This is a genomic window from Nostoc sp. ChiVER01 (assembly GCF_034531155.1).
In the GTDB taxonomy this organism is placed as follows: Bacteria; Cyanobacteriota; Cyanobacteriia; order Cyanobacteriales; family Nostocaceae; genus Nostoc.
The window spans coordinates 1-57,671 of the sequence record NZ_JAVRBS010000003.1 but is presented as its reverse complement, the minus strand read 5'-3'; the positions used below and the strand labels follow the sequence as shown (position 1 = coordinate 57,671).

The 57,671-nt window shown below is 41.6% G+C and carries 55 protein-coding genes and 2 pseudogenes (1 of these 57 running past the window's edge); 38 read left to right on the top strand and 19 right to left on the bottom strand.

Annotation, left to right across the window (positions count from 1 at the left end; genetic code table 11):
• The 6 genes from pgmB to RMY00_RS04840 form a co-directional block, all read left to right on the top strand.
• Positions 1–340, top strand: the 3' portion of a protein-coding gene (pgmB, locus tag RMY00_RS04865) for a beta-phosphoglucomutase (protein ID WP_322646470.1). The gene continues 2,696 nt to the left of window position 1, outside the view; 340 of the gene's 3,036 nt are visible here — the last part of the coding sequence; the start codon falls outside the window, past its left edge; it ends in the stop codon at positions 338–340.
• Positions 341–814: 474 nt separating this feature from the next.
• Positions 815–2,179 carry an ATP-binding protein gene (locus RMY00_RS04860; protein WP_322646469.1) on the top strand — a complete coding sequence of 455 codons (1,365 nt, stop codon included), beginning with the start codon at positions 815–817 and terminating at the stop codon, positions 2,177–2,179.
• A gap of 318 nt (positions 2,180–2,497) precedes the next feature.
• A complete protein-coding gene (locus tag RMY00_RS04855; RefSeq protein ID WP_322646468.1) occupies positions 2,498–2,935 on the top strand; it encodes an Rrf2 family transcriptional regulator in 438 nt (145 codons plus the stop codon).
• A 30-nt stretch (positions 2,936–2,965) separates the two neighbouring features.
• Positions 2,966–3,358 carry a pentapeptide repeat-containing protein gene (locus tag RMY00_RS04850; RefSeq protein WP_322646467.1) on the top strand — a complete coding sequence of 131 codons (393 nt, stop codon included), beginning with the start codon at positions 2,966–2,968 and terminating at the stop codon, positions 3,356–3,358.
• Between the two features lie 93 nt (positions 3,359–3,451).
• The gene (locus RMY00_RS04845) at positions 3,452–3,937 is read left to right on the top strand and encodes a DUF2243 domain-containing protein (RefSeq protein ID WP_322646466.1); all 486 of its coding nucleotides are present in this window, start codon (positions 3,452–3,454) and stop codon (positions 3,935–3,937) included.
• 137 nt (positions 3,938–4,074) lie between these two features.
• Complete coding sequence (locus RMY00_RS04840) at positions 4,075–4,680, top strand: DUF4129 domain-containing protein (RefSeq protein WP_322646465.1); 606 nt, start codon at positions 4,075–4,077, stop codon at positions 4,678–4,680.
• Between the two features lie 132 nt (positions 4,681–4,812).
• On the opposite strand, the gene RMY00_RS04835 is transcribed toward RMY00_RS04840, so the two are convergent.
• From RMY00_RS04835 to RMY00_RS04825, 3 genes and pseudogenes are all read right to left on the bottom strand, one after another.
• Positions 4,813–6,096, bottom strand: a complete 1,284-nt coding sequence (locus tag RMY00_RS04835) for an aspartate aminotransferase family protein (RefSeq protein WP_322646464.1) — start codon at positions 6,094–6,096, stop codon at positions 4,813–4,815.
• 369 nt (positions 6,097–6,465) lie between these two features.
• Positions 6,466–7,479, bottom strand: a pseudogene (locus RMY00_RS04830) (ABC transporter substrate-binding protein).
• Positions 7,422–7,958 (bottom strand): ABC transporter substrate-binding protein, encoded by a 537-nt coding sequence (locus RMY00_RS04825; protein ID WP_322646795.1) that lies wholly within the window; start codon positions 7,956–7,958, stop codon positions 7,422–7,424. The pseudogene RMY00_RS04830 and the gene RMY00_RS04825 overlap by 58 nt, the downstream one beginning before the upstream one ends.
• Before the next feature lie 566 nt (positions 7,959–8,524).
• Here RMY00_RS04825 and RMY00_RS04820 point away from each other — a divergent pair.
• Positions 8,525–9,541: a potassium channel protein gene (locus RMY00_RS04820; protein WP_322646463.1), complete on the top strand. Its 1,017-nt coding sequence runs from the start codon at positions 8,525–8,527 to the stop codon at positions 9,539–9,541.
• Positions 9,542–9,610: 69 nt separating this feature from the next.
• On the top strand, positions 9,611–9,829 hold the full coding sequence (locus tag RMY00_RS04815) for a hypothetical protein (RefSeq protein ID WP_322646462.1): 219 nt from the start codon (positions 9,611–9,613) through the stop codon (positions 9,827–9,829).
• A 165-nt stretch (positions 9,830–9,994) separates the two neighbouring features.
• On the opposite strand, the gene RMY00_RS04810 is transcribed toward RMY00_RS04815, so the two are convergent.
• Positions 9,995–10,552: a methylmalonic aciduria and homocystinuria type D protein gene (locus RMY00_RS04810; protein ID WP_322646461.1), complete on the bottom strand. Its 558-nt coding sequence runs from the start codon at positions 10,550–10,552 to the stop codon at positions 9,995–9,997.
• Between the two features lie 170 nt (positions 10,553–10,722).
• Here RMY00_RS04810 and RMY00_RS04805 point away from each other — a divergent pair, with 170 nt between their 5' ends.
• Positions 10,723–10,887, top strand: a complete 165-nt coding sequence (locus tag RMY00_RS04805; RefSeq protein WP_322646460.1) for a hypothetical protein — start codon at positions 10,723–10,725, stop codon at positions 10,885–10,887.
• Between the two features lie 272 nt (positions 10,888–11,159).
• Here RMY00_RS04805 and RMY00_RS04800 read toward each other — a convergent pair whose 3' ends face one another.
• The 3 genes from RMY00_RS04800 to rsmH form a co-directional block, all read right to left on the bottom strand.
• Positions 11,160–11,366 (bottom strand): glycogen debranching protein, encoded by a 207-nt coding sequence (locus RMY00_RS04800; RefSeq protein WP_322646459.1) that lies wholly within the window; start codon positions 11,364–11,366, stop codon positions 11,160–11,162.
• A gap of 158 nt (positions 11,367–11,524) precedes the next feature.
• Positions 11,525–12,187, bottom strand: coding sequence for a MotA/TolQ/ExbB proton channel family protein (locus RMY00_RS04795; RefSeq protein ID WP_322646458.1), 663 nt, complete (start codon positions 12,185–12,187; stop codon positions 11,525–11,527).
• Positions 12,188–12,261: 74 nt separating this feature from the next.
• Positions 12,262–13,182, bottom strand: coding sequence for a 16S rRNA (cytosine(1402)-N(4))-methyltransferase RsmH (rsmH, locus tag RMY00_RS04790; protein ID WP_322646457.1), 921 nt, complete (start codon positions 13,180–13,182; stop codon positions 12,262–12,264).
• A 415-nt stretch (positions 13,183–13,597) separates the two neighbouring features.
• Between rsmH and RMY00_RS04785 the strand changes: the two genes are divergently transcribed.
• From RMY00_RS04785 to RMY00_RS04735, 11 genes are all read left to right on the top strand, one after another.
• A complete protein-coding gene (locus RMY00_RS04785) occupies positions 13,598–14,782 on the top strand; it encodes an NAD(P)H-quinone oxidoreductase subunit H (protein WP_322646456.1) in 1,185 nt (394 codons plus the stop codon).
• A gap of 201 nt (positions 14,783–14,983) precedes the next feature.
• Positions 14,984–15,445, top strand: coding sequence for a hypothetical protein (locus RMY00_RS04780; protein ID WP_322646455.1), 462 nt, complete (start codon positions 14,984–14,986; stop codon positions 15,443–15,445).
• Positions 15,426–17,168: a C-terminal helicase domain-containing protein gene (locus RMY00_RS04775; protein WP_322646454.1), complete on the top strand. Its 1,743-nt coding sequence runs from the start codon at positions 15,426–15,428 to the stop codon at positions 17,166–17,168. The genes RMY00_RS04780 and RMY00_RS04775 overlap by 20 nt, the downstream gene beginning before the upstream one ends.
• A 128-nt stretch (positions 17,169–17,296) precedes the next feature.
• On the top strand, positions 17,297–17,857 hold the full coding sequence (locus RMY00_RS04770; protein WP_322646453.1) for a Uma2 family endonuclease: 561 nt from the start codon (positions 17,297–17,299) through the stop codon (positions 17,855–17,857).
• 615 nt (positions 17,858–18,472) lie between these two features.
• The gene (locus RMY00_RS04765) at positions 18,473–18,613 is read left to right on the top strand and encodes a hypothetical protein (protein WP_322646452.1); all 141 of its coding nucleotides are present in this window, start codon (positions 18,473–18,475) and stop codon (positions 18,611–18,613) included.
• Positions 18,614–19,232: 619 nt separating this feature from the next.
• Positions 19,233–19,769, top strand: coding sequence for a GAF domain-containing protein (locus RMY00_RS04760; protein WP_322646451.1), 537 nt, complete (start codon positions 19,233–19,235; stop codon positions 19,767–19,769).
• Positions 19,770–19,851: 82 nt separating this feature from the next.
• Positions 19,852–20,241: a VOC family protein gene (locus RMY00_RS04755; protein WP_322646450.1), complete on the top strand. Its 390-nt coding sequence runs from the start codon at positions 19,852–19,854 to the stop codon at positions 20,239–20,241.
• A gap of 108 nt (positions 20,242–20,349) precedes the next feature.
• Positions 20,350–20,622, top strand: a complete 273-nt coding sequence (locus RMY00_RS04750) for a helix-turn-helix domain-containing protein (protein WP_322646449.1) — start codon at positions 20,350–20,352, stop codon at positions 20,620–20,622.
• Positions 20,623–20,761: 139 nt separating this feature from the next.
• Positions 20,762–20,962, top strand: a complete 201-nt coding sequence (locus RMY00_RS04745; RefSeq protein ID WP_322646448.1) for a transposase — start codon at positions 20,762–20,764, stop codon at positions 20,960–20,962.
• 653 nt (positions 20,963–21,615) lie between these two features.
• Positions 21,616–22,800, top strand: coding sequence for a class I SAM-dependent methyltransferase (locus tag RMY00_RS04740; RefSeq protein ID WP_322646447.1), 1,185 nt, complete (start codon positions 21,616–21,618; stop codon positions 22,798–22,800).
• Between the two features lie 351 nt (positions 22,801–23,151).
• The gene (locus RMY00_RS04735; RefSeq protein ID WP_322646446.1) at positions 23,152–24,018 is read left to right on the top strand and encodes an NAD(P)-dependent oxidoreductase; all 867 of its coding nucleotides are present in this window, start codon (positions 23,152–23,154) and stop codon (positions 24,016–24,018) included.
• 166 nt (positions 24,019–24,184) lie between these two features.
• Here the strand turns inward: RMY00_RS04735 and RMY00_RS04730 are convergent, their stop codons facing one another.
• The gene (locus RMY00_RS04730) at positions 24,185–26,260 is read right to left on the bottom strand and encodes a chromosome segregation ATPase (protein ID WP_322646445.1); all 2,076 of its coding nucleotides are present in this window, start codon (positions 26,258–26,260) and stop codon (positions 24,185–24,187) included.
• Between the two features lie 154 nt (positions 26,261–26,414).
• Entirely contained in the window at positions 26,415–27,320 is a 906-nt protein-coding gene (hslO, locus tag RMY00_RS04725; RefSeq protein WP_322646444.1) for an Hsp33 family molecular chaperone HslO, read from the bottom strand.
• Positions 27,321–27,460: 140 nt separating this feature from the next.
• Here hslO and RMY00_RS04720 point away from each other — a divergent pair, with 140 nt between their 5' ends.
• Positions 27,461–27,847 (top strand): hypothetical protein, encoded by a 387-nt coding sequence (locus RMY00_RS04720; protein ID WP_322646443.1) that lies wholly within the window; start codon positions 27,461–27,463, stop codon positions 27,845–27,847.
• Positions 27,848–27,906: 59 nt separating this feature from the next.
• On the opposite strand, the gene RMY00_RS04715 is transcribed toward RMY00_RS04720, so the two are convergent.
• Positions 27,907–28,521 carry a hypothetical protein gene (locus RMY00_RS04715; protein WP_322646442.1) on the bottom strand — a complete coding sequence of 205 codons (615 nt, stop codon included), beginning with the start codon at positions 28,519–28,521 and terminating at the stop codon, positions 27,907–27,909.
• Between the two features lie 503 nt (positions 28,522–29,024).
• Positions 29,025–29,318: a hypothetical protein gene (locus RMY00_RS04710; protein WP_322646441.1), complete on the bottom strand. Its 294-nt coding sequence runs from the start codon at positions 29,316–29,318 to the stop codon at positions 29,025–29,027.
• Positions 29,319–30,181: 863 nt separating this feature from the next.
• Between RMY00_RS04710 and RMY00_RS04705 the strand changes: the two genes are divergently transcribed.
• The gene (locus tag RMY00_RS04705) at positions 30,182–30,367 is read left to right on the top strand and encodes a hypothetical protein (protein WP_322646440.1); all 186 of its coding nucleotides are present in this window, start codon (positions 30,182–30,184) and stop codon (positions 30,365–30,367) included.
• 165 nt (positions 30,368–30,532) lie between these two features.
• On the opposite strand, the gene RMY00_RS04700 is transcribed toward RMY00_RS04705, so the two are convergent.
• Complete coding sequence (locus tag RMY00_RS04700) at positions 30,533–30,913, bottom strand: hypothetical protein (protein WP_322646438.1); 381 nt, start codon at positions 30,911–30,913, stop codon at positions 30,533–30,535.
• Positions 30,914–31,820: 907 nt separating this feature from the next.
• Here RMY00_RS04700 and RMY00_RS04695 point away from each other — a divergent pair.
• Positions 31,821–32,057, top strand: a complete 237-nt coding sequence (locus RMY00_RS04695; RefSeq protein WP_322646439.1) for a hypothetical protein — start codon at positions 31,821–31,823, stop codon at positions 32,055–32,057.
• A 197-nt stretch (positions 32,058–32,254) separates the two neighbouring features.
• Here RMY00_RS04695 and RMY00_RS04690 read toward each other — a convergent pair whose 3' ends face one another.
• Both RMY00_RS04690 and RMY00_RS04685 read right to left on the bottom strand, forming a co-directional pair.
• A complete protein-coding gene (locus tag RMY00_RS04690; protein WP_322646438.1) occupies positions 32,255–32,635 on the bottom strand; it encodes a hypothetical protein in 381 nt (126 codons plus the stop codon).
• Positions 32,636–32,923: 288 nt separating this feature from the next.
• On the bottom strand, positions 32,924–33,349 hold the full coding sequence (locus RMY00_RS04685; protein WP_322646437.1) for a universal stress protein: 426 nt from the start codon (positions 33,347–33,349) through the stop codon (positions 32,924–32,926).
• Between the two features lie 81 nt (positions 33,350–33,430).
• Between RMY00_RS04685 and RMY00_RS04680 the strand changes: the two genes are divergently transcribed.
• On the top strand, positions 33,431–33,559 hold the full coding sequence (locus RMY00_RS04680) for a hypothetical protein (RefSeq protein ID WP_322646436.1): 129 nt from the start codon (positions 33,431–33,433) through the stop codon (positions 33,557–33,559).
• Positions 33,560–33,710: 151 nt separating this feature from the next.
• Positions 33,711–33,848 (top strand): hypothetical protein, encoded by a 138-nt coding sequence (locus RMY00_RS04675; RefSeq protein WP_322646435.1) that lies wholly within the window; start codon positions 33,711–33,713, stop codon positions 33,846–33,848.
• A 34-nt stretch (positions 33,849–33,882) separates the two neighbouring features.
• Here RMY00_RS04675 and hisD read toward each other — a convergent pair whose 3' ends face one another.
• Positions 33,883–35,184: a histidinol dehydrogenase gene (hisD, locus tag RMY00_RS04670; protein WP_322646794.1), complete on the bottom strand. Its 1,302-nt coding sequence runs from the start codon at positions 35,182–35,184 to the stop codon at positions 33,883–33,885.
• 725 nt (positions 35,185–35,909) lie between these two features.
• Here hisD and rpsT point away from each other — a divergent pair.
• From rpsT to RMY00_RS04635, 8 genes are all read left to right on the top strand, one after another.
• On the top strand, positions 35,910–36,206 hold the full coding sequence (rpsT, locus tag RMY00_RS04665; protein ID WP_322646434.1) for a 30S ribosomal protein S20: 297 nt from the start codon (positions 35,910–35,912) through the stop codon (positions 36,204–36,206).
• 83 nt (positions 36,207–36,289) lie between these two features.
• Positions 36,290–37,075, top strand: a complete 786-nt coding sequence (locus tag RMY00_RS04660) for a TatD family hydrolase (protein WP_322646793.1) — start codon at positions 36,290–36,292, stop codon at positions 37,073–37,075.
• 468 nt (positions 37,076–37,543) lie between these two features.
• Complete coding sequence (locus RMY00_RS04655; RefSeq protein WP_322646433.1) at positions 37,544–37,729, top strand: hypothetical protein; 186 nt, start codon at positions 37,544–37,546, stop codon at positions 37,727–37,729.
• Between the two features lie 96 nt (positions 37,730–37,825).
• On the top strand, positions 37,826–41,125 hold the full coding sequence (rpoB, locus tag RMY00_RS04650; RefSeq protein WP_322646432.1) for a DNA-directed RNA polymerase subunit beta: 3,300 nt from the start codon (positions 37,826–37,828) through the stop codon (positions 41,123–41,125).
• 123 nt (positions 41,126–41,248) lie between these two features.
• Complete coding sequence (locus RMY00_RS36065; RefSeq protein ID WP_416212035.1) at positions 41,249–43,126, top strand: DNA-directed RNA polymerase subunit gamma; 1,878 nt, start codon at positions 41,249–41,251, stop codon at positions 43,124–43,126.
• Positions 43,127–43,222: 96 nt separating this feature from the next.
• Positions 43,223–47,269: a DNA-directed RNA polymerase subunit beta'' gene (locus RMY00_RS04645; RefSeq protein WP_416212034.1), complete on the top strand. Its 4,047-nt coding sequence runs from the start codon at positions 43,223–43,225 to the stop codon at positions 47,267–47,269.
• A 170-nt stretch (positions 47,270–47,439) separates the two neighbouring features.
• Positions 47,440–48,771, top strand: a complete 1,332-nt coding sequence (locus tag RMY00_RS04640; protein ID WP_322646431.1) for a hypothetical protein — start codon at positions 47,440–47,442, stop codon at positions 48,769–48,771.
• Between the two features lie 252 nt (positions 48,772–49,023).
• Positions 49,024–49,557: an RICIN domain-containing protein gene (locus RMY00_RS04635; RefSeq protein WP_322646430.1), complete on the top strand. Its 534-nt coding sequence runs from the start codon at positions 49,024–49,026 to the stop codon at positions 49,555–49,557.
• Positions 49,558–49,639: 82 nt separating this feature from the next.
• On the opposite strand, the gene RMY00_RS04630 is transcribed toward RMY00_RS04635, so the two are convergent.
• The 3 genes and pseudogenes from RMY00_RS04630 to RMY00_RS04620 all read right to left on the bottom strand — a co-directional run.
• Positions 49,640–50,077 carry a response regulator gene (locus RMY00_RS04630; protein WP_322646429.1) on the bottom strand — a complete coding sequence of 146 codons (438 nt, stop codon included), beginning with the start codon at positions 50,075–50,077 and terminating at the stop codon, positions 49,640–49,642.
• Positions 50,078–50,465: 388 nt separating this feature from the next.
• On the bottom strand, positions 50,466–51,833 hold the full coding sequence (locus RMY00_RS04625) for a DUF3370 domain-containing protein (RefSeq protein ID WP_322646428.1): 1,368 nt from the start codon (positions 51,831–51,833) through the stop codon (positions 50,466–50,468).
• A gap of 457 nt (positions 51,834–52,290) precedes the next feature.
• Positions 52,291–52,521, bottom strand: a pseudogene (locus RMY00_RS04620) (peptidase C15); the annotation flags it as partial.
• 58 nt (positions 52,522–52,579) lie between these two features.
• On the opposite strand from RMY00_RS04620, the gene hisH reads away from it, so the two are divergent.
• A complete protein-coding gene (gene hisH, locus RMY00_RS04615; RefSeq protein ID WP_322646427.1) occupies positions 52,580–53,215 on the top strand; it encodes an imidazole glycerol phosphate synthase subunit HisH in 636 nt (211 codons plus the stop codon).
• A gap of 83 nt (positions 53,216–53,298) precedes the next feature.
• On the top strand, positions 53,299–53,844 hold the full coding sequence (gene rsmD / locus RMY00_RS04610) for a 16S rRNA (guanine(966)-N(2))-methyltransferase RsmD (protein WP_322646426.1): 546 nt from the start codon (positions 53,299–53,301) through the stop codon (positions 53,842–53,844).
• Between the two features lie 129 nt (positions 53,845–53,973).
• Here the strand turns inward: rsmD and petG are convergent, their stop codons facing one another.
• Positions 53,974–54,087 carry a cytochrome b6-f complex subunit V gene (gene petG, locus RMY00_RS04605; RefSeq protein ID WP_063721252.1) on the bottom strand — a complete coding sequence of 38 codons (114 nt, stop codon included), beginning with the start codon at positions 54,085–54,087 and terminating at the stop codon, positions 53,974–53,976.
• Positions 54,088–54,297: 210 nt separating this feature from the next.
• Here petG and RMY00_RS04600 point away from each other — a divergent pair, with 210 nt between their 5' ends.
• The 3 genes from RMY00_RS04600 (at position 54,298) to RMY00_RS04590 (ending at position 57,471) form a co-directional block, all read left to right on the top strand.
• Positions 54,298–54,672, top strand: a complete 375-nt coding sequence (locus tag RMY00_RS04600; protein ID WP_322646425.1) for a cytochrome c — start codon at positions 54,298–54,300, stop codon at positions 54,670–54,672.
• A gap of 478 nt (positions 54,673–55,150) precedes the next feature.
• Positions 55,151–55,948 carry a peptidylprolyl isomerase gene (locus RMY00_RS04595; RefSeq protein ID WP_322646424.1) on the top strand — a complete coding sequence of 266 codons (798 nt, stop codon included), beginning with the start codon at positions 55,151–55,153 and terminating at the stop codon, positions 55,946–55,948.
• A gap of 599 nt (positions 55,949–56,547) precedes the next feature.
• Complete coding sequence (locus RMY00_RS04590) at positions 56,548–57,471, top strand: IS4 family transposase (RefSeq protein ID WP_416212040.1); 924 nt, start codon at positions 56,548–56,550, stop codon at positions 57,469–57,471.
• Positions 57,472–57,671: the final 200 nt, after the last annotated feature.

Here is a 57,671-nt window from a genome sequence, read left to right as displayed (position 1 = left end):
TAGCAAAAATGCCCGCACCGTGATCGAGCGATTGGGCATTGCCGATAAAGTAGATGCGATCGCTGACGGTTATAGTGTACAGCAACCCAAGCCAGCACCCGACCTATTTCTGTATGCAGCCAAGCAGCTAGGACTCGAACCAGCCCAATCTGTAGTTGTAGAAGATGCCGCAGCAGGCATTGAGGCGGCTCTAGTCGCTGGTATGTGGGCAATAGGACTCGGGCCAACTGAACGAGTTGGAGCCGCTCATATTGTTTTGCCCAGCTTAGAAGGGGTCACATGGGCAGATTTAAGAACCAAATTAAGCAATATTGCCAAACAAAAGGCTTGCTCTTCCTGATCTTTACCCCCTTTTTTAGCTACCGTGTCCCACATTTTTGTCAAAGTGAAACTGTCACATTCACCGATATCCCGCCCAGAACTAAAGTTTAGCGGCTCATAGCCCAAGTCCACTTGAGTAGATTTGAGCCATGAAACTCGGAATTCATTCCGAGGCGGAATAAAAACGTAGTGCAAAATTTATTAATAAAGATATGGCTGCGGTAAGACTTGTGTGTACACCGTAGGTTTTTAAAGAAATCGTCTGCGGGGGGATCTTATCCAAACCTATTGCGTGCTATACTACCTGTTTTTTCGATCATAATATTCAACTAAATTCTAACGACTGGCGCTTTTATTCTCTTTTAATAGTTTTAATAACTGATAACTATAGTTTTAAGAACTGATAACTGTTAACCTTCAAAAGCTAAGATCGTCTAAATAGGGAATCTAAAATAAAACGCAAATTTTAGATATCCAAATTAGGAGTCAGAGCGTGAATTTGGACGGATTAGCTTTACAGATAGAAAATATGCGTAAGCGCGTCGCTTTTTTGCAACGCCAGAGTGAACTGCAAAATACACAGGGAGATATTGAACTGGTTACAGCAGTATTAAAAGAAGTCCACCTAGCTTTGTCAGAATTGCAAATAGCTCATGACGACCTACAGCAGCAAAATGAAGAATTATCCAATGCCCAAGAATCCTTGATAGCACAAGGTCAACGCTACCAGGAACTATTTGAGGAAGCACCAGACGCTTATTTTGTAACTGATGCAAAAGGTTTAATTCAGGAAGTTAACTTAGCAGCCACCACTCTGCTTAATATTTCCAAAAGTTTTTTGTTAGGCAAACTCTTGGGAATTTATGTGATTGAGAAAGAAATAATTGCTTTTCATCTGAAACTGCTTCATCTACGCGATCATGCCAAAATCCCAGACTGGAAAATGCAAGAGTGGGAAGTAAATCTGCGACCACATAACAAAACGCCAATTATTGCTGCGGTTAAGGTGGTTGCTATCCGTAATCAACAAGGTAAGTTAGTCGGTTTGCGGTGGATATTGCGGGATATTAGCGAAAACAAACGAACCCAAGCCAAGCTGCAATGGGCAGAACAGGCGATGCGACAAGCACTTGCCAAAGAAAGGGAGTTTAGTGAACTTAAATCCCGCTTGCTCACCATCACCTCCCATGAGTTTCGTACTCCTTTGGCTACTATCCACTCTTCTGCGGAGTTACTAGAATATTATCGCCATCTATGGAGCGACGAGCGACAACAAACTCACCTACGTCGCATTCAAACATCAGTTATGCATCTAACCCAGTTGTTGAATGATGTATTGATGCTGAGTCAGGATGAAACAGGCAAACTAGAGTTTAATCCAACACCCCTAAATTTGGTGGAATTTTGCCGCGATATATTAGAAGAATTAGAACAGAGCGATCGCTCACAACATGCGATCGTTTTTAGCAGTGAGTGCCAATCTACAAGAGCTAACTTAGACGCAAAATTACTGCGGCAAATCTTGACTAATTTATTCTCGAATTGTCTAAAATACTCTCCCATTGGTAGCACAGTTAAGTTTTCTGTCATCACTGCCAACGAGCAAGCTATATTCCAGACTCAAGACTCTGGTATTGGCATTCCTCCAAATGACATTGATTACATCTTTGAACCCTTCCATCGCGCTAGTAATGCAGCTAATATTCCAGGAATGGGATTGGGAATGTCTATCGTCAAGCAGGCTGTAGATTTACATGGCGGCGAAATTATTGTCGAAAGTGCGATCGGTGTGGGAACTACCTTTACCGTAACTCTGCCATTTTCGAGAAAGTTCAATACATATAGCAATCCCAAATGAGTTATGAAAATCGAGAGGCTCAGATCCTCGACTTTTTTGAGAAGTCGGGGATCTTATTGTTCACGAATGATTTAGGACTGCTATAGCGGCTTGCATAGCTTTCGAGTCAATTTGCACTTTAGAAGACTTTATAAATAATCAATCAATCACTTTTATTTATTCAATTCAAAATAAAATATAATTGCTTCTATGCTAAAAGGTCTTTAAAGTGGGGTTAGCCGGTCAACAATAGGTTGATTGTAAAGTTTTTCTTAAGAGTAACTTAGGGAAAGCTATTCAAATACTTTGTATATTTAAGTGTGAGTTTATATTACGCCTGTGGTAATCTCTAACAAATCAGAATACGCACTTCTAGCCCTGTTAGAGTTAGCAACCTGCTACCCTAACGGTGAAGCCCTACAAATTCGAGAGATAGCGGCATTACAAGACATCCCGAACCGCTATTTAGAACAACTCTTAGCCACATTAAGGCGTGGAGGTTTAATTAAGAGTATACGCGGAGCCAAAGGTGGCTATGTTCTGGCACGAGATCCCGGAAAGATTACAGTGTTAGATGCTTTTAGCTGCATGGAAGGAGCAGATATCGTGGCTTCTAATCCTGAACCAACTCCCAGCACGGTAGAAGGTGAGCTAATTCAGGAAGTCTGGCAGGAAGCACGTCAGGCTGCTAACTCAGTTTTAGAAAAATATACACTCCAAGACCTTTGCGAACGAAGAGCAATGCGAAAGCAAAAGGAACTCATGTATTACATTTAGTATAAAAGTAACAATCTGTGAGGCTGTTATATGCCTGAAGGAAATTTTCAACAGCCTGTAAATAGTGCCACTACTCTTGTGGAGAGTTATGCAGCAGGAAAGCGAGACTTTAGTAAAGCAGAACTTGGTAATGCTGATTTGCAAGGTATTAACTTGAAAGGTTCTGACCTTAGTTATGCTGACTTGAATGAAGCTAACCTGAGTGGCGCAAATTTGAGAGGAACCGATCTGAGTTTTGCCGATCTGGGTCAAGCTAATCTGAAGGATGCTAATCTCAGGGGAGCATTGTTGATGTCAACGAATCTTCGCCAAGCCAATCTCAAAGGAGCGAACTTGGAAAAAGCAGACTACGATCGCAGCACCAATTTTCCTCAAGATTTTGACCCAGTAAAAGCGGGTATGCAGATTAAATCTGAAAATTGATTGAAGTTCAATGATGGTACTTGCCTCAAGATAGAAGATATTTTTCCTAAAAAAGTTGTATTTTTATGGAAAAGCCTATCGATGAGGTTGACAATGGAGGCAAAAAGTGAAACCCCCAACCAACGCGCACCACTAATCACTGCTGGAATTTTTCTTGGTGTAGGTATTGGAGGGTTTATTGATGGAATTTTACTGCATCAGATCCTCCAATGGCATCACATGCTTAGTAATATTCGACCTCTGACAAACATAGCGAATATAGATTTAAACACGCTATGGGATGGATTATTTCATACCTTTAATTGGGTATTCACCGTGGTAGGAGTTGTCTTGCTATGGCGTGCCGGAGCGCGTGAAGATGTTCCTTGGTCATCACAGACCTTTATTGGGTCAATATTGATTGGTACTGGGTTGTTTGACTTCGTTGAAGGTTTAATTGACCATCAAATTCTCGGTATCCATCATGTAAAACCAGGGCCAAATGAGTTAGCTTGGGATTTAGGATTTCTTGCATTAGGTGCGCTACTTATTGTCATCGGCTGGATAATGATAAAAAAGACAAGAGTCATTAGTCATTAGTCATTAGTCATTAGTCATGGGGCATTGAGCATTGGGCATAGGGCATTGGTCGATAATCATAGTTCTTCTTCCCCTGCCTCCCCTGCTCCCCCTGCTCCCCCTGCCTCCCCTGCTCCCTCATCCCCTCACTCCCCCCTATGACAGATACTTTTGAAAAAACTAGCTGGAGTTGGCAGCTTTCTCAATTTCAACAACAAGCGGGAGAATGGTGGGAATACCAGTTTTACCGCTTTGAGAGCGCTTTACCTGAATTTCCTACTGGATGGTCAATTAGTCCTTGGCTTGGTGAGTTGCTGAAATTTCTGTTTTGGCTGGTACTAGGTTTATTTGTAGTTTGGGTGGGTTGGCGATTATGGCAAGAATTCAGTTCTTATGTATATTCTTGGCTGAATAGAAGTGGCAATCTCACTGATTTTCGTGGAAAAACTAGCTCTAGTGAGTTATCCATAGCCCTTTTGTTGGAGCGATCGCAACAATTTTATCGTCAAGGTAACTACCGTGAGGCTTGCCGTTGTATTTATTTAGCAATGTTGCAGCAGTTGGATAAAAATGCGATCGCACCCCACAAACTCAGCCGCACAGATGGCGAATATCTGCAATTGTTGCGATCGTCTGTGACTCCAATACAGCCTTATGAAACTTTAATTACCACTCATGAGCAATTATGTTTTGGTAATGCCGAGATTTTGCCAGACAATTATGAGCAGTGTCGCCAAGCTTATCGGGAAATTTCCCCAGAATGAAGGAAGAAAAGGCGGGGATAGAAATAATACATAGCTAATAGCTAAAAAATCAATACTTTTAGTGAAAATTAATCTAAAAGTCAGAAAAAGCGAGAGATACGGACAAAGACTTATCCTCGCTTTTTGTATTCCCTAAGCTGTGAGAGTTGCGATAGCTCGATCCACAGCTTCCAAGGCAGTGTTTACTTCTGCTTCTGTGACAATTAGCGGTGGCACAAATCGGACTACTTTTGGCCCGGCAGGTACGAGTAATACACCCTCGTTGATGGCAGCATTAACGACATCTGCTGCGGTTAGTTGAATATTGGCTCGCAACTCCAAACCGTTAATTAAACCCCAACCCCGAATTTCGCCAATATGCTGAGGATATTTCGCTGCGATCGCTTTCAATCCAGTTCGCAATTGTTCACCCCTATCTTGCACATTCTGCAAAATATTTTCTCGTTCCAACGTCTGGCAAACACTGAGTGCTACACCACACACAAAAGGATTTCCACCAAAGGTGCTAGCATGTTCCCCTGGTTGAAAAACATCACAGAATTTCTTGCTCATCATTGCACCAATGGGAATACCGCCACCTAAGCCTTTAGCACTGGTAAAGATATCCGGTTCAACGCCAAGATGTTCGTAAGCCCATAATTTGCCACTGCGTCCCATGCCAACTTGCACTTCATCGAAAATCAATAAAATGCCAGTTTCGTCACAAATTTGCCGGAGCTTTTTGAAATAGGCAACATCTCCCGGACGCACACCGCCTTCTCCCTGCAATGGCTCAATCAGAATCGCAGCTACCCGATAATCGCCTTCATCCAACTCGCTAATCGCCACTTCCACAGCGTTAATATCGTTGTAATTTACGTAGTGGAAACCAGGAACCAAGGGATCAAAATATTTTTGATACTTCGGTTGTGCTGTAGCGGTAATCGTTGCCAAAGTCCGTCCGTGGAAACTGGCATTGGCGGTTAAAATAATCGGTTTTTCAATGTCTAATACTGTGTGGGCATATTTCCGCGCCAGTTTAATTGCAGCTTCGTTAGCTTCAGCTCCAGAGTTGCAGAAAAACACGCGATCGGCACAAGAATGTTCAACAAGCCATTTCGCCAATTCACCTTGCTCAGGAATGTAGTACAAATTAGAGACATGGTGCAGCTTCTGGATTTGGCGTGTCACCGCTTCTACCATAACTGGGTGGGCGTGTCCTAAAGTACAAGTGGCAATTCCAGCCACAAAGTCCAGATATTCTCGCCCCTGTGTATCCCAAACCCGGCATCCAGCACCCCGTTCTAGGGCTAAGGGAAACCGACCATAGGTAGACATGACAGCTTCATTAAAGCTATTTGCATCAAAGGGACTGGATGCTACAGACCCTGAATCTGGGGGGATGGTGGCTTGTTCAACGAGAGTTTGTAGGCTCACTACCGCTCCTCCTCTTGAGTTTTTCATCATATAGTTATTTACTAGTTTCCTAGAAATCCCTAAAAATTACTTTTTATTTAGCACAACTCGTACTTCTTTTTAGGCTAACGCTTATATGACCTCAAAGACATGGCGGTGCTGAAAAAAATTTTGTAATCAACACTTGAGCAAGAGTATGAGTAACAGGCAAGTTTGCATAAGCGTAGCCCGTCTGTCGAGGGTAGAGTCCAGGATTTTCTTATAGAACACATGAGGAAATTCATCTTGCTGTGTGTGGGAAAACTGCCAGAAAGTTAAGGGAGTTAGAAGTTATAGAGGGGTAATCTATCGATATAAATTAGTTATGATGCTTTAAATATCTGGTTGGAATTATTTTTCAGTGATTTTCAGTTCATCAATATTCCAAAAAGTTGGCCCCAATGCAGAAAACTTGATAGGATTGACACGTTCACGCACCGCCTGAAACGAAATTGGATTCACAAGGCAGAATATTGGCAACTGTTCAGCAACGATTTGCTGAAATCTGCTATAAATGGCCTTGCGCTTGCTCTGGTCTAGTTCTTTAAATCCTGCGCCAAAAAGACTATCGATTTCTCTCTCCCAATCAGAAACTACCCATCCTTTGAGCGGGGGTTTTCCCGGTAAAGCACCTTGGTTAAACTGATGAAATGAGCCTTGACTAGTCCAAAATAAAGATAAAAGATTAGGTTCAACATCTGCACCGGGAACACCAAATGCACCGACATAACAATCCCAATCTCGACGAGAGAGTAGCTTTTGTAATACTACATTAAAATTGACTACCTGCATATCTGCTTTGATACCAATTTGATTGAGGTCTTGTTGGATTTGAACGGCGGCATCGATTCTTAATTGATCTTCTGATTTCACCAAGAGATTGAATTGCACACGATTTTCATCTTTATCTAACAGTTCTTTTTGGAAGTTGTACTTAAACCCAGACTCTAACAACATCTGCCTAGCTTTCTGAGGGTTGTAATCATACACTTTTAACCCTGCTGCTGGGGAAAAGTAATAGGGACTTTGAACAGTAATTGGCGAATGTTAGATTTCGCCTAAACCGCGATAGATATTAGTTTTAATTCGGTTGCGGTCAATGGCATAGGCAACTGCTTGCCTAAAAGCTAAGTTATTAAACCACCGAGATTTAATTGGGTCTATAAAAGGCTTACCTTTAGAATTACTAGCTTGGTTGAGATTGAAACCCACAAAGCTAAAACCCGCAGTAGGCCCACCATTATAAATAATAAACTTTCCTCGCTTTTCCTCTTTCTTGAGTAACCCAAATACTGCTGGTGTCACATTCAAAGTATCCAGTTCCCCTGAGCGTAATCTGAGTAACTGATTTTCTGTAGAAGCAATAATTTGCCAGACAATACGTTGAATATAAGGCTGTGGATTTTTTGAGAATCTTTGCTCCAGTAATAGGGGTTGCGTCGTAAAATTATCCGTTCACCAGGAGTATAGCTTTCAATTTGGTAAGGCCCATTACAGATAATTTTTTGCGGATCAGTATTGGTTCCCCACATTGAGAGAAACTTAGGATTACCATTGACATCACTGGATAATACAGAAGAACGCAAGGCATGATCTGGCAAAATTGCTAGCCTTTCGGCGTATCTTAAAAAAGGGGCAAAAGGTTCTACAAAAGTAAACTCGACTCGCAGATCATCTAGTTTCTGAACTGACGGGAAAGTTTCAGTTTTGCCAATACGTAAAAAATCTCTATATAAAGTGGGAATTTTTTTATTAAGATAAATGTATTGATAAGTAAAGACTACATTATCTGCCGTGAGCGGTTTACCATCTGACCATTTTAATCCTGTTTTTAAGGTAAAAATAATTTGCTTTTTATCAGCAGATATTGACCAAGATTATGCTAGTCTTGGCTCCAACTTACTAGTCATAACATTCTCATCGATTAATCCCTTGAAATAAAAGATAAAACACTGTATGGAGAGTCATTTATGGCATAGTTAAAAGTAGTTGAGTCACTTAGTGAAACTAAAACTAATTGAGCTACCTGAGATGTTTTGCTTTTCATTTGTGTCGGGTGACAACTTGTGAGCAAAAAACAACAAGATAGTAGCAAACCAACTACTAAATTCAGAGGTTGGACAACAGCAGGAATCATTTCTAATTATCTACCTTGCAGCTACTATCTACACAGTACAGTATGTTGATTTACTGGTATTAGGACAATGATAGTAGACCGAAAAATTTTGCGATCGCCTACGGTAGCCGCTTCAAAGTCGTGACCTGTTATAGCTGGATTTGTAGTTTGAATGTACTAAAAAGTACAAATGCGATAAAGTTAGTACAAAACTAGAAAAAGTAGGCTAAAAGTACTATTTTTACGTCATTCTCAACACTCGAGCAAAAATATCAACGTATCCAAAAGGAGTTAATGGCCGGGGCGCTCGCTCTTGGCGGTGTTTTCTTCATTGGCACTTTGTGGTACTCGTTAGTGGAGGGCTGGTCATGGGAAGATGCCGCTTACATGACAGTCATCACTCTTGCAACCGTGGGATACGGAGAGACGCACCCACTAGGTAACCGAGGACGATTGTTTACAATTGCCCTGATTTTATTGGGTGTAGTTAATATCGGTTACATTGTCAACAGATTTACAGAAGCAATCATTCAAGGCTACTTTCAACAAGGAATTCGGCTACAGCAGCAGAGGCGGTTAATGGAATCCCTAACAGAACACTACATTATTTGTGGATTTAGCCGGACTGGTCGTCAAATCGCCAAGGAATTTCGGGCAGAAGGTGTATCTTTTGTAGTGATTGATTCAGATATGGAATCAGTGCAAAGGGCGCAGACAGAAGGTTACACAGCATTCCAAGGCGACGCGACCCTAGACGATACGCTTTTGAAAGTTGGCGTTGAACGGGCGATGTGTATCGTAGCAGCACTCCCTTCAGATGCCGAAAATTTATATATTGTATTGTCAGCAAAAACACTTAATTCGGCAATTCGGGTGATTGCACGGGCAAGTACAGAAGAAGCTTTGCAGAAGTTACGACGCGGTGGTGCAGATGAAGTGATATCCCCCTATATTACTGGTGGGAAGCGGATGGCTGCTGCCGCACTCAGACCCCAAGTATTGGACTTTGTAGACGGGATTTTAACAGGTGCAGACCGCCAATTGTATATGGAAGAATTTTTACTCGACCCGGCTTTTTGTCCCTTTGTAGGTCAAACTTTGCAAAAGGCGAGATTGCGATCGCAATCTGGGGCATTAGTTCTGGCAATTCGCCGCGCTGATGGGACTCTCATTGGTGGCCCTACTGGCGATACGATTTTAATGCCAGGCGATCGGTTAATTGGTATGGGTACAGCAGAGCAATTGCGTAGTCTTAACCAAATTCTTGGCCCAATTGGTTCGCGAAAATTGCGACGACCGAAAAATAGTTGAGGGCAGATATCAGATAATTTCTCTAGACAAAAAGTAATAAAAAAAAGTTTTAAAAAAATAGGTATTGACATGAATACAAATTTAGAGGATTTCTCATATCTATGGAATGGTCAAGAACCTGATTGGGCATTGTTAAAATTCTATGCCTCACCTTCAGAAAAAGAACCAAGATATTTAATTGTCAACACGAAAATCAAACAAGGTTTTCTAACTCATGATGATAGTCTCTATCAGCATCTAAAACAAATTATGCTTGATAAAAAAGTTCGCATTATCTCAAATTTATGAATTTAACCGCTTGTATTTTCCTCAAGCCAAGCGACTGAATCAGATGAAGGTTGTCGTATCCTACCATCTGGCATGATTGCACCTGATTTTATTAATTATTATCTTTTGATACATTACGCTTAACTCAGCCACTGTAAAATATTGGTCTTGCTAACCAATGCCCAATTAATAATCAATTTCTTTCCACCCATGCATAGCTGCTACGCCTTTTGTAACCCATTCGATCACAACTGGGGGAGCTTCTGATATCAAGATGCTAGGATAAACTGCTGCACCCCATTCGGGATGCACTAGCAAACGGCATTTATTTTTAATCACTGGATAGTTGAGCAAAGCCTTGACAACTGCTGTGTCATCATGGGGAATTGCTCCAGGATGAGACAGTAAAGGATAGCCTGTACGAGGGTCGATTAGGTCTGTTAAATAGCCGCGATCACGCAGATTAAATGCCAAATCGCAGCCAAATCTCATAAACTTTTCTCGTAAGCATTCTTTCTCTGTCTCTACTTCTGCTGTCTTTTCGACTAGTTGATAACGAGATTGCTGTAAGACAATCACTACTCGTAAAAATGGCTGCCGTTTCCAATCTGGTAATATCCGTTCGCAGTTGGCACAGATATATTGACTGGGAGCATGAATTGAAATTTGAACTGCTTGTCCCGTTTCGCCAACTAAATTAATAGGACAGCTTTGCTCCGAAGTGTAAACCTTGGGATAGTTCACTAAATTGATTCGATTTTGGCAAGTTTTTTAATTTAATCTCCGGTATAGATGATAGCTCTTAAAAGTTCATAAAAATCATCAGTTTCCTATAATATGCTACTTTTTTTGGAAGTAATTACTGATAATTTAATAATTTTAATCCTAATTTTATCCTTTATTAACCTGTTCTCATGGGATTTGTTGCGATCGCTATCAGTATTGGCATAGGTGCAGCTTGTGGTAGACAAGCGATGCCTACAGCAGGCTACGCCTACGCTCGTGAAATCTCTTCGATCAAAATCCCCAAAAATGACCTCTACCTCAGACGATTTGCAGCCAAAACCAAAATGGTCTAGCCGTCAGCAAACCTGGATTAAACAGGCGTCTGGTGAAGCAAAGCGTATCGGAGTTTCGCCAAAGGCAAGCAGAAAAAACAAACTTAATTGTGTCTCTTTGGAGATGCTGAAGCTATTCAGTATCAAATAAACATTGCACATTAACTGGTGAGGTTGTCCTTTGTCAATTGTCCTTTGTCCTTGGTAAACACAAATGACTAATGACTAATGACGGTCTACACGGAAAATAGTGCAATATGTAAGCGCGTTAGCATACTTTCCATAGCACCCAATTAATTAAGTTTTAAAGAATTCACCGGCACTTCATCCCAAGAATCCACTGTCCGCAATCGCGCTACCCAACCAGCTTCCTTTTGCGTCTTGGTCAAATTATTCTGAAATGAATCATGACAATCTTTGGCTTGAGATTCGTTACAAGTGGCAATACAGGCATGAATCATCCCAGACGGATCAATTTGCTCATTTACCCAAATAGTCATGGAATTATTTCCTCGAAAACTGTAGCGAAAAAAGCTATTCGTCATTTTAGAATACTATTAAAGCCAATCAATTTTGGATTTTAGATTGCCGATTTTGAACTTTGGCATGAGCGCGGCTTGACTGAGCGATCGCCAAGTGGCCAAGTGTCTTGGTCTAACTATTTTGGATTTACTTTGAATTTTAAATCGTTATCTCCTCTTTCGTAGCGACGGCGGTAGAGTAATTCTAACTGTCCACCATATTCTTGAATCCAGGCAATTTGTCGCTGGTAGAGTCCCCGGAAGGTATTGGCAAATAAAAGTGTAAAGATTGCCACTACCAACCCTGATGCAGTAGATACTAAAGCTTCACTAATTCCAGCTGTTACACCTGTTGTTTTACTACCTCCCACATCTCCGATATTTAGAGAGGCAAAGGAGTTAATTAATCCTAAAACAGTACCGAGAAGTCCCAACAGGGGCGCAAGACCAATAATTGTCTCAAAAATATTTTGGGAACGCTTGAGTAAGGGGATTTCGGCTTGGGCTTCACTTTCTAATGCCAAACGAAAGTCTTCTGGTGTCGCCTCCTCCAATTCTAAAGCTGCTAAAAAAATCCGAGCAATGGGTAAATCAGTATTTTTCTGCAATTTATCTAAAGCACCAACTACATTATCAAGGCGATAAAGCTGTAGCACCTCTCGCACTACCTTGTTTTGCCGATTATTTATCTTTACCCAAAAGATGATCCGTTCGATAATCAGCGCCACTCCTAACAAAGAGAACGCAAGCAGAGGCCACATGACTATGCCACCTGCTGTAAACAGATTACTAATTTCCATTTATTATTTTTAACTCACCAACAACGCTAGATTAACAGATCGTTGAGATGGAGCAGTTTAAGGCTGCATTGTAGTTACAGCAATTTTTCAGCTATCCTCAGTTTGGCCGATCGCGATCGCGGATTTTTCGCAATTTCCTCTTCTTGGGCAATAATTGGTTTTTTTGTCAAGACTTTTAACAAAGGTGAATTTCTTAAACCATGCTTCACCGGACGGTCTTCTAAACTATGAAAACTGATAATCGCAATTCTGCCACCAGGGACAAGGGCATTTGGTGCTTTATCCAAAAAGGTTTCTAGAGATTTTAACTCATCGTTGACGACAATTCGCAGAGCTTGAAAAACACGGGTAGCGGGGTGAATTCTGCCATAACGGTATTTAGGGGGAACTGAAGAAGCGATCGCATCAGCTAATTCTGTAGTCGTGTGCAACGGTCGCCGTTCTACAATACGACGAGCAATGCGCCGCGATAATCTCTCCTCACCGTACTTAAAGAAAATATCAGCTAATGCTGCCTCATCCCAATTATTAATCACATCAGCAGCAGTTAGCGATCGCCCCCGATCCATTCGCATATCCAAATTTGCAGCTTGGCGAAAGCTAAAACCTCGTTCTGCTTGATCTAAATGGTAAGAACTTACCCCCAAATCGGCTAAAATACCATCGAAAGTGTTAGGGGGAAACTCGTAGTCAGCAAAATTGCTATGAATAAATTGTATGCGAGCCTCCTTCGGAGGAGCTTCGCTAACGCTATATTCAGCTAAATTCTTTTGTGCAGCTGCTAAAGCATCTTCATCTTGGTCAACTGCTGTTACCCGCACATCCGCCGCAGCTTCTAAGATTAGGCGACTGTGACCACCACCACCTACCGTTACATCTAAATAATGTCCACCTGGACGCACCGCCAAACCCTCAATTACCTCCCGTCCCAAAACGGGAATGTGAGAAAAAGCCAGTTCTTCTAAATCTAGCGGTGTTTGTAAATCTGATTTCATTTTTAAATTTAATTTTATTTTTGTTTCTATTTGGTAAGACTTACACCAAAAACCTCTTAAACTCTTATTTCTCCGTGTCCTCTGCGTTTTCCGTGGTTCGATTTAAGTCCTGTTTAGTACTTATTCCCAATCACCAACATCAGGATTTTAAATGCAAAAAGATATTAGATGAAAAAAAAACCTGTGCCTAAATCCCTTGCATATCAAGCTTCCCTATAATAATTGAAGAGGTGCAACGAAATGAAACATCAATTACAACACCTTCGCTGCTATCCTCTCTCCAACATAACCCTGTAGAGTCAAAATTATATAGATTGCCCCTACAAACCTCATTTTGGCAGACTAGATAAATCGGCTGTGGTTGGCATCTAGGCGGTTCAATTCAAAATTTTCACGAACGGAGAACACGAAATCTATGACCAGACTAGAAACCCGCACTGAACCAATGGTGCTAAACATGGGGCCACACCACCCCTCAATGCACGGGGTTCTGCGGCTAATCATGACTCTGGATGGCGAGGATGTCGTTGACTGTGAACCAGTTATCGGCTATTTGCACCGAGGAATGGAAAAAATCGCCGAGAACCGTACTAATGTAATGTACGTCCCTTACGTTAGTCGGTGGGACTACGCGGCGGGAATGTTCAACGAAGCCGTTACTGTCAACGCCCCAGAAAAGCTTGCAGGCGTCGCTGTCCCCAAACGCGCTAGCTACATCCGCGTCATCATGCTGGAGTTGAACCGCATCGCTAACCACTTGCTGTGGTTTGGCCCCTTCCTCGCTGACGTAGGCGCACAAACTCCCTTCTTTTACCAGTTCCGAGAACGGGAAATGATTTATGATTTGTGGGAAGCTGCCACAGGTTATCGAATGGTGAATAACAACTACTTCCGCGTTGGTGGAGTAGCAGCCGATTTACCTTACGGTTGGGTAGATAAGTGTCTGGAATTTTGTGACTACTTATTACCCAAAATTGATGAGTACGAACGCTTAGTAACCGATAACCCCATCTTCCGGCGACGTGTTGAGGGTCTTGGTACTATCACTCGTGAAGAAGCAATTAACTGGGGACTTTCTGGCCCCATGTTACGCGCATCTGGCGTGCAATGGGATTTACGGAAAGTTGACCATTACGAATGTTACGACGATTTCGACTGGGATGTGCAGTGGGAAACTGCCGGTGATTGCTTTGCCCGTTACGTGGTGCGGATGCGGGAAATGCGCGAATCTGTGAAGATTATTCGCCAAGCAATTAAAGGACTTCCTGGCGGCCCTTACGAAAATTTGGAAGCCAAGCGTTTAGCCGCAGGTAAAAAATCCGAGTGGGACGCATTTGATTATCAATTCATAGGCAAAAAAGTTTCTCCAACTTTCAAGATGCCCAAGGGTGAAATCTACGCCCGTGTAGAAAGTGGCAAAGGTGAATTGGGAATTTATTTAGTTGGCGATGATAACGTCTTCCCTGCACGTTGGAAGATTCGTGCAGCAGATTTCAACAACCTCCAGATTGTCCCACATTTACTGCGCGGAATGAAGGTTGCAGATATCGTAGTCATTCTCGGTAGTGTTGACATAATCATGGGATCTGTAGATAGGTAGTAAATATCTATCTCAATATTTTTTAGAGCAGTTGTATTATGCAACTGCTCTTTTTTTTATAATTTTTGAAGACGTGATAAATTACCGTCTCTGCAAAGGACTGATTATTGTACAGACGGCGATTTATCGCGTCTCTAATCTGGCTATAAATATTTTTTACTCATATAACATAAATACGAAATATTTATAGAGCCTTAAATAATGCCCCGTATTTTTGACAACATTGATTTACAACTGCTACCAATTTTACGAGAAACTCTCAAAGTATCTTATCGCGCAGACTTTTGCGTTGGCTACTTCAACCTCAGAGGTTGGCGAAGAATTGATGATTTGATTGAACAGTATGTTGGTGGTGAAAATGCTTGTTGTCGTTTGCTAATTGGGATGCAAAGCTTACCCATTGATGAAGTTCATGCAGCATTTAGTCTTGTTAGTGGCGATGGAAGGATTGACAATAGTAGCATTGTGCGGTTTAAAAAACGTATGGCGGCGGAATTTCGCCAGCAGTTGACTATCGGTGCGCCGACTAATCAGGATGAAGCGGGATTGCGGCGGTTAAGTCATCAGCTAAAAAGTCAGAAGGTAATTATTAAACTGTTTCTGCGTCATTCTCTGCACGCTAAGTTATATCTTGTGCATCGTCATGACCTTTTCTCGGACTAATTTATTTAAACGTTTAGAAAGTAGTGGTGTTGCTTTTATCCAATCAATTGAACGCCACATTTTACGGAATTTCATTTATTTATATGCTTTAGAGCAGGGGCTTGATATCCCTATTGGAACTCAAGAAGCTGAATTGTTAGATACAAATAATAATGATGAAGATGCCGATTCTGTGGCAGCAGCTTTGTTTGATACAGAAACCGAAGAAGATGATTTTACTACTTTGCTGCAAGGGGAGAGAGAAAAAGAATTAACTTCTTTTTCTACCGATGATGAAAAGGCATTTAAAACAGAAAAACTTTTTCGTCAAAGAGCAGAATCAATTTATCAAGAATATAAAACTCGCTATCAACGGAGATTTAAGTGGCTGCGGTCTACACTTTTTGTTGATATTAAAAAACTGAAACGGGATTTATTAGAAGATGCCAAAGCATTAATTAATATACTGCAACAGTGTGGTGAGTGGAATCCTCAAAAAGATGAGAAACTTGCTGCTTTAATCAAACTATTAACAGAAATTCACCCCAAAGATAAAGTACTAATTTTCACACAATTTGCTGATACAGTCCGCTACCTTGCAGACAATTTGCGGTTGAGTCAAATTACTCATGTAGCTGGGGTAACAGGTCAATCTAAAGACCCGACAGTAATGACGGGAAGATTTAGCCCTATGAGTAATGGAAAACGTGAGCAAATTTCATCATCAGATGAGTTGCGGATTTTAATCGCTACCGATGTTTTGAGTGAAGGTCATAATTTGCAAGATTGTGCAATTATCGTCAATTGGGATTTACCTTGGGCGATTATTCGCTTAATTCAGCGTGCGGGAAGAGTAGACCGCATTGGCCAAAATGCTGATAAAATTCTTTGTTATTCTTTTTTACCAGCCGAGGGAGTAGAACGGATTATTAATTTGCGGGGACGACTCCGCAAACGACTGCAAGAAAATGCTGAAGTAGTGGGAACCGATGAAGCTTTTTTTGAAGATGATGATGCACGAGTAATTCTCGACCTCTACAACGAGAAATCTGGAGTTTTAGATGGTGAAGAAGATACAGAAGTTGATTTGACATTAGAAGCATTTCAAATTTGGAAAAAAGCCACCGATGGTAATCCGGGTTTGAAAAAGACGATTGAAGAAATGGAAAATGTAGTTTATTCTACCCGCGCCCATACTCCGCAACCTGTGCAACCAAAGGGAGTATTGCTTTATATGAAAACCACAGAAGGGAATGATTCTTTAATTTATGTTGACCGCGATGGAAATAGCGTTACTCAATCACAATTAGCAGTGCTTCAGGTAGCGGCGTGTGAAGAATCTACCCCAGCCATACCAAGAGATAAACAACATCACGAATTAGTAAACAAGGGTGCTGAATTGATTGCTGAAGAAGAGAAAAATGCCGGGGGTCAATTAGGACGACCATCAGGTGCAAGGTTCCGCACTTATGAACGGCTGAAAAGTTATGTTCAAGAAATGAAAGGAACACTATTTGTTAGCGAAGAACTTTTAAAAGCAATTGATGAGATTTATCGTTATCCTTTGCGACAGTCAGCCATTGATACTCTCAACCGCCAACTCAGAAGCGGTATTAATAATCAGCAGTTGGCTGAGTTAGTTGTAGCGTTACGAATGGATGACCGTTTGTGTATTGTCACAGAAGAACTGGAGAAGCGAGAACCTCAAATTATTTGTTCTTTGGGATTATTTTCTAATTCGTAATTTTTAATTAAGGCAATAGACGTGATAAATCTCTATCTTTACAATAATTAGCCCTTTTTAGAGATGGCTATTCATCGCGTCTTTGTTATATTTAAAGATATAATTTAACTATTTTAGGAGTAATTTTTATGGTTATATTATCATCTAATCTTTCTTTAACAGAGTTTCTGCAATTACCAGAAACTAAACCAGCTAGTGAATATATTGATGCAAAAATCTACCAAAAACCAATGCCGCAGGGAAAACATAGCAGAATCCAAACTCGTTTATCAACCGAGATTAATCAGGAAAGCGAACCTGAGCAAAAAGCTTTAGCATTAACTGAATTACGCTGCACATTTGGAGGACGTTCTTTAGTTCCAGATATTGCTGTATTTGAATGGTCACGGCTGATTGTTGATGAAGATGGGGAAATTGCTAATAAGTTTCAAACTTATCCAGATTGGATAATTGAAATTTTATCACCTGATCAATTTCCTAACCGGGTAATTGATAAAATTCTTTTCTGCATTAATCATGGTACAAAATTAGGTTGGTTTATTGACTCTAACGATAAATCGGTGATGGTATTTCAACCTAATAAATTGCCAGAAGTAAAATATAATAATGATAAATTGACTGTTCTTGATGTATTAACAGATTGGCAAATTACGCCAGCAGATATATTTAGTTGGTTAAAAGTTAAATAATTAAAAGACGCTTATAAACCGCATCTACACAAGCAAGACTTACCACCGTGAGTTTCAAACCCTCAATTTAGCTCGTTCACCTCATCACCTTGTTCCCCAAATTGGGTTAGGTCTGTATTGCACTCAACTCAGAAGCCCTATAGTAGTAGAGTGACATGCTTAAAATGTTGGATTTCAAAAAATTACAAAAACCAAAATTCAATCATTAACAGAATTACTCAATCCAATAAATTAAGCTTGCCAGGCTAGTAGGTTGGGTTGAGGCTTTGCAAAACCCAACAAAGCTTTGATAATGTTAGGTCTACGTTACTCAACCCAACCTACACCTTACGGAAAACACCTAAATTAGAAAGCAAACTGGGGTTTGAGTAAGTCAAAGCTTGTTTTGCTTGCGGAAAACACCAAAATGAGAAAGCAAAAGCTTCTTTTGAGTAAGTCAAAGCTTGTTTTACTTACGGAAAACACCAAAATGAGAAAGCAAAAGCTTCTTTTGAGTAAGTCAGAGCTACTTTTGAGAAAGCATTTCAGTATTTTGAGAAAGTAAACGGGCATTTTTCTAAAGCAATTAGGCATTTTGATAAAGTAATCAGCTACATCCTCACAACATTTCCGATTGTGAATATAACCGTTAAAGAAGCAGCATTAGAAGCTTTCCGTAACTTTGCCCCAATGTTTGGAAACTCAGAATTAGTCTGTCGTTCCCATGCAGAGAGAGGTTCTGACAATTCAGGTCATCACGAAAACCTAACCCCCTAACCCCCTTGCCGACACTCTAAGGGGAAAATTCAAAGTCTTTCTCCTTTTAGGCTACGGTCAGCGTACACATTAAGTCGAATTACCCCCCTTAATCCCCCCTTTCTAAGGGGGGAAAAAGAAATCTAGTTTCCTCCCCTTTATAAGGGGAGGGTTAGGGTGGGGTAAAACCTTGGTTAATCAGCTATTTCAGACTTGTATGTACACCGTAGCCTTAAAGAAAGAAATAAAAGTGAGGTTTTCCAGATAACCTGAAAAGTCAGTGCAGAGGATGGGGACAAGAAATACTAACAATATGACAAATATCTGTAACTATGAATACAAACTGACTTGCTACATTACAGTTTAAAGTATATTTATTGCCTCAAGTTATAAAAAAACTAAACATATTATTTGTAAAATTACAACATTCTTAATTTTAAATTTATAATATTGGATTTTCTCTAGTAGAATTAAAAAATGAATTTCTTAATAATTTCTTTTAAATTCACTGAATAAGCTAACTAGTATTGTGTTTCGTTAAAATCGAATTGCTGCTATAAATACAAGAATGTATTTAAACAAGGTCTAATAAATTACTATATAAATCCGACAGCATTTACTTAGTCGTAATTTTAGAACCGTGCAAATTCATCCTCACTCGGAATATAACCATAGCCGCGATCGCCGTGAACAAGGTTTGCAAAATTTGCTCGTTCGCCTTGTTAAAACAATGCAGCGCGATGAGTTAGTTCGGCAAACAACCAATCAACTCAGAGAATCGCTTCAGGTTAATCGGGTGGTATTGTATTATTTTTACAGTCAGTGGCAAGGGCAGGTGACTTTTGAATCTTTGAGTTCTCAAGAATTCTCAATACTTGGTTCCACTGGCCCAGATGATTGTTTTAACAATGAGTATGCTGCTTTATATTTAGCAGGACGTGTAAGAGCGATCGCTGATATTGAATTAGAGCCAATCCAGCCTTGTCACCGAGATTTTCTTCGAAATTTGCAGGTTCGCGCCAACCTAGTTGCACCAATTGTCACACCTAAAGGATTATGGGGATTGCTAGTAGCACATCACTGTCAAGGGCCTCATTATTGGTCGCCATCAGATATAGAAATGATGAAAACAGGGGCACAAACTCTAGCAACAGATCATAATATTCTGGAGAGTTAAGTCACTGTGTATTCAAATCGCCTACAGTAAAGTAGCAGAAATCCTCGCCAGCACTGATTTTTCTAGTTAAGGAGAAAAAACTGTGAAATTTGGTTACACGGTCATTTGGGTAGACGATGTAGTTAAAACCGTTGAGTTTTACGAAAAAGCCTTTGGTCTAGTTCGTCGCACTCTCGTGGATAAAGGACAATCTATCTGGGCAGAAATCGAAACCGGAAACACCACACTAGCTTTCTCTTCAAGTAGCGAAGCACAGAAGTTATTTCCTGGTGGCTGCCATCCCAACGACGTTACACAACCACCAGCATTAATCCAAATATCATTTATTACTCCTGATGTTGGCAGCGCTTACATGAGAGCGATCGGAGCAGGCGCAAAAACACTAGATGCTCCTAAAACTCAGCCTGGGGGACAAACTATTGCTCGTGTCCGCGATCCCAATGGTGTGCTGGTGTCGTTGGTGAGTGCCTAAGTACAAGTCACCGGAAAAAAGGGTCGGAAATAGAGGAAGATATCCTCTGTAGGGTTGCACAAAAAAAATCGGACATGCTTTCTCCGTATCTCAAGTATCCAGGTTCAAATGACTGGTGAGCAACAAGACGTACTAAACAGTTGGCTGCGTAAGTCAACAACTCCTGTGGGTTTAGCAAAACGCGCCCGTGCAATATTAATGTTGGCATCAGGGGAAACTTTTTGTAAAACCAGTGAGTATGTTGGAATGGGAGAACGTCATATCAGAAAGTGGGCAAGACGATTTGTAGAGCAAGGTATCGAAGGATTATACGATGGCAAACGACCGGGACGACAAGAAAGTTTTTTCCCCCTCAAGTCGCATTGTATCTGGTTAAAATAGCTTGTGAGCGACCCGATATGATGGAGCGCTCATTATCGCAGTGGGACTGTACAGAGTTAGCGCGTCAAGTAATAACAGCAACAATAGTTGGTAGTATTTCCGCATCTACGGTGTTCCACCATCGATTACAACAATTCATTTGGTATTGGATAATTTGAGTGTACATAAGGGTAAGAAAGTGCAAGCTTGGTTACTCAAAAATCCACGTTTTATCTTCCATCATCCGCCTGTCCACTGTTCCTGGATGAACCAGGTTGAACAATGGTTTAGTATTCTCCAACGTAAACGTCTCACAATTGCAGATTTTGCTGATAAACAAGCGCTTTCACAACGTTGTTAGCATTTATTCATGAGTGGAATGTTATCGCCCACCCTTTTAATTGGAGTCAAAAATCAACTACAAAAATTCTTGCCAAGTGTGAAATTGTTAATTCCGACAATACTACTAAAATCCTAGATGCGAAAGCGGCATAATTTCCGACCCTTTTTTATGGTGGGCTGTACTTAGTTCTGGGTTAACAATTCAAAGTTCAGTGAGGAGGCTGCTACCGGCCATGAATTTGAAGGTAAATTAACTCTTGGCCCCGATCCAATTATTGGTCAAAGTGATAATAACAAACCAGGTGGCGATCGCACACGCAAGTTCTTTATCCACCTTGAGGATGACCAAAATAAACCTCAAACTAAAGAACTGACCGCACCTGAAGACTGGGTGATTACTACTGGTGGCGGCTACTTCTTTGCACCGTCGATTTCTGCTTTGAAAGATGTATTGACAAAATAAGGATTTGAGGCATGAGTGCTGAACCATTTTGTAGCAATCGGATGGAACTGCAAACTTCCCAAGTTTTGTCTGTCAATAAATGCTCAACGCTCATAGCACAGTGGTCTATATTATGGGGTTTGTAGACCTTAAGGAAATTATGAATTATGAATTTTGTTTTGCATCATTCATAATTCATTTATTTTCTGTACACCCCACTATCAAATTTTATGGATTCAAATCCAGCATTGTGTGCAGCGATCGCTAATTACATTACCACTACTCCCCAGCAGCGAATTACTTTCGCCGAATTCATGGACATGGCGTTATACCATCCTGAATACGGCTACTATTCCAGCGATGCAGTCAAAATAGGTTTTAAAGATAGTGATTTTTTCACCTCTCCTAACCTCTGTCCTGACTTTGGCGAGTTACTAGGCGAACAATTTTTCCAAATGTGGGAAATTTTAGGAAAACCTGTACCCTTTTCTCTGGTAGAAATGGGAGCAGGTCAAGGATTGCTAGCTTTGCATATCCTTAAATATCATCAACTGCACTACCCAGATTTTTTTGCGGCGCTGGAGTACATCATTGTTGAAAAGTCCCCAACTTTAAGACAAGAACAGCAGCAACGCTTGCAAGATTTCCCGGTACGTTGGTGCAATTTAGAGGATATACCACCAAATGCGATCGCAGGCTGCTTTTTTTCTAATGAATTAGTAGATGCTTTCCCCGTCCATCAATTCATTCTAGAAACGGGTGAACTCCGAGAAATTTATGTGACAACAGATAAGAATGAGAAAGAAACCAATGCCCCATGCCCATCATTTGTAGAAGTCACAGGAGAACCTTCAACGCCCCAACTAGCTGAATATTTAGACTTAGTAGGAATCAATTTTACCCATGCATATCAAGATGGCTACCGTAGTGAAATTAATTTAGCTATTCTTGACTGGTTGAGTATAGTAGCAGACCGCTTGCAGCGCGGTTATGTGTTAACAATTGATTATGGCTACCCCGCCAGTCGTTACTATAATCCCAGGCGATCGCAAGGAACGCTACAGTGTTATTACCAGCATCGTTTCCATGACAATCCTTATATTAATATTGGGCGACAAGATATTACAGCCCATGTTGACTTTACAGCTTTGGAGCGCTGGGGCCAGAAGTACAATTTAAAGAATATTGGTTTTATCCAGCAGGGATTATTTTTGATGGCGTTGGGGTTGGGCGATCGGATTGCAGCCCTCTCTTATCAGCAGCTACCTCTCTCACAGTTACTACAACGCCGGGACTCACTACACCAACTTATAGATCCCACAGGGCTGGGCGGCTTTGGAGTCTTAATTCAGAGCAAAGGTCTGGACAATACAGAAATTTCTCAACCATTAAAAGGATTGACCCTGCCAGAGTAAACGTAAAGAAAGAAAAGTTAAAACTCTATTTAAGAATGCAGTATCAGTCTTATTTAGACTAGCATAACAGTGATTACTGTAAACCTAAACACAATACCAAAGTAATAATTATGTCCACTCATGATCTGTTAATGCTAGTAACCTTACTTACTCCAGGTATTTTACTTTCAGTGATAATTATGATGACTTTTGCGGCTGGTGGTTAATTACCAGAGACGTTAGTCACTAATCAGTGAATAGCTATCAGTATTTAAAGATAACTGTTCACTGATAACTGATATTAAAATCAAACGATGGAAACGCGATGTCTACAACAGGCTACGCCTACGCTGTACCAAAGGAACGTAAAAAATGAAGGTGGCATTTCTGGGAACTGGACTGATGGGACTACCAATGGCTCAAAGGTTATTAGCCGCAGATATACAGCTAGTTGCCTACAATCGTACCCCAGAAAAATTAGCACCACTACAAGCAGCTGGGGCTGAAATTGTTACACATCCTCGCCACGCCATTCGTGCTGCTGAGTGCATAATCCTCATGCTGACTAATGCCCCGGCCATTTATAATGTGTTGCTTTCAGACACTGCTTGGCAAACTCTGGAAGGGCGCACAATCATTCAAATGGGAACAATTACTCCTACAGAAAGCCAAGAAATTAGGGATGCAGTTGTTGGTGGTGGCGGTGAGTATTTAGAAGCACCTGTATTAGGGAGTATCCCAGAAGCAAAAGCTGGCGAGTTAAGTGTTATGGTAGGGGCCGAGCCAGAACAATATCAATACCACTTAAAGTTACTCCAAAATTTTGGGACAGAACCTTTACTTATTGGGCCAGTGGGATCTGCTGCGGCGCTCAAATTGGCACTCAATCAACTAATAGCTTCCTTGACAACTAGCTTTGCTTTGAGTCTGGCTTTTGTCCAGCGTCAGGGTGTCGATGTGGATGTGTTTATGCAAATATTGCGTGACAGTCCATTTTACGCATCTACCTTTGACAAAAAGCTACAACAGATGTTGAATGGCAATTATGCTGATCCGAATTTCCCCACAAAACATTTGCTCAAAGATACAGAATTATTTATCTCAGAAGCAAAATCTCGAAGTTTGGATCTCAGCAGTATTAAAGGTGTTCGGCAAATCTTGCAAACAGCCGTGAAAATGTCATTTGCTGATGATGATTACTCATCACTATTTTCTGTAATAAAAGAATGGGGAGAGTGAGCGAGGAATAAATTTTCGTAGGGTAGCACAGTTAGCTGTGCTACCCTATTTGAAAAATATTGTGATTTGAGACACATTGAAGAAATCACCCTACACCCCAGCATCCCTGATATGATTTTTGAAAATGCTGAATCAAAAGGTTTTAACTGAATTGTTAATAAGGATATTACTGCCCATTAGTAGTTGATTGAGGAAATGGTAGAGATTCAGGCTGAGGCTGAGGCTGAGACTGAGGTTCTGGTTGAGGATTAAGAAAATCTTGCCAAGCCCTAATTTGCTCTTGCGCCGCACTATAAGCAGCACTACCGCGTGGAATCGATTTGGCAATGTCAATGCCTCTAGCAATATCAGACTGACCTTGAGAGCGTGCTATTTCTAACAATTGCTGACTCCACAGGTCAATAGCCTGATTCGCATCCATACGCAAGATGCTATTGTTTGAAACCCGATCTGCCAGCCTCATTGCCTCAACCAATGCTTCTGGCGTGCCAGCTGCGCCCACTTCCTGCGCTTTTTTCCAGTTTTCTCTGGTGCGGATTTCTCCTTCCCAGCCATTTATCGCAGCTTGTGCTTCCCCAGAAAGCGCCCTTCCCGACGAGGCAATTTGTTGAGCTGCACTAATTGCGGCGGTAAGATTTCCACTCTGAGCCAGTTCTTGTGCTTGATCCAAATAGGGTTGGTCTTGAATTCGCTGAATCTTTGCTACCCAAGTGCGAATTTTTTTCTGTGCTTCTGGATATAATGCACGACCTCTGCGAATTTCGCTGGCCTGGGCGATCGCAGCTTGCAAGGAGTTAATATCATCAAATATTGCTATCTGTTCGGCGCGTTCTAAATAAGGTTGGTCTTCAATTGTCTCCACTTGGGCACGCCAGCGACCAATTTCTTGCCTAGCTTCTGTGGCGCGGGGATTACTTGCAGGAATCAGCTGCACTTGAGCGATCGCTGCTGTTAAATTAGGTACTGTTCCCTGGCTAGCCAATGTTCTCGCTTTTTCTAGATTGGCAACATCTTCAATTTCCAATTGCCAGCGAGCAATAAGTTGCTGTGCTTCGTTATACACTGGTCTGGAAGGATCAATTTGTTGTGCTTGGGCGATCGCAGCCTCTAAACCAGAAATATTACCTATCCAAGCACTTCTTTTCGCGTCAGCTATGGCGATAAAGTCATCTGTTTCGCCCTGTAGTTTGGCAATCTCTGGAATTTGTCTAGCAATATCTAGTGCTGCATCCGCATCTCGCTTGTCTAGTTTTTCCTGTGCCAATTCCAGCATTTTGCGTCCAAATACCGGAATCGCTTCCTGAGCTTTTTGGTAAATGTAACTTTCTTGCCCAATGGACTCGGCTAACTTAATAGCTTCTAATAAATTATCAACAACTTTGCTGTTTGCTAAACTTTCGGCTTTTCCTAACTTATCGCCATCTTCTCGTGCTGTGGCAATTAAACGATTCAATTGGTCATATTTAGTACCCGCCCAGTATTGATTGTCTACGCGCAGCATTTTGGCGGATAACATAAATGCCGATTGCCAGTTCCGTTCCTTAACTTCAGCGATCGCACCGTTGTATGTGGCTTCTGCCTTTGACCAAATTGTTTGCCATTTGTCAACTTGCTCATTAACCAATTTGTAAGCGGGTAAGTCTTCGGGTATCTTCCGAGCAGTTGCGATCGCTTCCTCTAAATTACCTGTTTGGAAACTTTCATCAGCTAGCTTCAAAATATCGCGTGACCATTCTTCGATAAAACGATCAATTTCTCCATGCAACGGGTGATTTTGCGGTAGTTGCTTCACCAGAGCGATCGCTTGTAAAAGGTCGTTTACTGTCTGTTTAGAAGCCGCCAACTGAGCGCAGTGTAGCCGCACCGAAGCACTAGCTAGCGGCCAGAAAATCGACGGGCAATTAGGGGCAGCTGGCAACTTTAGCAGCATTGCCATTGCCAAGAATCCTACACTGCCGGGAATCAACATTATTAGTACCAGCCACAATGTCCAGCTTTTCATCCAGCGTGGCCATTTCCCGGTACTACTGAGTTGGGCAGTTTCTTTTGAATTACTATTTATAGGTAATCCTTTCGTATGGTTTTTTTTTCGCCGCTTCACTGACTTGGAGTTAGAACCAGTAGCTGGGGAATCAAATGGCTGAGTTTCACCGAATTGTTCTGTTCGGGATAATCTTTTGTTTTGATCTGGCTCTCTTCCACTGGCTGAAGACCAACTGTCTGGAATATCCCGCTCTGTCATCTCTCACACCAAAATAATTGAATAGCGCTCTGTTTTAGGTTGATAATTCCATTGTTGACATAGTAACTTTCTCATCATTAAAAAGCTACTTTTTTGAATATCTCTCTCCACAGAATATCATTTTCAATCTAAAAAATCAGTGCTATTTTATACGTTATCCTAAAACAGTAGATTCAGCTTGCAAATCGGCAATTAGTTGAGCCAACTGATCGCTACTTGCTTGATAAATGTTGCCGCAAAATTCGCAAGTTGCTTCAGCACCATTGTCTTTAACAATCATATCTTGCAGTTCAGCTTCTCCCAAAATCTTTAGTGCCCCCAAAACGCGATCAAAAGAACAACCACAGTGGAAGCGCAGCATTTGCCGTTCGGGAAAGATTACCAGCCCCATGTCTCCTAACAAGTCGTTAAAGATTTCAGGTAATGTCTTCCCAGCTTGCAACAATGGCGTAAATCCTGCTAGACCAGCAACCCGTGATTCTAACGTTTCTACTAAAGCTTCGTCTCTAGCAGCTTTGGGCAATACTTGTATCAGTAATCCTCCAGCCGCAGTTACTCCACTTGCTCCCACAAACACACCTAAAACTAAAGCTGAAGGTGTTTGTTCAGAATTTACCAGATAATGAGCCACATCATCGCCAATTTCCCCAGAAACTAGTTCAACAGTACTGGAGTATGGATAACCGTAACCAATATCCCGGACAACGTAGAGGTAGCCACCACCCACAGCACCACCAACATCTAGCTTTCCTTTGGCATTGGGAGGCAATTCCACCGATGGATTCCCTACATATCCGCGTACCGTACCATCTAAGCCTGCATCTACCAATATGCCACCCAAAGGCCCATCGCCCTTCACCCGGACATTGACCCTTGACCCAGCTCGCTTCATACTAGAAGCCATTAACAAGCCTGCTGCCATAGTCCGACCCAGTGCTGCCGTTGCCACATAGGAAAGCTTGTGGCGTCCCCGTGCTTCTTCTGTTAAACGTGTGGTGATCACACCTACCGCACGAATTCCACCTTCGGCTGCTGTTGCACGAATTAACTGATCCGCCATGAATAACCTTACATTTCTTAACAAGTTCACTTTTTCTATTCTAAGTTCTCTGCTGCTAGAAAAGTGACGCTGCAATAATCAGTGATTGTATTTGCAATATTAGAAGTAGCTATGTCTCATCTTTAGGTAATCCTATAAAAATGCTGGGTAATTTTCAACAAAGCCAACTGCGGATCGAAATCGAAGCATCAACAGAGGCAATTCGTGACAGTCTGCTGCATCCGGTGCAACTAGAAAAATGGCTCTTAGGGCAACGCTTTGCCCCAGGAATGCCAGAAGAACTTCTTCCCGGATTCCAGTTTACAACCTGGACTGGGCCAGTTGCGATTCATCATCAAGTAGATGTTGTCAAATCCAACTGTCTGCGCTTGGTACTTAGCGGAGGCATTGACGGGTTCCACGAATGGTACTGGGGAGAAGGTTGGGTACAGTCCCGCTTGGAAGGAGTTTCACTTTTGCCCTTGAATTTGGGTCAAACTTTGAGTTTGTTGAGCTTGCGTCAGTTTTTGGCAACTCAAGGACGTTGATTTAAGTAAAGGGATAGGGGATTGGGCATTGGTTATTCTCCGCGTCCCCAGTCCCCAGTTTATGAACTAGAAATAATACCTACAATAATTTTTACCAGCATAGACAAATCTTCTGGAACTTGATAACGTTTCTGGTCTTGAATCACCTGACGATTTGCACGATGGTAAACTCCAAAACGCCAGTCTTCACCAGTCGTAACTGCTCCATATAGAAGTTCAGATGTGGATTTAGTCCATTGATCAAGTGCTATTAATTCAATAGCAAGTTGAGTAAATCCTCGTACTAAATCTGATTGTTTAGCTTCGATTACTAATAAATTTTGAGGTGCTGCAATATAGTAGTCGAGAGTTCCTTTCAGATAATTGTTGACAGCAATAGAATATTCTATATTGAGTCTCTGATTAGTTAAAGCACATACTTCAAACAAAATTGGCCCAATTAAAGCTTCCCGTCTAGTAGTTTCATTAACTAAATCAATATGAGATAAATTACGGCGAAGTTGCTGTTGTAAAAATTGGATGTCTAAAATTTTTGATGATTCAGGTAATGTTAGATTTTTCCTTTCAATAGTGCAATTTAATTCGGCGAGAATATCATCAATTGTGAAAGGCAATTCAAAATATCGGCTGAAAGTATAAGATTCACCAACTTGGAGAATGCGGCGGGAACTCATAAAAACCTAAGCCAAATTTATCCTCCTATTTTATATCCCACATTTTGTGCTTCAAAATGTCATACCTTAATACTTCAATAAATATTACAAAAAACCACTTATTTAATTAAGTATTAGCACTGCTATCTACTAGGCTTTTAGCGCAATACGGTTCATTTAAGGAAAATTGTAGGTTGGGTTAAGCAAAGCGCAACCCAATAAAGCCCCGAAAATGTTGGGTTACCCTGCGGGAAGCCCCTTTGGGTCTACGTTCCTCAACCTAACCTACACATTTCAAGGTTTTTGGCGCTAACCCAAGCGTATTGGCTTTTAGCGTAGGTGTAGCCCGCAGTTCGGCAAGTGGCACAGTGAGCTTGCCGAACTGCTCAGTGACTATCGTAGATATCGCAATTCAACTACTATTAGCCCAAAAACCGTAGTATTATTGTATTATAAAATGAAGTGCGGGATATAGTAGGTTATTGAAACTAATTAAGCCGTTTACATGAGTCGTCGAACTCACATTAAACAAGGGTAGACAAAGCCCTATTGCAGGTTGTTTTGCCTGCGCGGACTAGAGAAAAATTTTTGGTGCGTTCCTGGCCGATCGCCACATTAGCATCGCCACGATTTAGTACCGTCTTAGCCCCTTCTAGTCTCGCAACAGCAGCTTTGAAAGCTTGTTCTGTTTCCTTAATTTGCACAATAGCGATCGCACCCATATTTCCCATCTGCTGATATTGGTTCATAGATGCGATCGCCTGTCCCATTGCGTTGGACTCAGTAGGGCTTTGAGTTGTGCAGCAATTTGCGATCACAGTAACTGATTCTGCCGGATATTGCCGTCTTATCTTTAAATAAGCTTTTTTGGAAAACTCCCATAACTTGGCGTTTTCGCCCTCTAGGGTAAAAGCGATCGCTTTTGCTTTTATTACTGATAAGTGCCTTGCTTATATGTATTGAGTATGTAAATATCAAGTTTATATATAGCTAGATTTTATATAGCACTTAGCCCATTTTAGTACAATATTAAATCTTTATAATTTTATCTGAAATTTTATCTTTTCTTTATTTACTTTCAAAACACTTGTATTAGCAGAATAAAGCTTTTCTCAAACTAATTAATAATTAAGTGAACTTAGCAGTTTTCCTATCAATATAAATTATATATCTTAAGTTTAATAGTGTATAAACTAATTCAAAAAACTACATTTTATATATAAAAATACTTATTTCAAAATCAGAATTACAGTTTGGAGTTTTATAAAGTAATCCAAGTAAAACTTGTATAAAAAATTGCTTATTTTGCTTGATTATATCTATAAATCTAGGGTTTTTTGTTAATTTATCAGCATTAATACTTAATAAGTTTAATTTATACATTTTTTGATAAAACTATTTTTTAAATCGTTATACTTATATCAATATATATTTACGTCTACAATTTTTTGATAAATTCAAACTTATTTTTAATTAAATTTGTATAAATAGTAGCTGTCTAATATACGTATTTAAGATGTGTAACACACATTTCTTTAACAATTAGTTGCTTGACCTATTTAGGAAGAGTAGTAGTATATCTACATGGGCACGAAAAAGTTACCAGCTATACAGTTTATTTATATCTAGTACTTTGGAGTGGTCAGAATTTAATCCCAACAATCAAGTGAGAACTAAAATTATGGAAAGCACATTGTTTACCGTATTAAGCACCAACGAAGAAGCTACCATCTCTGGTGGTTTTGGTGATGATTATTCTATTAATATTGGTGCTGCTGCTGGCGTTGGTAATATTGCTGGTGAGGATGGAACAGGTAAGGCTAAGGATTTTAGCCAAAAGAAAAACGTTGGTCGTCGTGGCTACTAAAAATCTTTGCATAAGTGTAGCTTAAGGATATGAAATATCGACTTAAGCTATACTGGCAAAAATTGTAAAGCTGTCTTCATATTATTATGAAGACAGTTTTTTTGATGCTTTATATTACTCAGAAAGCGGTTAAAAAGTTGTACCTACATAAATCGATTTATCCCTTCATTCAGCAAGTCCAATGTTGCCGTTTTGATCATCGTTGGTATTATTGCTACTCTGACCACTAATACCACCAATGCTGCCTACGCCTTTAATGCTACCGATATTCAGAGTTTTACTTACACTAGCCGATTTTGATAAATTTACGGTGACAACTTGTTTGCGAAGTTTTGCAGCCTCCCTTCGAACATTAGCAACAATACGACGAGCAATATTCCGACCGCCGGAAAAATTAGCTGACTCCTCAGAAGTAAGTTGCGTGAACAGAAAACCTTCTCCAAAAGCTTCCTTCATAATGTCTACCCCTAAATAATAAACAACGTATTTAAGTTCGTGGGATCTTGGTAGCCGCTCAATAATCCAGGGTAAATCGCTCAGTGACAAGGTTCAAATGGCGTAAACTCGTTCCTGAACTGATAGTTCGTCCCGATTTATTGATCGGATACGTATCTTACATGTTTTGCTAACTTTATGCAGGGATAAAACCCTGCTATTTTTTTGGGTTTTCTCACAATGTTATTGGTTACTGGAGTGTGAAATGAAATAGCAAGTTGTTACACAACATAGCGAAGAAGATTGTGGAAACCTCCACAGCGCATTTTTAATAGAAATACCAAATTTTTATAATTTTCCTCTAAACTTTTACGCTTTCTTCATTTATTTGCAAAAAATTTGTATAATCTACCTAATAAAGCTTTTTTCCAATTAATAAATAATTATGCAAGACTAAACATTTTTTATATTAGTATAAATTATACATCTTCGAGTTTTGGTTGTATTAAATAATTGCAAAAAACATTTTTTGCATAAAAATACTTATTCAAAAATGCAGAATTCCAGTTTTGAGTTTGAGAAATTTATTTAAGTACAAATTAGTATAAAAAATATTGTTTGATTTGCTTGACTATATCTTTAATTCTGGTATGTTTCGTTACTTTATCAGTATTAACACGTAATTAGCCTCATTTATACGTTTTTTGATAAACAAAATTAAGCTTTGAGATCGCCATATTTATATCAATATATATTGACACCTGTGATTTTTTGGCAAATAAAACTTATTTTTAATTAAATTTGTATAAATGCTAACTATGTAATATCTTTGCCGAAGAGAAACAGGTGGAAGATATTTTTTCTTTATTAAAAAAATAATTGCTTGACCTATTTAGCAAGAGCCGTATAATACTTCTAACGGCACAAACAAGTTACTAAATATACTCTTTATAGGTTTATACCTATTACTTTGGAGTGACGTAACTTTAATCACCACAATCAAGCGATAACTAAGATTATGGAAAGCACATTGTTCACTACATTAACCGCCAACGAAGAAGCCAATTTCTCTGGTGGGATTAAATTTTTCATTATAAACATTGGCTCTGGCAATGTTGTTGGTAACTCTTCTGATGATTACTCTATTAATGTTGGTGCTGCTGCTGGCGTTGGTAATATTGGTGGTACGAATGGAACAGGTAGTGCTACCAATTTTACCCAAAAACAAAACGTTGGTCGTCGTACTCGCCGATAGAAAACCAAATTGTCATTCATTTTCCAAACTAAAAATCTTTGCATAAGTGTAGCTTAAGGATATGAAATATCGACTTAAGCTATACTGGCAAAAATTGTAAAGCTGTCTTCATATTATTATGAAGACAGTTTTTTTGATGCTTTATATTACTCAGAAAGCGGTTAAAAAGTTGTACCTACATAAATCGATTTATCCCTTCATTCAGCAAGTCCAATGTTGCCGTTTTGATCATCGTTGGTATTATTGCTACTCTGACCACTAATACCACCAATGCTGCCTACGCCTTTAATGCTACCGATATTCAGAGTTTTACTTACACTAGCCGATTTTGATAAATTTACGGTGACAACTTGTTTGCGAAGTTTTGCAGCCTCCCTTCGAACATTAGCAACAATACGACGAGCAATATTCCGACCGCCGGAAAAATTAGCTGACTCCTCAGAAGTAAGTTGCGTGAACAGAAAACCTTCTCCAAAAGCTTCCTTCATAATGTCTACCCCTAAATAATAAACAACGTATTTAAGTTCGTGGGATCTTGGTAGCCGCTCAATAATCCAGGGTAAATCGCTCAGTGACAAGGTTCAAATGGCGTAAACTCGTTCCTGAACTGATAGTTCGCCCCGATTTATTGATCGGATACGTATCTTACATGTTTTGCTAACTTTGTTAAAGTAAGCAAACCAAGTGCTTATAAGCTAATTGACATTTAAGTTGCATGAAGGTAGGACTGAGGACATTACTACAAGCAAATCATTTTGGAAAAATGAATGACGATTAGCTTAACTCTATGCTAACTGATATACGACCAATATAGAACCCATTTGACATCTTTACGGGATTGAATTATTGCTTCCTGTTGCAAATTTTTAGCTTTGTTTGACGACTAACACAGAACAATTAGCCTCTTCCACAACTTGACTGCTAACAGAACCCTGGACAATTCGCTTCATCCCCATCAATCCCCGGCTGCCAATTATAATCAAGTCAGTTTTGTAAATATTGGCAAGGCGAATAATCTCTTCGGCAGGATCACCAGTTACCAGTTCTAACTCACTGGTGACTGATAACTTTTCCTGATAGGCTTGCAGTTGTTTTTCAATCTGAAAATAAGAAAATGTTGGTGACTCTAGCTGAGGGCGATCAGCGGGTAGTTCCATTTCTGACTCTGGCGTAAGGAATACATGACAGAGAATAACTTTGGCATCTTTTGACAACGCCAAATTATCTAAAGTCTCAATTACTCGTTCTGAAATTTCCGAACCGTCCAGAGCTACCAAAACACTATTTAGCACCGCTCTCGCCTCCTAATGAGTAGACCCCTTACATAAGTATCTAGCAAAATTCGTCGGCAACGACACTAAACCAATTTTTATTTGCCAATTATTATATTTAAGGCTGTGCTGTATGCCAGTTTCATGGCGGTGCATTATAGTAACTGGTCTAGAGACGGTTTTCGTCTCTCAGAAACTACTGTCGGCAATGCCCGACTTGTGAATGTTTAAAGGTTAGCTGAAGATCGGGATAGCAAATGGCGCGCGTTAGCGTAGCTTACCGCAGTTAAATCAGTGAACTGTTCACTGTTGGCTTCCTTACCCGCCTTGAACTAAAGTTCAAGACTAATAGCTAAAGTCTACTGAAGTAGACTAAAGATTTTTGAGTATATCTTTAGTCATCTTTCAGATGACTTTTGCTATCAGCAAGGAACTTCAGTTCCTTGCAGGACATGACTTTTACGTTAAGTTGACATCTGTGACAACTTTGCCACCTTACGATGGAATGTTTTTTAACTAGAAGTCACTTATAAGAAAAAATGAACCATTCCAAATCACTCTTCTTGCTGAATTCGGCGGCGGACTGAATCAGCATGAGAAGGTAAACCCTCTGCTGTCGCTAGCACATCAATGGCACTAGCCACATTTTGCAGCGCAGTTTGGGAGTATTGAATAATACTAGAGTGTTTGAGGAAAGTTTCCACCCCCAATGCCGAAGCATAACGGGCAGCACCAGAAGTTGGCAAGGTGTGGTTAGGGCCTGCCAAATAGTCGCCTACAGCTTCTGGTGTGGAGTAACCCAAAAAGATTGCCCCAGCGTGGCGAATCTGTGGTAACAGTGCCCAAGGGTCTTTGATTTCTAATTCCAGGTGTTCCGGGGCAAATTCATTTGAGAGTTCTGCTGCTGCTTCGAGCGATTCTACAAGGACAATCAAGCCGTAGTGAGCGATCGCTTTTTCTGTGTCTATTCGCCGTGGGTGATCTACTAGCTGTCTTTCCAAGGCTAATTGCACATTTTTTGCCAAAGCCGCATCTGTCGTCAGCAAAATTGCTGCCGCCATCGGATCGTGTTCGGCTTGGGCTAACAAGTCAGCAGCTACATGCACCGGATTTGCGGTTTCATCGGCAATCACCAGCACTTCGCTAGGGCCTGCCAAAGAATCAATGCCAACGGTGCCATAGACAAGTTTTTTCGCTAGAGTGACATAAATGTTTCCAGGGCCAGTAATCACATCCACTTTCGGAATTGTTTCTGTGCCGTATGCTAAAGCAGCGATCGCTTGTGCGCCCCCAATGCGATAAATTTCTTGCACTCCTGCTTCTTGGGCAGCTACCAAGACTGCTGGGTTAATTACACCCCCTGGGCCTGGTGGTGTCACCATCACGATGTGAGGTACAGCAGCAACATGAGCCGGAATTGCATTCATCAGCACTGTACTGGGATAGGCGGCACGGCCACCAGGTACATACAACCCCGCCCGATCTACGGGAGTGTAGCGTTTGCCCAGCACTACTTCATCGTCACCAAAGTGTACCCAGCTTTTTGGGACTCGCTGACGATGAAACGCTTCAATTTGGCGGCAAGCTAGCCGAACTGCGCCCAACAACTCTTTTGACACCTGCTGATAGGCTGCATCTAGTTCCGAACCTGTGACTCGGAGTTCTTCTGCTTTCAGGGTTTGTTTGTCAAATTCGGCTGTGTAATGCAATACAGCTTTGTCGCCTTGGCGCTTCACTGCTTGCAAAACTTCCCGCACCGTTGCTTCTTTGTGAAGCACCTGTTCGTCATGGGTGCGATCGCAGATCCGTTGTAGTTCTGCTCTAACGTCTGCCTGCTGAGTAATGATTCGCAGCATGGAGTAAGGACAATGCCAAAATATAATATTCACACCTGAGATTTAGTATTGCTCTTGACCCACTGGGGTGTGCAAGCTGACTCTAATTCTCTTCTCTAGCTTAACCTGGATTTTTTTGATACTCTCAAGTCTGCCAGCATCTAGTTTGCTTGATCAGGCCACTTAATTGCTCAGTCCGACTAGCCTTGGTAGGTTAGCGCCAATAAACAAGTGTGCCATTTCTTGCTACTCTTACGCCCTTACCCTTACTCCTTGCGGGGTGTAGGTAGTGTATTTACACATCCAATCCCCCAGATTTACAGAGGGTAGGGTCTGAGTGTAATTTTTCTTTTCCTAACTTTTAGTAGTTAAAAACTGTACAGAGACGATAATATAGTATCGATTCTATACTTTATAAACCCCTGAAATTTAGCTATTTACAGTTCCTTGCCTTTGACAATACACCTGTTTTCGGGACAGATTGATTATATTGGCAATCACATTGCTTAACCAGGTAAGAAGTTAGGGTAACTATTTTACATGTACTTTATTTTAACGCATTTCCTTAATTGACGACATACCAAATTAAGGACTGGGGATTTGGGAGCGAAAACTATGGACTATCTTCTACTACTGAATGTCCAATGATAGATTTTTTTTAGGAAATTATAACATTGGCAATTTGAGTGCTATATTAGTAAGTCTAGTAGTGTGTGTACATATTAATAGTATTTTTGGAATTGACTGTGGCGAATACAAAGTCTGCTCTCAAGCGTGCCCAAATCGCAGAACGTAACCGACTGCGTAACAAAGCTTACAAATCAGCAGTCAAGACGCTGATGAAGAAATACATTAATGCTGTAGCTGTCTATACAGCTAATCCTACCCCAGAATTAAAACAAGAAGCAGAGGCTCGCTTATCCGAGGCTTACGCCAAAATAGATAAAGCGACCAAGCGGGGTGTCCTTCATCCAAATAATGGGGCAAGGAAAAAGTCAAGATTGGCTCACAGACTAAAACCTCTGACACAAACAGCCCAGTAGCCATTGGTCATTTGTCCTTAGTCATTAGTCATTGGTAACAAAACAAACGACAAATGACGAAGGACAACAAGAAAGGACAAAAGATGCAACTGATAGACACGCACGTTCATCTCAACTTTGATAGTTTTCAGCCGGATTTAGCAACAGTGCGATCGCGGTGGCAAGAAGCAGGAGTAGTACGTTTAGTACATTCTTGTGTTCACCCAGAAGAGTTTTCCAGAATTCAATCCATAGCGCACGAGTTTCCCGAAATTAGCTTTGCCGTGGGATTACATCCTTTAGATGCTGATAAATGGGATCACGAAACAGCCGAGAAAATCAAAACTTTAGCGAGTTCTGACTCTCATGTGGTAGCAATTGGGGAAATGGGGCTGGATTTTTACAAAGCTGATAACTATGAGCATCAGCTGATGGTGTTTGAGTCACAGTTAGCGATCGCATCTGAACTCAACTTACCAGTAATTATCCACTGCCGCGACGCTGCGGTAGCCACCAGAGAAGTGTTGCAAAAATGGCGCGAACTCAAAGGAGAAAGAGTACGGGGCGTCATGCATTGCTGGGGAGGAACGCCAGAAGAAACTCAATGGTTTCTCGATTTGGGGTTCTACATCAGCTTTAGCGGGACGGTAACGTTCAAAAACGCCAAAGCGATCCAATCCTCGGCGGCGATGGTAAGTAGCGATCGCCTACTGATTGAAACAGACTGCCCATTTCTCGCCCCAGTTCCGAAACGAGGCGAGAGGCGTAACGAGCCAGCCTACGTGCAATATGTAGCCGAGCAAGTAGCTAAACTGCGTCAGGAAACGGTAGAGGCGATCGCCCATCAAACCACCCAGAATGCCTGTGAATTATTTGGTCTGTCAATATAAAGCGTGCAATAATTCTCTTTTATTCCGTTGTGCTAAAAAAAATAAAACTCTAGAGAGGGAAAATATGGTAATATTATTCCCTCAAAAACATTTTGCTTGCGCCATAATGATAAAGGAAGGAACCTAAAATTTCTGAGCCTAATTTTCTGTCCTGTTATCGGCTTGGCCATCCTCCAAATCTCTACAAGCGGATGCTCTCCACACATGACTAACTGTGCCAACTCAAGTTGAGCTAGATTGCACAACATCGGCTTGGCGTGTATCGAACCTATTCAAAATCGTTAAACAAAATTGCCTTGTGAGTACAATCCAGCAAAATGAAGTGATTCTAATTCAAAGCCGAAAGGTGCGGATCATTCCCTCAGTCTTAGGATATCTAGGATATCACTGAGAGTATAAATAGCCGGGTGGATTAAGACACACCGTCTAGAGCTGCGTCAGCAAATTAACGCGCTTTTTGGAGGGGAAATGAAGAAAGTAGATAAAACTCAGGAATATCAGGAATATCTCAACTGTATATTCTTCTTCAATCAAGACTATAGTGGGTTTTTGGCGTCTAAATCCCTGATTTTAGGCGATTACCCCCTTGTGCAAATTGCTTATTTCAGCTTTCATCGCTGCGTTTGCCCACACCTGCTATTTACAGGTGTGTAAGAAGCTCCCAAACAGCTATGGACACTAGCTTGCAGTGGGAAACGTTAAATAGCAGTGTCTAAGTAAAAATTTAACCAGGTTGACAAAGGTAGAGGCATGACCAAAGACACATATATGGAACCCGCCTTTCTGTTGCCCGACTTGATTGAAATTCAGCGATCAAGCTTTCGCTGGTTTTTGGAAGAAGGGTTGATAGAAGAACTTAACTCCTTTAGTCCTATTACAGATTATACGGGCAAATTAGAACTGCACTTTTTGGGTCATAACTACAAACTCAAGGAGCCAAAGTACAGCGTCGAAGAAGCCAAACGGCGGGATAGTACTTATGCCGTCCAAATGTATGTTCCCACACGGTTGATTAATAAGGAAACCGGGGAAATCAAAGAGCAAGAGGTATTCATTGGTGATTTGCCTTTGATGACCGATCGCGGCACGTTTATTATTAACGGAGCCGAGCGGGTAATTGTCAACCAAATAGTGCGATCGCCAGGCGTTTATTACAAATCAGAAATCGACAAAAACGGGCGACGTACTTATTCAGCTAGCTTAATTCCTAACCGAGGAGCATGGCTGAAATTTGAAACAGACCGTAACGATTTGGTGTGGGTACGCATTGACAAAACCCGCAAACTCTCAGCCCAGGTACTCTTAAAGGCTTTAGGGTTATCAGACAACGAAATTTTTGACGCCTTACGCCACCCCGAATATTTTCAAAAAACCATCGAAAAAGAAGGGCAATTCTCTGAAGAAGAAGCTCTGATGGAGTTATATCGCAAACTCCGTCCTGGTGAACCACCCACAGTATTAGGTGGACAACAACTCCTAGATTCTCGTTTCTTTGACCCGAAACGTTATGACCTTGGTCGCGTCGGACGCTACAAACTCAACAAGAAATTGCGCCTTTCTGTCCCAGACACAATGCGCGTGTTGACTGCTGGCGATATCTTGGCAGCCGTAGATTACCTGATCAACCTAGAATATGACATTGGTAATATCGATGACATTGACCATTTAGGGAACCGCCGGGTGAGAAGCGTCGGTGAATTGCTGCAAAACCAAGTGCGGGTGGGCTTAAACCGCTTAGAGAGAATCATTCGGGAACGGATGACTGTATCCGATGCCGAAGTGCTAACTCCCGCTTCCTTGGTGAACCCCAAACCATTGGTAGCAGCAATTAAAGAATTCTTTGGTTCCAGCCAATTAAGTCAGTTCATGGATCAAACCAATCCCTTAGCAGAACTGACGCACAAACGCCGTCTGAGCGCTCTTGGCCCTGGTGGTTTAACCCGTGAACGCGCTGGTTTTGCCGTGCGGGATATTCACCCTAGCCACTATGGACGTATTTGCCCCATTGAGACACCAGAAGGCCCCAATGCCGGATTAATTGGCTCCCTAGCAACCCATGCGCGGGTTAACCTATATGGTTTTCTCGAAACACCATTTAGACCTGTAGAAAATGGGCGAGTCAGATTTGATCTGCCTCCAGCTTACATGACAGCCGATGAAGAAGACGATCTACGGGTTGCTCCTGGAGACATCCCTGTAGATGAAACCGGGCACATTATTGGGCCACTAGTGCCAGTCCGCTATCGCCAAGAATTTTCCACCACAACACCAGAACAGGTGGACTACGTAGCAGTATCTCCCGTACAGATTGTATCGGTAGCAACCAGCATGATTCCTTTCTTGGAACATGATGATGCTAACCGAGCGCTGATGGGATCGAACATGCAACGGCAAGCAGTACCCCTGCTTAAGCCAGAACGTCCTCTAGTGGGTACTGGTTTGGAAGCCCAAGGAGCAAGAGACTCCGGGATGGTGATTGTATCGCGTACCGATGGCGATGTCACCTATGTGGATGCTACAGAAATTCGCGTCCGTCCTAAACCTAATACCCCCGAAATTAAGTACACCCTTTCCAAGTACCAACGTTCCAACCAAGATACTTGTTTAAATCAGAAACCTCTCGTCCGCATTGGTGAAAGGGTTGTTGCTGGTCAAGTATTGGCTGATGGTTCCTCCACCGAAGGCGGTGAATTGGCGCTAGGACAAAATATCGTCGTTGCCTATATGCCTTGGGAAGGCTACAACTACGAAGACGCGATTTTAATCTCTGAAAGATTGGTGCAGGATGATGTCTACACCTCAATTCACATTGAAAAATATGAAATTGAAGCTAGACAGACAAAACTGGGGCCAGAAGAAATCACTAGAGAAATTCCCAACGTCGGGGAAGATGCCTTGCGTCAGTTGGATGAACAGGGAATCATTCGCATTGGAGCATGGGTAGAAGCTGGTGATATCTTGGTAGGAAAAGTCACACCCAAGGGTGAATCTGACCAACCGCCAGAAGAAAAACTGTTACGTGCAATTTTCGGTGAGAAAGCACGGGATGTGCGAGACAATTCTCTGCGAGTACCAAACGGTGAAAAAGGTCGCGTAGTTGATGTGCGCTTGTTTACTCGTGAACAAGGCGATGAACTGCCACCAGGAGCCAATATGGTAGTCCGGGTATATGTTGCTCAAAAACGCAAAATCCAAGTTGGGGACAAAATGGCAGGACGCCACGGTAATAAAGGGATTATTTCTCGGATCTTACCGGCGGAAGATATGCCTTATTTGCCCGATGGTTCACCAGTGGATATTGTACTTAACCCCTTGGGTGTACCTAGCCGGATGAACGTCGGTCAGGTATTTGAATGTCTCTTGGGTTGGGCTGGTCAAACCTTGGGAGTGCGATTTAAAATTACTCCCTTTGACGAAATGTACGGGGAAGAGTCATCTCGCCGAATCGTGCATGGCAAATTGCAAGAAGCACGAGACGAAACAGGGAAAGATTGGGTATATAACCCAGATAACCCAGGCAAAATCATGGTGTATGACGGTCGTACAGGTGAACCTTTTGACCGAGCAATTACCATCGGTGTGGCTTATATGCTGAAGCTGGTGCATTTGGTGGATGATAAGATCCATGCCCGTTCCACAGGCCCATACTCACTGGTAACTCAGCAACCCTTAGGTGGTAAAGCACAACAAGGTGGTCAGAGATTTGGAGAAATGGAAGTGTGGGCATTGGAAGCCTTTGGTGCAGCTTACACCTTACAGGAATTGCTTACAGTTAAATCTGACGATATGCAAGGACGGAATGAAGCGTTAAATGCGATCGTTAAAGGTAAGGCAATTCCTCGACCTGGAACCCCAGAATCCTTTAAGGTGCTGATGCGCGAGTTGCAATCATTGGGGTTAGACATTGCCGTTCACAAGGTAGAAACCCAAACAGACGGCAGTTCCTTAGATGTAGAAGTCGATTTGATGGCAGACCAATCAGCCCGTCGCACACCTCCTCGACCAACTTATGAATCTCTTTCCCGCGAATCGCTGGAAGATGACGAATAAGAATTAGAGAATTGGGCATCGGGCATAGCAAATGGGAAAAATGCCCAATGCCCAATGCCCCGTTCCCAATGTTGTAAAACTAAATATACTCAAAACTCATAACTCGAAACTCAGCACTTAAGTATGAGACCTGCCCAAACTAATCAGTTTGACTACGTAAAAATCGGCTTGGCTTCCCCTGAACGCATTCGCCAATGGGGCGAGAGAACATTGCCCAATGGTCAAGTAGTCGGTGAAGTTACCAAGCCAGAGACGATTAACTACCGAACTCTCAAGCCAGAGATGGATGGCTTATTTTGTGAGCGGATCTTTGGCCCCGCGAAAGATTGGGAATGCCATTGTGGCAAGTATAAAAGAGTTCGTCACAGAGGTATTGTTTGTGAGCGCTGTGGGGTAGAAGTTACCGAGTCACGGGTGCGTCGCCACCGCATGGGCTATATTAAACTCGCCGCACCAGTAGCCCACGTCTGGTATCTCAAGGGTATTCCTAGCTATATTTCCATCCTGTTGGATATGCCCTTGCGGGATGTCGAGCAGATTGTCTATTTCAACTCTTATGTTGTCATAAGTCCAGGTAATGCCGAAACTTTAACTTACAAACAGCTATTGAGCGAAGACCAGTGGTTGGAAATAGAAGACCAAATTTATAGCGAAGATTCTGTGCTGCAAGGCGTAGAGGTAGGTATTGGGGCTGAAGCGCTGTTGCGTTTGCTTGCCGATATCAATTTGGAACAAGAAGCGGAAAGCCTACGCGAAGAAATTGGCAACGCCAAGGGACAAAAGAGAGCCAAGCTAATTAAGCGACTACGGGTAATTGACAACTTCATCGCTACTGGTTCCAAACCAGAGTGGATGGTAATGGCAGTTATTCCTGTGATTCCGCCCGACTTGCGCCCAATGGTGCAGCTAGATGGCGGACGGTTTGCCACCAGCGATTTGAATGATTTGTATCGGCGGGTAATTAACCGCAACAATCGTTTGGCACGCTTGCAAGAAATTTTGGCACCAGAGATTATTGTGCGGAACGAAAAGCGGATGCTGCAAGAAGCAGTGGATGCTTTGATTGACAATGGTCGTCGAGGACGCACTGTGGTAGGGGCAAATAACCGACCCCTAAAATCTTTGTCCGACATTATTGAGGGTAAGCAAGGACGTTTCCGACAAAACTTGTTAGGTAAACGAGTTGACTACTCTGGACGTTCGGTAATTGTGGTCGGGCCAAAGCTGAAAATTCACCAGTGCGGTTTGCCTAGAGAAATGGCAATTGAGCTATTTCAACCATTTGTAATTAACCGCCTGATTCGTAGCGGCATGGTAAATAACATTAAAGCTGCGAAAAAGCTGATATCCCGTAATGATCCCAGTGTCTGGGATGTGCTGGAAGAGGTGATTGAAGGACATCCTGTAATGCTAAACCGGGCACCAACATTGCACCGCTTGGGTATTCAGTCTTTTGAACCAATTTTGGTAGAAGGTAGAGCAATTCAACTGCATCCTCTCGTGTGTCCAGCGTTTAACGCTGACTTTGACGGCGACCAAATGGCGGTACACGTTCCTCTTTCTTTAGAAAGTCAGGCTGAAGCGCGGTTGTTAATGTTGGCTTCTAACAATATTTTGTCACCAGCCACGGGTAGACCGATCATCACGCCTAGCCAAGATATGGTATTGGGAGCCTATTATTTAACAGCAGAAAATCCCGGTGCAACAAAAGGAGCAGGAAATTACTTTTCTTCGCTAGAGGATGTAATTATGGCTTTCCAGCAAGATCAAATTGACTTGCACGCCTATATCTATGTGCGGTTTGACGGTGAAATAGAATCAGACCAACCGGATACAGAACCCGTGAAAGTGACGGAAAACGAGGATGGTACCCGCACATTGCTCTATAAGTTCCGTCGAGTCAGACAAGACGCTAAAGGCAATGTAATTTCTCAGTATATATACACAACTCCTGGTCGCGTTATTTATAACAATGCCATTCAGGAAGCACTAGCAAGTTAGGGAATAGGGCATGGGGCATAGCGCATAGGAAAAATTACCAATGCCCAATGCCCAATGCCCAATGCCCAATGCCCAATGACTTAGGACTAATGACTAATGACTAACGAAAAAATGATTTTTCGCAATCGGGTGGTTGATAAGGGTCAGCTGAGAAATTTAATTTCTTGGGCGTTTACGCATTATGGTACGGCGCGAACCGCAGTGATGGCGGACAAACTAAAAGATTTGGGATTTCGCTACGCTACCAAAGCCGGGGTTTCCATCAGTGTAGATGACTTGATGATACCACCAACTAAGCGATTGCTCTTAGAGGCAGCCGAGGAAGAAATTCGTGCTACTGAAACCCGTTATCAACGGGGAGAAATTACTGAAGTAGAACGCTTCCAAAAGGTAATCGATACTTGGAATGGTACTAGTGAAGCCTTGAAAGATGAAGTCGTCGTTCACTTCAAGAAGACTAATCCTCTCAACTCCGTATACATGATGGCATTCTCCGGGGCACGGGGTAACATCTCTCAAGTCCGGCAGTTGGTGGGGATGCGGGGACTGATGGCAGATCCTCAAGGGGAAATTATCGATTTGCCCATCAAAACCAACTTCCGTGAAGGACTCACTGTAACGGAATACATTATTTCGTCTTACGGTGCCAGAAAAGGATTGGTGGATACTGCCTTGCGGACGGCTGACTCTGGTTATCTCACTCGCCGTTTGGTGGACGTATCCCAGGATGTGATTATTCGGGAATTTGACTGTGGTACCACCAGAGGAATTCCCATTCGACCAATGACAGAAGGTGCCAAAACCTTGATCCCTCTAGGAACCCGCTTGATGGGACGGGTAGTTGCCGAAGATGTGCTGCATCCGGTGACAAAAGAAGTTATTGCACCACGCAATACCCCAGTTTCTGAGGACTTGGCGAAGAAAATCGAAAAATCTGGGGTGGCAGAAGTTGTGCTGCGGAGTCCCCTAACTTGTGAAGCGGCACGTTCTGTCTGTCAACACTGCTACGGCTGGAGTTTAGCCCACGCCAAGATGGTGGACTTGGGCGAAGCTGTGGGAATTATTGCTGCCCAAAGTATCGGTGAACCTGGCACCCAGCTAACCATGCGGACATTCCACACAGGTGGTGTGTTTACTGGAGAAGTGGCGCAACAAGTTCGTTCTAAAATCGATGGAACTGTTAAGCTTCCCCGCAAACTAAAAACCAGAACATATCGTACCCGCCACGGGGAAGATGCCTTATATGTTGAAGCTAATGGCGTCATGCTTTTGGAGCCAACAAAAGTAGGTGATGTTACCCCAGAGAACCAAGAGGTTCATCTTACCCAAGGTTCAACACTATATGTATTTGATGGAAATAAGATAAAACAAGGTCAGTTGTTAGCAGAGGTTGCCCTTGGTGGACGCACAACTCGGACTAATACAGAAAAAGCAGTTAAAGATGTAGCCTCTGACTTAGCAGGAGAAGTGCAATTTGCAGAAGTAGTTCCAGAACAAAAAACTGACCGTCAAGGTAATACCACAACTACAGCCGCACGCGGTGGCTTGATTTGGATTTTGTCTGGGGAAGTTTACAACTTGCCACCTGGTGCAGAATTGGTAGTGAAAAATGGAGATGCGATCGCTTCTAACGGAGTTTTAGCAGAAACCAAGTTAACCAGTTTGCATGGCGGTGTGGTGCGCTTACCAGAAGCTACCCCAGGTAAGAGTACTAGGGAAATTGAAATTATCACTGCTTCTGTGGTACTAGACCAAGCAACGGTGACAGTCCAAAGTTCCCAAGGGCGGAATAACTACTTAGTCTCCACTGGCAACAACCAAGTATTTAACCTCCGGGCTACACCAGGCACAAAAGTGCAAAACGGTCAAGTAGTAGCTGAGTTAATTGATGACCGCTATCGGACAACCACTGGTGGATTCCTAAAATTCGCAGGTGTAGAAGTCCAGAAAAAAGGTAAAGCCAAGCTGGGTTATGAAGTCGTGCAAGGCGGTACTCTTTTGTGGATTCCTGAAGAAAGCCACGAAGTTAATAAAGATATTTCCTTGCTGTTGGTAGAAGACGGTCAGTTTGTAGAAGCTGGCACTGAGGTAGTAAAAGATATCTTCTGCCAAAACAGTGGTGTGATAGAAGTTACTCAGAAAAACGACATTCTACGGGAAGTTGTGGTTAAGCCTGGAGAACTGCTGATGGTGGACGATCCCGAATCAGTGATCGGGCGAGATAACACCTTCATCCAACCAGGTGAGGAATTCCAAGGCAATGTCGCCACGGAATTGCGTTATATCCAGTATGTGGAGACACCAGAAGGGCCTGCCCTGTTGAGTCGTCCAGTAGTTGAGTTTGCCGTACCTGATAATCCAGATGTGCCATCAACTACATCGGTAAGCCAACAAACCGGGCGATCAATTCAATTGCGGGCTGTGCAGCGACTACCTTACAAAGATTCAGAACGCGTTAAATCTGTTGAAGGCGTGGAACTGCTGCGAACCCAGCTAGTGCTGGAAATTGAGCAAGAAGGGGAACAAGACCATAATGCTTCACCCCTGGCAGCAGATATTGAATTAGTAGAGGATACTGAAGATCCAGAAGTTCAACGTTTACAACTGGTAATTTTAGAGTCCTTGGTAATTCGTCGAGACATTACCGCCGATGCCACCCAAGGTAGCACTCAAACCACACTTGAGGTACAAGATGGGCTTACCATCGCCCCTGGATCTGTGGTTGCACGTACCCAAATCTTATGTAAAGAAGGCGGGGAAGTGCGGGGTGTCCGACAAGGAACCGAAAACGTGCGTCGCTGTTTAGTGTTGCGTGACGCTGACAGGTTAAGCATTAATACTGCTACTCAGCCAAAAGTAAAAGTGGGTGACTTACTAGTAGAAGGTACAGAAGTTGCTCCTGGAGTTTTTGCCCCAGAATCAGGACAAGTAGTGGATATTAAAAGTGCCACTGCTGCATCTGGTGAGGAATCAGCCCTGAGTACTAAAAACTATGTTGTTACTACCCGTATCGGTCGTCCTTATCGAGTCAGCCCTGGTGCTGTGTTGCAAATAGAAGACGGCGATTTGGTACAACGGGGTGATAACTTGGTGTTGCTGGTGTTTGAACGCGCCAAAACCGGAGATATTATTCAAGGTTTACCCCGGATTGAGGAACTACTTGAAGCTCGTAAACCCAAAGAAGCGTGCATTTTATGTCGCCGAGGGGGTGAAGTTAAGGTAGTTTACGCTGAAAATGGTGATGAAGCGATCGCTATCAAGGTCGTAGAATCAAATGGCGTGATCACAGATTATCCTCTAGGCCCAGGACAAAATTTGATTGTGCCAGATGGATCGACTGTGTTAGCAGGACAACCATTAAGCGATGGCCCATCCAATCCCCACGAAATTTTGGAAATCTTCTTTAGCCTGGGTTCTGAAGATGGAATCTATGCTTGTGCTAGCCATGCTTTGCAGAAAGTACAGTCATTCTTGGTGAATGAAGTGCAAATGGTTTATCAATCTCAAGGGATTGATATTTCCGATAAGCACATTGAAGTGATTGTTCGCCAGATGACCAATAAAGTCAGGATTGATGATGGTGGTGACACCACAATGCTTCCTGGTGAATTGGTGGAACTGCGCCAAGTTGAGCAGGTGAATGAAGCTATGGCAATTACAGGCGGTGCTAGGGCACAGTATACCCCAGTATTATTGGGGATCACCAAAGCCTCGTTGAATACCGACAGCTTTATCTCCGCCGCATCCTTCCAAGAGACAACACGGGTACTTACCGAAGCAGCTATTGAAGGTAAATCCGACTGGCTGCGCGGCTTAAAGGAAAACGTAATTATCGGGCGATTGATTCCGGCTGGTACTGGCTACAATACCTATGAAGAACCTGGTGCGATCGAAGATTATGCTGCTGAGATTAGCAGTAGTGTCTTGGATGAAGTAGATGATCCCCTGGATATGGTCTTAGATGACCGCACAGCTCGCACCTATAATTTAGATTCTCCTACTCTTGGAGAATCTGGTTTTGGTAGCAGACGTGCAGAAAGGTCAGTTCTAGATGACGAAGATGAATTAATCGCTGATGAAATCGCAGACGACGACGATTACGAGGAAGAAGAAGACGACGACGATGATTTCGACGATGAATAGAGACTTGAAATTTACCGTCTCTATTAAAAGGTAAAAATTAATAAAGGCAAAAGAAGATTTTCTTTTGCCTTTTTATTTTGTTATCTAATCACCATAAATCTAGCTATTGCTAGATGCTGTAATTCTCTCAAGAGCTATAATCTACATCTGTTGCACCGAGAGATTAACTTGTGGATGTCATATTAGAACGATCGCACCAATTAAAACAAGCCTTAGTTGATTTTGTCCTTGATGCTGAAGGCGAACTAGCACAAGCACTGGAAACTTATGCAGCCGCACAGTTGCGCCGTGGAAGTGGGGATAGTACACAGCAGGACTTAATTATCGATAGCTTTCTGACAGCCGGGAAAGTCGGTGATAAATCTCCATTAGAGTTGTTTATCGAAAGTCATCCAGATTTAGAAGAAAGCGATCGCAACCTGATTAACAGTTGGCATCATAGTTTCATTGGCTTATTTGCCATCACCAACATCTTACCTGATGGCTTTGAATTGACAAATTGGCTAACAGATAAACACTACATCGTCAAGCCAAATAATACTCAAACATTACAGGCCATATCTCGGTTGAAAGTAGGAGAAATTTTACTAACTCGCATTTCTCCTATTACCGATAGCTACTGGATGTTTTCTGGCCCCTACACAATAATGGGTAAATTAGGTAAACCAAAACTTGCTGTAGCAATTGGTAATTTCAAAGAAAACTATAAAAGTAATCTTTACAGCGATGCTCCCGACTTGCTAGAAGAAGCTTGGCAGTCAGTTGGAGAGTATCATCAGCAGTTTGTGGACTTTTTTGGTACTGATGAAATTACACTACCTGGATACCAGCTTAATAAAAAAATAGCTGAATTCCAAGAATTAATTACTGAAAAACGCTTTGCCGAAGCAGGAATTGATACTTCTAAATCTTTAGCTGAAGTAGCAGAAGCAGCTGGCATTGGAGACGATGAAATAAAAGCAGCAGCAGAAGAATTTGGTGCTGATTCCAACGTAGTCTCTCAGATGTTTAACAGTAAAAGCAGTAATAGCAAAATGGTGATGCCAAAGGTTGATTTACCTGCGGAACTCAAGAAAGCAGAACAAGTAACAGCTCTTTCTCATCCTCGTTGGGGACAAATGTTTTTACCAACATATAGTAAGGTACAAGCAATTTTATCGGCAGAGGATTGGCAAAGTGTTCAAGGAGCGGAAAAACTCGTTCGTTACTACCTTGAAGATAAAAGTATTAATGCTTTTATTTGGCATCGGTTAGCACAACAGTATCCAACTAAATTAGAAAATGTGTTGCAAATAGTTCTGCAACGTCCAGAGTTTCGTCTTGAAAGTGACTTGGACGCAGTTTTGCAAGAATTCAATAAACCTATTGAGCCAGAGTTACCAGAAATTGCTAGTGTCCCTATACACCTACACAATTTATTTCAAGAAGCTTTAGGAGAAGTTAACAAATTCAAGCCCAAAAGTAAAGGGCAAAAAAAACCAGCAAAGGGTTTTCAACTTTAAATGCATTCTCTGTCTTTTTTATGCAATCAAGTATATTTTGGAACGCTAATGCTTGATACAGACTCAAAAAGGCAGAGATAACACCCAAATACTGTAACATTACCTTGGTGGTGAACACTGGCAGTGCTTATTCAAAAGTGGAAAATTCAAATAATGTGCTGAAATCGAGCTAGATATTTTCCAAATGAAAATTCTTGGTGTGCAGCAAAGCTATATGATTAATACATTTATTAGTGAGAGGTATCACTTCCCATGCCGAATAATTACAGTGCAATTTTGAGTAAAATTGTACTATTAGCTATGATAGTTTCTGCCTCTGCCACTTTGCCCCCAGTAAAAGAGGTAACTGCTCAGTCAAGTGATAATCGTTTACGAACACAATTTACAGGGCCAAATAAGTGCCTAGATATCATCAACGATGGAATAAATAATAAACCCATTATGGCTAAGTGCGGTAACTTCTCAGGACAGCTTTGGAACATACAACCTGCTGGTTCTCCTGGGTATTATCGTTTACAAACACAGTTTACAGGTTCAAATAAGTGTTTAGATATCATCAACGATGGAATAAATAATAAACCCATTATGGCTAAGTGCGGTAACTTCTCAGGACAGCTTTGGAACATACAACCTGCTGGTTCTCCTAAGTATTATCGTTTACGTACACAGTTTACAGGGTCAAATAAGTGTTTAGATATCATCAACGATGGAATAAACAATAAACCCGTTATGGCTAAGTGTGGTAACTTCTCAGGACAATTGTGGAATTTATCGATAGGTTTTTGAGAGTCTGCTAGTTTAAACTGAGTAGTGTATAGAAGTGTACAGCTAACTCTGTACTTCCAGCAAGTATTAATGCAATTTATTTTTAAAGATTGGTAGATAGCAGGTGAACAATCTCATCTACGATTTCATCTGGACTCTCAAGCTTGACTAGAAATCGATTAAAGCCAGCATTTAAAGCCTTATGACTTGAGACTTCCCGTGTATAAGAAGTGATAGCGATCGCGGGCAACTGTCTTAAGGATGAGCAAGAATGCACTCGAATTTGCTCAATTAACCAATTTCCATCATGATCGGGCAATTTCACATTGCACAACAGAATATCGGGATGAAGCGATTCTACCAAGGCAAGGGCTGCTTCTGCATCGCTTAAAGCTATCACTTCTGCACCATCTGCTTCCAAAACGAAGGTGAGCAAATCTGCAATATCTGGCTCATCCTCTACCAGTAAAATCAGGGTTCCAATAAGGTGCTGAAGCGGATTTGACTCAGTGTCTTGATTGATTTTTTGATCGGTTGTCATGCCATCCCTTTATTGCCTGCTATAGTCTCCTATTTCTATTGCAACGCATGAAGAGGAATAAATATTCAGCCTAAATACAGAAATTTGGGGTGAAAAGTTTTATCAATATGAAGAAGTTAATTCACAGATCAGATTCACCGCCCTGTTAGGTAAGCGATCGCCCCGAACAAGTTATTTATGACCACAGCCTTTGATAATCATTAGTCAAAAATAATTTTAGTTAGTATAATAAATCACGCTATTTTCCAGAACTAGATTTGGGTAGCGTCTTTGGGTTGTGCTTCTGAGCCGCGCCAAGTTGGTAAACAGTAAAGCTTTGTAAATCAGTTGATTAATATTTTTTTGGTAACAGGTAATTGGAGAAATATTACCCATTACCCATCATTCATTACCGAGGTTCAGCTTGAGTTGAAACTGTTAATACTTGCGGTGGTGTAGCATCCGGCGGATAGAGAAAGTCAACTTCTACTAAAGAGCGATCGCCTGCTTTCATATTTAATAAAACTAAGGGTTCTCCTGGTTGACCTCTTTTTTGCACTAAATGCACAAACTGAGTTTGCGGCTGATTTTGCTCATTTTTGTAACGTACCCGAACTGTCCCTCGGAAGAATACTTGACTGGCTGGTGTACTAAGAAAGCGTAACCCCGGTTTTCCCAATTGATCCTCCTTGAGTGGTGTTTGTATCGACACGCTTACAGTTTGAGGACTTTGAGTATTGTTGTATAGGGGTAACTTGAGATTATATTGAATTCCATAGTTCCCATGAGCGCGATATGCGGTGTCAGGATAGCGCACCAGCATAGTAGCACTTTGAATTTGACCAGTTCCTAATGTACCGCCATGCAGGCTACTCAGAGGGTAAGAAAACACTAGACCAGGCTGGGGAATAGTCAAATACCTGGCTTTAGGATTATCTACTAATAAAGCTCTCCATCGTGAACCAGCAGCCACTCCAGCAACACGCCCGTAAATTCTTGGTTTGCCAGTTTCTTCTATGGGAGTGGGCGCTTTATCCCGTGGGCCAGCTAAATCACCATTATCTAGTAAATTCTGCCACTCTTCTAAAGTCGGTGATCGCTCACTGCCATCGGGATTCACTCGTGCAAACATGGCTAGGCTAGCTGCATAGACAGTGCCATTACTTTGCAATCGGATCAATGTAGACCGACCATTGAGAGGTGGTGTCAATCCTTGCACAGGAATTGGTAAATTTAGTAACATCCGACTTTGCCCTGCTGGAATGTCAATTTGGGCAGGAAAAATCTCTTGTCGCTGCCCTCTCAGCACATCAGACATGACGCGATCGCCTGGGCCAGAAAAAATTGTACCCAAAAGATTTTGGCTAAAGGATGGTAGATCAATAAATGGTGCATCCGGTTGACTCAAATAACTCGCTGCCTGCCAAATATTCACCTTTACTGCTTCCGAACTAGGGTTGTGCAAAATTACCCCTAAATAGAGCGTTCGCAAATTCTCTGCTGGTTCAGCTCTAGTAATATGATGGGCAAAAATATCAAATCGTCCTCGAAAAGGAAAATTTAGATGCGCTGCTGGCACTTTTTTGCCATTTGGTGGAAAAGTGGAGAGTAAAATTCCTTCTTTCAAAACCAATTCTGGACTATTGCTGTTAAAAGTTGGCACTGTATCCAATTGACCTGGTAAAGGACGCACTTCTTGTGGTTGTATGACTTCTTCAGGTGATGGCGTGACAGGATTTAATTGAGCAATTGGGAAAATTAGTAACAATGGCAACATATACTTAAATATTTCTTTCACCATACAGACATTAACAACTTGATGAAAGTGCCAGTTTGTTAATAATTAATACGGAATCTGCGAGAATCCCCATCAATTTTCTTGATTGAGAACCAGAACGCGGGCAAAAATACAACCTACCATGAGTTGCTTTTAGCTTAAGTACTCTTTACGAAACACTACGCGAACACAGATAAATTTCCCGCAGTCGTAACTAATCTCAATCCCTGCTGCTCTCGTGACTAATTCTTTTAAATCAACTGCTGCTTGCAAAACAATTTTTTTACAGCTAAGTAAAGCGGTGCAAATAATTAAAAGTTTCTAGAGAGGACTTTAGTCCTCAAATGAGGGCTAAAGTCCTGACTATAAAATAATCTCAAGGCTTTTTACATTACTTAACCTAATCTGATTTATTCTCGCCTACTTACCTAGCAACTGCTTTCCCACTTAATTATGTACGGCTTACAGCTATGTCACAACAGATGATGTAATCAGGTTGAATTGCATTTATTTTTTCCATTACCCGAGTACTGGCAAATTGTACATCTACCGGCAACTACGGTAAAAAACTTAAATCATCTGGTATCAGATCAAGTTTGGTAACTTCAAATAATAAATCATCAGAAGAATTCGACTGTTGATATTTTAGGCAAATGTCAAAAGAAGTTAATAGAATTCTTTTCTTCATAACAAATATTATTTAGAATAGAAAAACCCTCCATAATAAATTTACAAGGAGCAGGTGAATGCCAGTAATTGCGGTCGTAGATTACGAGATGGGAAATTTGCACTCAGTCTGCAAAGGTTTGGAAAAAGCTGGAGCAACTCCTAATGTTACTTATTCTCCAAAGGAATTAGAGCAGGCAGATGCAATAGTTCTGCCGGGGGTGGGAGCATTTGATCCAGCAGTCCAACACCTGCGATCGCGTGGTTTGGAACAACCTATAAAAGAAGCGATCGCATCTGGTAAACCGTTCTTAGGAATTTGTTTAGGATTGCAAATTCTCTTTGAATCAAGTGCAGAAGGTACTCAACCAGGACTAGGAATTATCAAAGGAAAAGTGCGGCGGTTTCGCCCAGAACCTGACATCACTATTCCTCACATGGGTTGGAATCAACTGGAAATGACTCAACCAAAAAGTATTTTGTGGGAGCATTTACCGTCCGAACCTTGGGTATATTTTGTCCATTCTTACTATGTTGACCCAATAGACCCGCTAATCCGTGCAGCAACCGTCACTCACGGTACTCAAACTGTCACAGCTGCGATCGCCCACGAAAATTTGATGGCAGTCCAATTTCACCCCGAAAAATCCTCTAATATCGGATTGCAAATCCTATCTAATTTTGTTGCTCAAGTCCGCGAAAAAATTCCTGCCTAATACTATTTTTGTTATTTGTTGTTTGTCCTTTGTCTAAAACTAATGACTAATGACAATGACTAATGACCAATAACTAATAACCAATGAGCCTGAGAATTTACGGAAATCGCCAGCTAAAAACTTTACCCGGAAAAGAAACTAGACCCACTAGTGCGCGGGTAAGAGAAGCAGTATTTAATATTTGGCAGGGAGAAATTGCAGGTTGTCGCTGGCTAGATTTGTGCGCCGGTACTGGTTCAATGGGCGCAGAAGCTTTGTGTAGAGGAGCCAGCCTAGTAGTGGGAATTGAACAATCGAGCCGAGCCTGTGCCACCATCCAACAAAATTGGCTACCTGTTGCCAATGCCGAGCAAGAACTTCGGGTATTGCGAGGAGATATTGTCCAACAGTTAAAGAATTTATCAGGCAAGCAATTCGATAAAATTTACTTTGATCCACCTTATGCCAGTGGATTGTACCAGCCAGTATTAGAAGCGATCGCTCACTATCAACTTTTAGATCCTAGCGGTGAAATCGCAGTTGAACACGCCTCACAAGGTTGGAAACCGCCAGAAATTACCCATTGGGAAATTTGCCGCGAGAAAGTTTACGGCAACACATCACTTACTTTCTACAGAATTGTCCAATGAGAAAAGAGGGGGCAGACAAAGAAGCAGGAGGAGAAAATTTTATTTTGTCTCCCTCATCCCCCTCATACTCCCACTCAAAACTTAGCACAGGCTAAACCATAGCTATCCGCTAACAAAACTCAGCACTGCTTATCCCCCCAACTGATTGGGGCGCTTATATTGCTTATAGGCAGCGTAAAACAGTCCAGCAAGGGTGACGAAAACTAGACCAAGCACAATACCTGATAGTAAGGGTTCAACCACTGTAAATCTCCTCTTTGAAATTATTAAATATTCGTTGCCTGTTTTTGATTTTACCAAATTTCGTATGAATCCTGCGCCCTACAGCCTTTTTGGAGGGTGACTGCCCACAAGAAAATAGTCTTCTGTGCTTGCAGACACAATCAAGAACTTTTAAGCTATGTGTAGGAAATGAAAACTTTTTAGCACACCTAGATTTTCACAGCAAACCTTTTGGATAACCAGATTACCAAACCTGAAATTTTGATTCAGAGGATCGTTTTATTGACGCTGGCTATACTGCTAGTAGTCCCTTTGGGCTTTTTTGGTGTTCAGTTGGTTCAAGCCTCCGATCCATACGTCAAGAGCGTTCTATCCTTAACAGGAAACCCAGTTCAAGGACACGCGATCTTTCAAATTAACTGTGCTGGTTGTCATGGCTTGGAAGCAGATGGGCGAGTAGGCCCTAGTTTGCAAGCTGTCTCAAAGCACAAGTCTCGATATGGACTAATTCGCCAGGTGATCAGTGGCGAAACCCCCCCAATGCCAAAATTCCAACCTAGTCCCCAAGAAATGGCGGATCTTTTGAATTATTTAGAGTCATTGTAAACATTAGAATTTTTGGTTGTGGGATACACAATAAGATTTTGGAATAGAAGCATAGTGAGCGTAGACACAGCCCGTCGTAGATATCGCTTTACCAAAAAGATAAAGGGAAAAATCAGATTCAAATGATACTCGCTATAGAGTGAGTATTTCTGGTTAACTAAAAACACCTTATTAAGAGAGGGTTATCTCAAAGTACCCTAGCTCAGTTTGATAAATTCGTCTTCTAAGTTGCAGTGGCGATAAGTCTCATTAGTCATTGGTCTTTGTCCTTTTCTTCATATCTGACCGCATTTACGTAGAATCTTTGATGAAAAGTCATATAAACTGTATATTTTAGAGTATGTTAAAGCCACTATTTAATTATCACTAAAGTCAGGTTGCATACCTAACTCGATAAGATTAAGACAAAAGTTCCCAATGAATGGACTAAGGTTTAGCTTCTTTAACAAACTAGATACTTTGAGATGGCCGAAAGCTAATGACTGAAGCGATCCAAATCGGTAATCGTACAATTACAGCTAGTGAATTGATTTCCTTACTGGCGAATTACCAAATGCTGCCACAGTTGCAGCGCGAATTAATCATTGATGAGGCGATAGAGCAAAACTCACGCTCCGCCAAGCTAGAAATAGAGTGTACACCTGAGGAAGTAGCCCAAGCTAAACAGCAGTTTTACACTGAAAAACAGTTCAAAAATGAAGAAGACATCCAGACTTGGATGGCACATCAAGGGCTGACTCCCGAACAGCTAGAAGTTATTATCACTCGTAAGCTTAAAATTGAAAAATTCAAGCAAGCTACTTGGGGTAATAAACTGGAATCCTACTTTTTTCAGTCCAAGACAAAACTAGACAAAGTAATTTATTCTCTACTGCGAACCCAGGATGTGGGAATAGCCCAAGAACTTTACTTCCGCATTCAGGCAAAAGAAAACTCTTTTGCTGACTTGGCGCGTGAATATTCACTCGGCCCAGAGGCCCAAACTGGAGGCTTAGTAGGCCCGATTGAACTAAATGCACTACATCCGGTAATGGTGCAAATGCTATCTAGCAGTCAGCCAGGTCAGATATTGCCCCCTACTCGCATCGCCGACTGGTTCGTGATTTTGCGGCTGGAAAAATTTATCCCCGCACAACTAGATGAATTTATGAAGGTACGACTGCTCAATGAACTCTTTGAAACCTGGCTACAAGAACAGCAAAAGCAAATCATGTCTGCACCACGATCAGAGGTGGGAATGCTACCACAGGGAGAGGGCGATCAACCTTTAGCCTAACTAAATATGGGAGGTAACTCCTATGCTTGGTTGGTTTCAAAACTGAACATAGCGATCGGTCTGTTAGTATTCATGCTGGAAGAGCGATCGCTTTTGATGTTGTTCAAATAGTAGGCGGAATTGCACCTCATTAATTTTTAAAAAGTGGAATCTCGCTTTTGTCAAAATAAAATAGGGGTAGTTAGACTAAAAAGATTAGAGAACTTGCAGCAGAAAGAAGTTAGATAATAAAAGACGTGGCTGAACGTGCCAAGAAACTACAACACAGTTAAAAATTAACCCGATATCCGGGAATGAATATGGTTGATCTGACTGCTATCCTGAATTTCTAAAATCGAACCTTCAATAGAAGCTGCCTATGAATTATTTAATCTCTGTTCAACCTAATTTTTAATTAAATGAATCATCAGTCTGATGAGGAAACTCCTAATATTTTAGATATAACTTTTTCGACTCATCAACTCTCCTCAGAACGTTTAGGTGCAGTGCCTGAAGGGGTGACAAAGCGGCTGAAGGCAATAAATAAAATAGAGGAGTGTGACCGTTTTGGGGTAAAAAAAGATAGGTCAGGTATTCTCAACAAGACCTATCAAATGATAATGTTACCTAAATTCTACCAAAACTGCGCTCATTATGTACTGACACCCGCGCAGTACAAGATGCTAGAAATCTTGCTGATGCTATTGCAATTTCATAAAACTGTGACAATTGAGAAACTAGCAACAGTCTTTCCACAACCGATAAGATTTGAAAGTCGCCGACGGAGTATACAAAAATTTTTACTGCTACCGCAGTTGTCGATTCCATATCTGTGGTTTCCCCTGCTCAAACGATGGGTAAAAAATAGTCTGAAAACAAGAGAGAAACGGCTGATATTTGCGATTGATAGAACACAATGGCGTTCGCAAAATGTATTTGTAATTAGTTTAATAGAACAAAAAAGAGCAATACCTGTTTACTGGATATTGTTACCGAAAAAAGGATGTAGCAATTTGGGAGAGCAGAAAAAATTAATTCGTCCACTATTGCAGTTATTTAAGGGATATCAAATGCTGGTACTGGGAGATAGAGAGTTCCACAGTATAAAATTAGCAAATTGGTTACATAGCAAGAGCATTGACTTTGTATTGCGTCAGAAACAAGGTACTTATATTCGGCAAGAAAACCAATCACACCAACGCTTACAATCTTTGGAATTAACTCCCGGCATCTCGTTCTTTTTAACAGGTATTCAAGCAACGAAACAGAAAGGTTTTGCTAAATTTAATCTCGCCGGATATTACAAACGCAAATATCGTGGAGTTGTTGAGCCTGCTGGCTGGTTTTTATTAACTAACCTTGATAGTCTCAAAGATGCCATTAAAGCATTTGAGCGATTGCCGAAACGATGGATCGTAGAACGTACATTCGGTTGGCTCAATCGATTTCGGCGTTTGAGTAAGGATTATGAGTACATAGAATTAAGTGAAGCTATGATTTATGGTTCATTGATTCGTCTGATAATAAAGCGAATGGTATCTTAAGCTTTTGTTTACGAATCAACTCTAACGTCCATCAAGAATAGACTTTCTTAAATCCCAAATTCTTGAGTCATAAGTCATAACAATTTATCCAATACTAAATTCAGCATAAATTAAAACCCCCTAGCTGTTATGAGAGCTAGGGGGTTTTAGTTTAAGAATAGAACCTGGCATCGAGCTATTTTTGCGTAGGGCAACCCCTA

Excerpts from the sequence above, each read along its gene's own strand:
- RMY00_RS04735 (WP_322646446.1), top strand. The coding sequence starts at position 23,152 with ATGAAGGTGGCATTTCTGGGAACTGGACTGATGGGACTACCAATGGCT.
- RMY00_RS04840 (WP_322646465.1), top strand. The coding sequence starts at position 4,075 with ATGACAGATACTTTTGAAAAAACTAGCTGGAGTTGGCAGCTTTCTCAA.
- RMY00_RS04590 (WP_416212040.1), top strand. The coding sequence starts at position 56,548 with ATGTTACCTAAATTCTACCAAAACTGCGCTCATTATGTACTGACACCC.
- RMY00_RS04740 (WP_322646447.1), top strand. The coding sequence starts at position 21,616 with ATGGATTCAAATCCAGCATTGTGTGCAGCGATCGCTAATTACATTACC.
- RMY00_RS04715 (WP_322646442.1), bottom strand. The coding sequence starts at position 28,521 with ATGAGTTCCCGCCGCATTCTCCAAGTTGGTGAATCTTATACTTTCAGC.
- RMY00_RS04660 (WP_322646793.1), top strand. The coding sequence starts at position 36,290 with ATGCAACTGATAGACACGCACGTTCATCTCAACTTTGATAGTTTTCAG.
- RMY00_RS04595 (WP_322646424.1), top strand. The coding sequence starts at position 55,151 with ATGACTGAAGCGATCCAAATCGGTAATCGTACAATTACAGCTAGTGAA.
- RMY00_RS04820 (WP_322646463.1), top strand. The coding sequence starts at position 8,525 with ATGGCCGGGGCGCTCGCTCTTGGCGGTGTTTTCTTCATTGGCACTTTG.
- RMY00_RS04625 (WP_322646428.1), bottom strand. The coding sequence starts at position 51,833 with ATGTTGCCATTGTTACTAATTTTCCCAATTGCTCAATTAAATCCTGTC.
- RMY00_RS04805 (WP_322646460.1), top strand. The coding sequence starts at position 10,723 with ATGGGATTTGTTGCGATCGCTATCAGTATTGGCATAGGTGCAGCTTGT.
- hisD (WP_322646794.1), bottom strand. The coding sequence starts at position 35,184 with ATGCTGCGAATCATTACTCAGCAGGCAGACGTTAGAGCAGAACTACAA.
- RMY00_RS36065 (WP_416212035.1), top strand. The coding sequence starts at position 41,249 with ATGAGACCTGCCCAAACTAATCAGTTTGACTACGTAAAAATCGGCTTG.
- RMY00_RS04730 (WP_322646445.1), bottom strand. The coding sequence starts at position 26,260 with ATGACAGAGCGGGATATTCCAGACAGTTGGTCTTCAGCCAGTGGAAGA.
- RMY00_RS04800 (WP_322646459.1), bottom strand. The coding sequence starts at position 11,366 with ATGACTATTTGGGTAAATGAGCAAATTGATCCGTCTGGGATGATTCAT.
- hisH (WP_322646427.1), top strand. The coding sequence starts at position 52,580 with ATGCCAGTAATTGCGGTCGTAGATTACGAGATGGGAAATTTGCACTCA.
- RMY00_RS04635 (WP_322646430.1), top strand. The coding sequence starts at position 49,024 with ATGCCGAATAATTACAGTGCAATTTTGAGTAAAATTGTACTATTAGCT.
- RMY00_RS04645 (WP_416212034.1), top strand. The coding sequence starts at position 43,223 with ATGACTAACGAAAAAATGATTTTTCGCAATCGGGTGGTTGATAAGGGT.
- RMY00_RS04850 (WP_322646467.1), top strand. The coding sequence starts at position 2,966 with ATGCCTGAAGGAAATTTTCAACAGCCTGTAAATAGTGCCACTACTCTT.
- rsmD (WP_322646426.1), top strand. The coding sequence starts at position 53,299 with ATGAGCCTGAGAATTTACGGAAATCGCCAGCTAAAAACTTTACCCGGA.
- RMY00_RS04845 (WP_322646466.1), top strand. The coding sequence starts at position 3,452 with ATGGAGGCAAAAAGTGAAACCCCCAACCAACGCGCACCACTAATCACT.
- RMY00_RS04705 (WP_322646440.1), top strand. The coding sequence starts at position 30,182 with ATGGAAAGCACATTGTTTACCGTATTAAGCACCAACGAAGAAGCTACC.
- rsmH (WP_322646457.1), bottom strand. The coding sequence starts at position 13,182 with ATGAAATCAGATTTACAAACACCGCTAGATTTAGAAGAACTGGCTTTT.
- RMY00_RS04720 (WP_322646443.1), top strand. The coding sequence starts at position 27,461 with ATGCTGGGTAATTTTCAACAAAGCCAACTGCGGATCGAAATCGAAGCA.
- RMY00_RS04695 (WP_322646439.1), top strand. The coding sequence starts at position 31,821 with ATGGAAAGCACATTGTTCACTACATTAACCGCCAACGAAGAAGCCAAT.
- RMY00_RS04795 (WP_322646458.1), bottom strand. The coding sequence starts at position 12,187 with ATGGAAATTAGTAATCTGTTTACAGCAGGTGGCATAGTCATGTGGCCT.
- hslO (WP_322646444.1), bottom strand. The coding sequence starts at position 27,320 with ATGGCGGATCAGTTAATTCGTGCAACAGCAGCCGAAGGTGGAATTCGT.
- RMY00_RS04815 (WP_322646462.1), top strand. The coding sequence starts at position 9,611 with ATGAATACAAATTTAGAGGATTTCTCATATCTATGGAATGGTCAAGAA.
- RMY00_RS04630 (WP_322646429.1), bottom strand. The coding sequence starts at position 50,077 with ATGACAACCGATCAAAAAATCAATCAAGACACTGAGTCAAATCCGCTT.
- RMY00_RS04775 (WP_322646454.1), top strand. The coding sequence starts at position 15,426 with ATGACCTTTTCTCGGACTAATTTATTTAAACGTTTAGAAAGTAGTGGT.
- RMY00_RS04770 (WP_322646453.1), top strand. The coding sequence starts at position 17,297 with ATGGTTATATTATCATCTAATCTTTCTTTAACAGAGTTTCTGCAATTA.
- rpoB (WP_322646432.1), top strand. The coding sequence starts at position 37,826 with ATGACCAAAGACACATATATGGAACCCGCCTTTCTGTTGCCCGACTTG.
- RMY00_RS04750 (WP_322646449.1), top strand. The coding sequence starts at position 20,350 with ATGACTGGTGAGCAACAAGACGTACTAAACAGTTGGCTGCGTAAGTCA.
- RMY00_RS04785 (WP_322646456.1), top strand. The coding sequence starts at position 13,598 with ATGACCAGACTAGAAACCCGCACTGAACCAATGGTGCTAAACATGGGG.
- RMY00_RS04780 (WP_322646455.1), top strand. The coding sequence starts at position 14,984 with ATGCCCCGTATTTTTGACAACATTGATTTACAACTGCTACCAATTTTA.
- RMY00_RS04655 (WP_322646433.1), top strand. The coding sequence starts at position 37,544 with ATGAAGAAAGTAGATAAAACTCAGGAATATCAGGAATATCTCAACTGT.